Here is a 57,671-nt window from a genome sequence, read left to right as displayed (position 1 = left end):
ACTTGGGATCCCTAGTATTCTAATACCTAGTCCTTATGTTACAAATAACCATCAGGAAAAGAATGCTAGATCATTAAGTGATCATGGAGCAGCTGAATTGTTATTGGAAAAGGATCTGACAGGGAAGAAGCTTGTTGAGTTAATGGACCAAATCTTAATGGATGAAGTAAAGTTAAAGGACATGAAAAAATCCTCAAAGAAATTAGGGATTCCTGATGCGGCTAATAGGCTTTACAGGCTAATGGAAGAACTCGTTACGAAGAGGGGAAAGTAGCCTAAAAGAAATAACTGCATAAAATGGTCTATAAATTAAATTTAGAATTGAATTTAAAAAGAAAGGGAGGTAAATATGAACGAATTAATTGACAAGCTAAATGAATTAAACATTGGAAAAATAAAAGAACAAGAGCCTTTAGCTAATCATACAACTATGAAAATAGGCGGACCAGCCAATTTGTTTATTGAGCCTTCATCTGTCGAAAATATAATAAAAACAGTTGAGCTCCTTCATGAATATAAAGTAGGATGGACAGCAATTGGAAGAGGGTCTAACTTGCTAATATCAGATTTAGGTATAGAAGGCGCAGTCATTAAACTTGGATCAGGTTTGTCACATATGGAAATTAACGGATCAGAGCTAAAGGTTGGCGGTGGATATTCAATCGTCAGTCTTTCCACACAAATAAGCAGAAAGGGACTTTCAGGTCTTGAATTTGCAAGTGGTATTCCTGGTTCAGTCGGTGGGGCTGTTTATATGAATGCTGGTGCTCATGGTTCTGATATTTCTAACATATTAACAAAAGCCCACATTCTTTTTGAAGACGGGAAGGTAGAATGGCTATCTAATGAGGAAATGGAATTTTCCTATAGAACATCCGTTTTACAGAAAAAACGCCCTGGCATTGTCATTGAAGCCGTCTTTCAATTACAGCCCGGAGATAAAGACAAAATTTTTGAAGAAATGCAAAGAAATAAGGATTACCGGAAAGAAACACAGCCATGGAATTTTCCTTGTGCAGGCAGTATTTTTAGAAATCCCCTGCCTAATTATGCGGGTAAGCTGATTGAAGATGCAGGATTAAAAGGCTTTTCCATCGGGGGAGCTAAAGTATCAGATATGCATGGAAATTTCATTGTCAACACAGGAAATGCAAAAGCTGCTGATGTCCTGGCATTGATTCAGCACATAAAAGATGAAATTTATGAAAGATTTGCGATTAAAATAGAAACCGAAGTAGAAATAATCGGTCGAAAGTAACGGGAAAAAATCCTTACTACGGCTATTTATTATGGTATAATTGTACTCTAGGACTAAGGTCAGTATTCACTTTGGAAAGACGGCATGTCTATTCGTGCCGTTTGTTTTCCCATTTATAAATTTGGTTTTTATGAAAAAGGACAAGTCTTCCTTTATTTATTTTGATTTATATTGGGTTATTTGAAAGATTATGTGTGATACTTGAGGTGAATGATATGGAAAAAGGAAATGTTGTTTCTCTTGAGGACCGAATTCCAAAGCTAAAACAACAAAGGCGAAAAAAAGCTAATAGAAGACTGATTTTTTTGCTGCTGTTATTTTTCACGCTTATTTCTTTTATCATTTATTTCCAATCTCCCTTAAGCCATATACATAAAATCGAAGTTTTAGGCAGCTCCACATACAGCCAAGAAGAATTGATTTCTCTGTCAGGTCTTTCCGAGAAAATAAATATTTGGAAAGTAGATGAAAGTGCTATAAAGAGCAAACTTGAAGAGCTTCCAGAGATAAAATCCGCAAATGTTAAGATCAATTTGCCTAATACCGTTAGAATGACAATAAGTGAATATAAGCGTATCGCCTACATAATGAAAGATAAAAGCTATTTGCCGGTTCTTGAAAATGGGAAAGTTCTTAAAAAGAGTAAAACTGCTGAAATCCCCGCAACTGCGCCTATACTCATTGGCTTTTCTGAAGGTAATGAACTTAATGGAATGATTAATGAGCTTGAAGTGCTTCCAGAGGTGGTATTAAATTCTATTTCTGAAATTCACCATACCCCAAAGAAAACAGATACGTATAATCTGACTCTTTATATGAATGATGGATTTGAAGTAAGTGCTACAGTCAAAAGCTTTTCAGAAAAAATGTCACACTACCCTTCAATTATTAGCCAATTGGACCCTAATAAAAAAGGCATTATTGATTTGGAAGTCGGCTCTTATTTCAAAGCTTATGAACAAGAGGGAGCTGAGCAGCTTGAAGAAGAAATTGAAAGTGACGGGTAATCATGTTATTTTTTCTCTTGTTTTTCTTGTATTAGGCTATATCATTGCTTTTTCATATCATCAAACTCAAAGCGAAGGTGAGAACACAGCTATAACAGGAAAACAATGGGAAAGAGATTTAGAATTACGGAATCAATTAGTTCAATTAGAGGAAAAAAACCGCTCATTACAAAAAGAATTAAATGAAAAGCAAGAGAGAGTGCGTGAAATCGAGAAGGAGATGTCACAAGAAGCACAGGTTTACTTCAATCTCGCTGAAGATGCAGAAAAGTATAGAATGTATTTAGGCAAGGTTAAAGTAAAAGGGCAAGGTGTTGAAGTAACGCTGGCAGATGGGGATTATAATCCTGAAGAAGTGAATGTTAATAATTATATTGTTCATGAACATCATGTGTTTAAGGTAATAAATGAATTATATATATCTGGTGCTTCTGCTATTGCTATTAACGGACAAAGGCTAGCCCATAATTCATATATTCTCTGTAATGGGCCGGTTATAGAAGTTGACGGCTATCAGCATCCAGCACCCTTCGTCATTTCCGCTATTGGCGATGCTGATGTTTTAGCCTCAGCTTTGAATTTAACAGGCGGAGTAAAGGATTCATTAGTCAATGATAATATTCTATTTACTCTTGAAAAAAAAGCCGATATTATGTTGGAGCCTTTGTTAGGAAGCTAATATAACAGTATGTATAATTGTTTCAAAAATCGTCCACATTTTTAAATTAGGTTGGAAAGTTAGGTGGTAAAAAACGTGGACAAATTCAAAAAAAATATAAATTTCACACTTATAACGATTGTCATTGGATTTATGGTAGCTATTCAATTTCGAACGGTTAAAGAGCCCGTTGTACGTGATACTCGAGATACTTGGCAGCTTAGGGAAGATGTCATGAAGGAAAATGAGCTCCAGATCAAACTAATTCGTGAAGTACGATCAAATGAAGAAAAGATTGCCAAGTACGAAACTGAACTAAAGCAAAGCAAAGAACAAATTTTGAGGGAAACTCTTGGTGAACTAAAAGCAGAAGCAGGGTTAACGAAGGTACAAGGAAATGGGATCATCTTAAATATTGAGCCAGTATATGAAGAACTTTTAGTTGGCAAGCCTGTATCAACTGTTTCTCCCGATTTATTAAAAAGACTAATTAATGAATTAAATATGTATAATGCAATGCACATATCAATTGATGGTCAGCGCCTCATTAATACAACGGTAATTAGAGATATAAACGGAGAAACAAAGGTTGACGGGCATTCCCTCAATCGATTGCCAATCGAGATCAAGGTGATCGCTGAAGACGCAAAATCCGCTGACAAACTGTTTAAACGGATGCAAGTATCAAAATCTGCTGACGAATTTTTTATTGATAATCTAAGGGTGAAAGTTCAAAAGCCGGAGGGAATTATTACAATACCCGCGTATGAAAATTCAATAAGGATAAGAGATATGGAACCAGTGAACACAGACAAAGGAGGCAATTCATAATATGTGGCTTCCTTTATTAGGATTAATAATAGGTGTTATTCTAGGTTTATTTACCGAAGTGAAAATTCCAGAGGAGTATTCCAATTATTTATCTATTGCTGTACTTGCCGCATTAGATACGTTATTTGGAGGAATACGTGCTCAGCTTCAGAACATATACGATGAAAAGGTTTTTGTTTCCGGTTTCTTTTTTAATATTTTGCTTGCTGCAAGTTTGGCTTTTCTAGGTGTTCATCTTGGTGTAGACTTATATTTAGCGGCAGTATTTGCATTTGGAGTTAGATTATTCCAAAATATAGCTGTGATAAGAAGAATATTATTGACAAAATGGTCTGTAAGCCGTGAAAAAACTGAAAAAAATTAATTTTTATAAAGGGAAATTGCTAGTTTTGCCGAATTATTTAATATTAGCAAATTAATTTAGAATAAAGCGGGAATAGCAAAAGGAGGTGCCATAGAATGAACAACAATGAAATATATGTAAGTCTTGACATCGGTACATCCAGCGTAAAAGTTATCATAGGGGAAATGGTCAACGACTCTTTAAATATTATTGGTGTCGGCAGTGTGCAATCTGAAGGTTTAAGAAAGGGAGCCATTGTTGATATAGATGAAACGGTTCATTCAATTAGAAAGGCAATTGAACAGGCTGAAAGAATGATAGGAATGGAAATTACAAGTGTAATAGTTGGCATCACTGGCAACCATGTTATGCTCCAGCCATGTCATGGAGTAGTTGCAGTTTCAAGTGAAAACAGGGAAATTTCAGATGATGATGTAGCTAGAGTCATTGATGCAGCCCAAGTGGTTTCTATTCCGCCGGAAAGAGATATAATCGATGTCATTCCGAAACAATTTATTGTTGATGGTTTAGATGAAATTAATGATCCGCGTGGAATGATAGGGGTACGTCTTGAAATGGAAGGCACCATTATTACTGGATCCAAGACCATTTTACATAATTCATTACGTTGTGTTGAACGTGCGGGTCTTGAAATACTTGACATTACACTTCAGCCTTTGGCAGCTGGTGCTTACGCATTGTCAAAGGATGAGAAGAATCTCGGTGTAGCCCTAATTGATATTGGCGGTGGTTCAACAACAATAGCCATATTTGAACAGGGTAATTTAAAAGCTACAAGTGTTCTTCCAGTAGGGGGAGACCATATCACAAAGGATTTATCAATCGGTCTCCGCACATCAACTGAGGATGCTGAAAAGATAAAAACCAAGTATGGATATGCTTTTTATGACCATGCATCAGAAGAAGAGGTTTTCAGTGTACCGATAATTGGGAGTGACCAGCACCAGCAATTTAATCAGCTGGAAATTTCTGATATCATTGAAGCACGTATGGAAGAAATCTTTGACTTGATCCAAAATGAAGTGAGAAGGCTAGGCTCTCAAGACTTGCCTGGAGGATTCGTTCTTACAGGTGGGGTCGCGAACACTCAAGGGATCCTTGAGTTAGCCCAAGTCATTTTTCAAAATCGGGTTCGAATCGCCATACCAGATTATATCGGTGTAAGGGAGCCACAATTTACGACTGCAGTAGGACTAATTAAATTTGCATATAAAAATGCGAAGATTCAAGGCAGAAAAATGGCAATGGGCGGAGCACCCGTCCATGCACCAGAAGTAAAAGAAAAGCGTGTTCCAAAACAACCGCAACCAAAAAAGCCGGAAAAACAACCGGAAGAAAAAATTACATCAAGAGTGAAGAAGTTCCTCGGATACTTTTTCGAATAGTGGCTAAAAAGGCAAAAATGCTATTTATCAATTTTAATATAATTTAATAAATCAATGAATTATTTACTTAGTATAAATGGCGTCTATACACTTTGCCTTTTAAAAAATTATTCGTAAAAATGGTGTTCTATGGGATATCGTCGAATTAGGAGGATTTGTCATGTTGGAATTTGATACTAATTTAGATTCATTGGCAACTATTAAAGTCATCGGCGTTGGCGGCGGTGGTAACAACGCGGTTAACCGAATGATTGAACATGGTGTACAAGGTGTAGAATTTATTGCAGTTAACACGGATGCTCAGGCACTAAATTTATCTAAAGCAGAAGTGAAAATGCAAATTGGCGGAAAGCTCACCCGTGGACTTGGTGCAGGTGCTAACCCTGAGGTCGGTAAGAAGGCTGCTGAAGAGAGTAAAGAGCAAATTGAAGAAGCTCTTAAAGGAGCAGATATGGTTTTTGTAACTGCCGGTATGGGTGGAGGGACAGGAACAGGTGCTGCGCCTGTAATCGCTCAAATTGCACGAGATCTTGGGGCATTAACTGTTGGAGTTGTCACACGTCCGTTTACCTTTGAAGGACGAAAGCGTTCTACACAAGCTGCGGGCGGTATTGCTTCTATGAAGGAAGCTGTTGACACATTGATTGTCATACCTAATGATCGTTTATTAGAAATCGTAGATAAAAGTACGCCAATGCTTGAAGCTTTCCGTGAGGCTGATAATGTGCTCCGTCAAGGTGTACAAGGTATCTCTGACTTAATTGCAGTGCCTGGACTAATTAACCTAGATTTCGCGGATGTTAAAACAATTATGTCCAGCAAAGGATCAGCATTAATGGGAATTGGTGTTGCTGCTGGAGAGAACCGTGCTGCTGAGGCTGCGAAGAAAGCCATCTCCTCTCCGTTATTAGAAACATCTATTGATGGCGCTCAAGGTGTACTAATGAATATTACTGGCGGAACGAATTTAAGTCTTTATGAGGTACAAGAAGCAGCAGATATTGTTGCAACTGCATCTGATCAGGATGTTAATATGATTTTTGGCTCGGTTATTAATGAAAACCTAAATGATGAGATTGTCGTTACAGTAATTGCTACTGGCTTTAATGAAGAAATTCCCCAGCCAAAACCGTCTTCTAGGCCAACTTTTGGACAACCAAAACCTGCAATAAATCAAGTTAAACGTGAACCAAAAAGAGAAGAAGTTTCTCATGAACCCGTAAGAAATAATTATACTCAACAAACTGATGATGCATTAGACATCCCTACATTTTTAAGAAATAGAAATCGTAGAAGATAATTGTATGTCAATGAATAAAGGCATGACCTCTGTTAAAGAGAGTCATGCCTTTTTATTGTTTATTAACTTAAACAGTTTGAGACTCTTTTAATTCCATGGCCGGTCCGAAGAATTCATAGCGGATATTTTCCTTTTTGATGCCTGCTTTCATTAATGCTTCATACATAGCTTGCATAAAGCCGACGGGACCGCACATATAAACAATAGCATCTTTGTTATTGATTACTTTATTTAACCAATCAGAAGTAATATAGCCTTCTTTACTATAGAGCCCATTTTCTTTGTCAAGAGCAGTTGGTTTTTCATAGCAGTAATAGCTTCTTACTAATTCACTTTTCTCGGTTATTTGCTTGACTTCATTGACAAACGCATGAACATTTCCATTAATAGCTGCATGGATAAAGGTAGTTTCTTGTTGTTTATCAGCTAGTTGATGGAGCATGCAAAGCATCGGTGTGATGCCTACCCCACCGCTAAGCAGAACGGTTGGCCGAATTGTTTGTTCCTCTAATACAAAATCACCAGCAGGCGCACTGATTTCAATGATGTCGCCAACCTTGGCATTATTGTGCAAATAAGTTGAAACGATTCCAGCAGGTTTATTTCCAATTGGATCCTCTCTCTTAACTGATATGCGATAGAACGATTTATCTTGTGATTGAGATAGGCTATATTGACGAATATGTGTGTATTGTTCGTTAGGTATATTATTTAATTTAATACTAATGTATTGTCCGGGAATAAATTCAGCGATAGGCTCTCCATCGACTGGTGTAAAGTAAAAGGAGGTAATAACATCACTTTCCTTTACGATTTTTTCAATTTTAAATTCTCTGAAAAGCTCCCAGCCCCCTTGCTGTTTGCCCGCCTTATCATACATATCCTTTTCTACATTAATAAATGCATCGGCAATAACTCCATAGGCTTTTTCCCATGCACTAATGATTTCATCTGTAGCAGCCTCACCTAATACTGCTTTTATGGCTAATAGCAAATGTTTTCCTACTATTGGATATTGCTCTGGCAATATTCCTAAAGATCTGTGCTTATGGGCTATTTGTTTTACTACAGGGACAATCGCTTCTAATTGATCGATATATTTCGCAGCGGCATAGACAGTATTTGCAAGCGCTTTTTGCTGTCTGCCTTGCTTTTGATTAGCGTGATTAAAAACATTTAATAATTCTGGATGATTGCCGAACATTAATTCATAGAATTTTTTTGTGATTTCTTCTCCATGCTGTTCAAGAACTGGAACTGTACTCTTAATAATATCAATTGTTTTTTGATCTAACATTCTGAAAAACCCCTTTACTCTATTATCATCGTCATTATAGTGGAATAAAGAATTCGAAAGTGTGATTTGAATCACACTTTTTTAGACCAAAAGTGTCTAGTTTGTGAAAAGCTAAATATTGACAAAATTCGAAAGGAATAGTGGAAATTTCTATCTTTTTGATTACAGAAAGTGACACACTTTATCTTATAGGGTACGTTATACTTTTTTTAAAAGATTACTAGGTGTCATATATTTGTTCCTACCAATCTATAAGGAGGAAGAAGATTGGAGGTTTATTTAGATATTATTTGGGCTTTAAATCTTTTATTTGATAGCCTGTTGCTTTACTTAACTGCTGTTATCTTAAAAAGGGATATAAGGCTTTGGAGGCTTTTTACAGGGGGATTAATTGGGTCTGCCATAATTTTGTTATCCCTTACTCCATTGAACACGTTCTCATCACATCCATTTGCTAAATTGTTATTCTCTATTTTCATGATTTTAACAGTGTTTGGTTATAAAAGGCTTCGCTACTTTATTAACGGTTTGATGACTTTTTATTTAATAACGTTTTTAATTGGCGGAACACTGATCGGTGTGCATTATTTTATCAAATTTGACTTTCAGCTTTCTTCCTCGGTTATGCTTGCAAGTGTTAAAGGGTTTGGGGATCCAATCAGCTGGGTATTTGTATTAATTGGTTTTCCATTAGCCTGGCATTTTTCTAAACGTAATATGGATCAAATTGAAATGACAAAAATCCAATATGATACTTTAATTAAGGTCATTGTTTCAATAAATGGTGAAATATTCAGGTTTAAAGGTCTAATTGATAGCGGAAACCAGCTTTATGATCCAATTACTAAAATGCCCGTCATGTTTATTTCATTAAAAAACAGGGTTGAGGAATTTCCAGAGGATATAGTAAAAATGGCCCGAAATCCAGAAAATATCATTCTAGGTGAGGAAATGATATCTTCAGATTGGGAGTACAGAATGAGAATTGTTCCATACAAAGTAGTTGGACAAGAACACCAGTTAATTATTGCAATTAAGCCTGATTACATTGAATTAGAAAAAGAAAATGAATTAATGAAGGTAGAAAAAGGTCTTATTTCTTTTTCAATGCAGCAGCTGTCCGCAGATGATGCATTTCAATGCATTGTACATCCTAAGATGCTTACGACTACAAAAAAGGTTAATACAGAGGCATATGTAAAGCATGCATAGTAACACATTTCTATTTAGGAGGAGGATATTTCATGAAACGGTTAAAACTTCGCTTATCATACTATTGGTATAAATTATTAATGAAGCTTGGACTTAAAACGGATGAAGTATATTATATTGGCGGAAGCGAAGCATTGCCCCCTCCTCTTAGCAAAGAAGAAGAGGAACTGTTATTAGAAAAACTTCCGAATGGTGATAAAGCAGCAAGATCCATTTTAATTGAAAGAAATTTAAGGCTAGTTGTTTATATAGCTAGGAAATTTGAAAATACAGGAATCAATATTGAGGATTTAATTAGTATTGGCACCATTGGCCTTATTAAGGCTGTTAACACCTTTAATCCCGAAAAGAAAATAAAGCTTGCTACATATGCGTCACGGTGTATAGAAAATGAGATATTAATGTATTTAAGAAGAAATAATAAAATTCGTTCAGAGGTTTCCTTTGATGAGCCATTAAATATTGATTGGGATGGAAATGAATTGCTTTTATCAGATGTATTAGGTACGGAGGAAGATATTATTACTAAGGACCTCGAAGCAAATGTAGATAAGAAACTCTTATCAAAAGCATTGCATCAGTTATCTGATAGAGAAAAGCAAATTATGGAACTGCGGTTTGGACTAGGAACTGGGGAAGAGAAGACCCAAAAGGATGTAGCTGATATGCTGGGCATTTCACAATCGTATATTTCAAGATTAGAAAAGCGAATAATAAAGCGGCTTAAAAAAGAATTTAATAAAATGGTATAGAGCTGTAAATTTATTATTTCGAAAAAAATTATTTTTATAAAAAAAATGCAGGATTAAAGCTTGAATCCATCGTGTTTTTCTAAATTATGTGTTTGAGTCAAACTTCTAGCCGTGCATATTTTTCCTCCTCAAGGAAATACTGTTTTTTGTACAGCAGCTCCTATGAGGAGGGAAAGAATTGACTCGAAATAAAGTAGAAATTTGCGGTGTTGATACATCAAAGCTTCCAGTTTTGAAAAACGAAGAAATGAGAGAACTCTTCAAGCAAATGCATAAGGGGGATATAACCGCACGGGAAAAACTCGTTAACGGTAATTTACGCCTAGTTCTCAGCGTTATCCAACGCTTTAATAACAGGGGTGAATTTGTTGATGACCTATTCCAGGTCGGCTGTATCGGTCTAATGAAGTCTATTGATAATTTTGATTTAAGTCAAAACGTTAAGTTTTCCACCTATGCTGTTCCCATGATAATAGGCGAAATTAGAAGATATTTGCGTGATAATAATCCGATACGCGTCTCTCGTTCATTAAGGGATATTGCTTACAAGGCATTGCAAGTAAGAGAACGATTGATGAGTAAAACATCGAGAGAGCCGACAGCAGTTGAAATTGCGAAGGAGCTTGATGTGCCGCATGAGGAAATTGTATTTGCTTTAGATGCAATTCAAGACCCTGTGTCCTTGTTTGAACCCATTTATAATGATGGGGGAGATCCAATTTATGTGGTGGATCAATTAAGTGATGAGAAGAGTAAGGATATTCAATGGATTGAGGAAATAGCGTTAAAAGAAGGAATGAGAAGGTTAAACGATCGGGAAAAGCTAATTCTGCGAAAACGCTTTTTTCAAGGGAAAACTCAAATGGAAGTTGCTGAAGAAATCGGCATCTCCCAAGCACAAGTTTCGAGACTTGAGAAAGCTGCCATCAAACAAATGAATAAAAATATTCAAAGCTAAGCTGCCGTTTTGGCAGCTTATTCTTTTTTCTATTAATAGATACGATAATTTATTATGGATAGTCATATATATTCTATATCGATGCGAAATGATGGGAGTGGGAGGAAATGATAAGAATATCAGAATTCCAAATGAAGGATGTCATAAATGTAGCAAATGGAAAGAAGCTTGGCAATGTTGGGGATATAGATATCAATGTTCAAACCGGGAAAATTAATGCTGTTATTATTGGGGGAACTGGGAAGGTTTTAGGTTTTTTTGGCCGGGATGAAGATATGATTATTCCTTGGAAAAATATCCTTAAGATTGGGGAAGATGTCATCCTTGTGCGTTACCAGAATGGTAATATGGAGAAAGATGTCGATGAAGATGTGTAAATAATGTCTTTTAACTGTGAAGAGTGGCTATATTATGGTAAACTATAGAAAAATATAATGGGGTTTAATAAATGGAACCATTTATTTTGAAAAAAAGCGAGTATTTTGTTATTAATGAATGGGCTGAGAAGTTTCCCGGTTTACGTGCGGGATTTACGAGTAAAAATGGCGGAGTTAGTGAAGGCGCTTATTCCTCTTTGAACCTTGGGCTCCATGTAAATGATTCAGTGCAATCTGTTAGACAAAACCGGGAACATATGGCTGAAAGATTAGGATTCCCACTTCATACATGGGTGAGTGCAGAACAAACACATGACATACACATAGAAAAGGTAAATAGAGAAAACGGCGGGAGAGGCTCTTTACTTTATGAGGATTCCTACAAAGCAACAGATGGCTTTTTTACAGCAAATTCTGGACTGCTGCTAACCTTATGCTACGCCGACTGTGTACCCCTTTATTTCTGTCATGAAAAGACTGGAGCAATTGGTGTTGCCCACGCGGGCTGGAAGGGAACAGTCAATGGGATTGCCAGCGAAATGGTTTCAATGTTTAAGAAAGAAAATATGGACATTGAAGGAATTCATGCAGTAATTGGACCATCCATTTGCGGTAAATGTTATATTGTTGATAATCGTGTTATATCAATAATAGACAAAAACCTAGCCGATTACCATCCTAAACCTTATACTCAAATAGAGGATAATCAATATTTTCTTGACTTAAAGCAATTAAATAAAGATATTCTAATTAAATCAGGCGTCATGGAAAAAAACATAATCGTAACAAATTTATGCACCAGCTGTGAAAACAAAGATTTCTTCTCGCACCGAAGAGACAAAGGGAAAACAGGAAGAATGATGAGTTTTATTGGCTGGAAGGAGGATTTCTAGTTTTAAATGAAGGTCATTGAAAATCTAAAAAAAATTCAAATGAAAATAAAAAATGCTTGTGAAAGATCTAATCGAAATATTGAAGATATTAAGATTATCGCTGTAACCAAATACGTATCGACTGAACGCGCCCTTGAAGCGCTTGATGCGGGTGTTATCCATTTAGGAGAAAATCGAGATGATGGACTCCTAGAGAAATGGGAAGTGATCAAGGACAAGCCGGTATGGCATTTTATTGGTGCTTTACAAACTAGAAAAGTGAAAAATATCATTGGCATAGTTGACTATATTCACTCTCTTGACAGATTGTCGCTTGCTCAAGAAATAAATAAGCGTGCAAACAAGCAAATAAAATGTTTTATACAAGTCAATGTATCAGGTGAAGAATCAAAGCAGGGAATTCATCCTGAAGAGGTTAAGAAGTTTATTGAGGAGTTAAGTCAGTATCCAAATATTCTTGTATGTGGTTTAATGACAATGGCTCCGCTAACTTCTGATGAACAACTGCTAAGATCATGTTTTCAAAAACTTAAAAAACTGCAGATTGACATTCAACAGATGGAATTAGATTACGCACCTTGTCATGAGCTATCGATGGGTATGTCAAATGACTTCGAGATTGCTATTGAAGAAGGAGCGACAATGGTCCGGATTGGAACCGCTCTTGTAGGAAACGAGGAATAGGAGGTTTGTAAAATGAGCATAAAATCAAAGTTTAAAACATTTTTCTTCTTAGATGATGAATATGATGATAGACAAGAAGAATATATGGAAGAAGAGCCCGAACAAAAACAGCCTCAATCTCAAAAACAGCCCGTGCAGAAGAATAATGTCGTCAGTCTTCAAAGTGTGCAAAAATCATCAAAGGTTGTATTAATTGAACCACGTGTGTATGCAGAAGCACAGGACATTGCTGACCAATTGAAAAACAGAAGAGCAGTTGTTGTTAACCTACAAAGAATCGATCGGGACCAGGCAAAAAGAATTGTAGACTTCTTAAGTGGAACCGTCTATGCGATTGGCGGGGATATACAGAAAATTGGGACTGATATTTTCTTATGCACCCCTGATAATATTGAGGTTTCAGGTAATATTTCTCAAATCATGCAAGAAACTGAATTCGAAAGTTCGAGGTGGTAATATTTAATGGGTATTATACTTAGTGTGTTAACATCGATTATTTACTATTATTCATGGGCATTAATCATCTATATTTTATTGTCCTGGTTTCCAAATGCTAGGGAGTCAGGAATTGGGCAATTTTTAGGAAGAATTTGTGAACCTTACTTAGAACCGTTCAGAAAAATAATTCCACCACTTGGTATGATTGATATATCTCCAATTGTGGCTATTTTAGTTCTACGCTTTGCATCAAGCGGATTGCACCAGTTGTTCGTTTGGATTGCATAATTTGAAAGCTACAGGGCTCTTTCCAAGGCCCTTTTTTGTTTTCTTATTCCAGAGGGGCAGTAAAATGAAAACAAAGGATGCTACTTAAAGGAGTATTGTAAGTAAATGTCTATTTACCAGCACTTTCGTCCAGAAGAAAAAGGTTTTATTGATCAAGTTCTTAACTGGAAGAACTCCGTGGAAATTACATATGCACCGAAATTAACTGATTTTCTTGATCCAAGAGAACAGGAAATCATCAGACAATTAATTGGAATTAATAATGATGTAAAGATACAGTTGTTTGGCGGCTTTGATATGGCTGAGAGGAAGCGTGCCTTGTTATATCCAGAGTACTTACAGCCAGAGGATGAAGACTTTCAAATATCTTTATATGAAGTTGAATATCCGAAAAAGTTTGTTAACTTGGAACATCCTCAAGTGCTTGGCAGCCTAATGTCTCTTGGGCTAAAAAGGATGAAATATGGTGATATCCTTCTTGAAGATGATCGGATACAGTTTTTAGTAACTAGAGACATTGAACACTATATTTCTACGCAATTGAACACAATTGGCAAGGCCTCTGTCAGTTTAGTGAAACTGCCATTAGCCAGTGCCCTTCAGTCGAACGAAATTTGGTCTGAACAATCTGTAACTTCAACATCTTTACGGTTAGATACAGTTGTTTCTGCTATTCATAATATTTCAAGGCAGAAATCTCAAACTTTAATTCAACAGGGTCTTACTAAGGTGAATTGGACTTTAATTGAAAATCCATCTTTTGAAGTGAGAGAAAGTGATATAATTTCAATTAGAGGGTATGGCCGTGCAAAAATTATCTCTTTAGAAGGAAAAACGAAAAGAGATAAATGGAAAATCACCGCGGGAAAACAAAAATAATTATTAATATTGCAGGATTTTGCTACAAGTTGTCGAATTAATATTAGATAGATATTTATTAGACCAAGTACATAATTATTACTACTGAATTTGGGAGGTGGCCAAGATGCCATTAACACCGTTAGATATTCATAATAAAGAATTCAGCAAAGGATTCCGAGGTTATGATGAAGATGAAGTAAATGAATTTCTTGACCAAGTGATTAAAGACTATGAAATTCTAATTAGAGAAAAGAAGGAATTAGAGGAAAGACTAAATGACCAAAACGAACGGATTGGCCATTTTACCACAATTGAAGAAACGTTAAATAAATCAATTATTGTAGCCCAAGAGGCTGCAGAAGAAGTAAGAAGAAACGCACAAAAGGAAGCAAAGCTTATCATTAAAGAGGCTGAGAAAAATGCGGACAGAATTGTCAATGAATCATTATCAAAGGCAAGAAAAATTGCCCTTGAAATTGAGGAATTAAAAAAGCAATCGAAGGTATTCCGAACTCGCTTTAAAATGCTAATCGAAGCTCAGCTTGATTTGTTAAATAACGATGACTGGGATCATTTACTGGAATATAAGCTTGACGCTACCGAATTAAAATCCGCTCAAGAAGAGGATTCATTAGCTTGACGAAAGCAGAATATATCGCATATAATCTTAAAAAGAATGTAAATTATGAACATTAACTATGAGAGGGACAGTACAAATTTCATAGCTTAGATCATTGCTTAGCAGGCATTGTCAGCGAACCAGGGAAGGTGAAAGCCTGGAGTAAGCGGAGATTTGGAAGATCACCCTTGAGTTCCTTTGTTGAACATCCTTTAAGGATCAGTAGATANNGATAAGGGCGAGTCATTCACGTTAAGAATTTTTAAAGCGGATAGAAGTTTATTTATTATTCTATCTACAAGGGTGGTACCGCGGGAAATAATACCTTCTCGTCCCTTTTTGGGATGAGGGGGTTTTTTTATTTTTAGAAGCTCTAGCCACATCAATAATTGGTTTAATGTTGTTAAAAATGGTAATCATGAAGCTAGTGAAAGCTACGGGAGGAAAAGGAAATGGAATACAAAGATACTTTATTAATGCCAAAAACAGAATTTCCTATGCGTGGAAATTTACCAAACCGTGAGCCCGAAATTCAGGCTAAATGGAAAGAAATGAATATTTATGAGAAAGTTCAAGAACGTACAAAAGGCCGTCCAATGTTTGTTTTGCATGATGGGCCTCCATATGCAAATGGTGATATTCACATTGGCCATGCTTTAAATAAAATCCTCAAAGATATGATTGTCCGCCATAAGTCAATGAGCGGTTACCATGCTCCATATGTTCCTGGCTGGGATACACATGGTCTTCCGATTGAGCAGGCACTGACGAATAAAGGGGTCAAGCGTAAGGAAATGACTGTTGCAGAATTCAGGAAGCTCTGCGAACAATATGCATATGAACAAATTGACAGCCAGCGTACTCAGTTCAAACGCTTAGGAGTAAGAGGGGATTGGGAAAATCCTTACATTACCTTAAAGCCTGAATATGAAGCACAGCAAATTAAAGTGTTTGGGGAAATGGCGAAAAAAGGCTATATTTACAAAGGCTTAAAGCCAGTATATTGGTCTCCATCTTCTGAATCAGCATTAGCAGAAGCAGAAATTGAATATAAAGATAAGCGCTCTCCATCCATCTATGTAGGCTTTAAAGTAGCTGATGGCAAGGGTGTATTAGATGAGGACACGCAAATCGTCATTTGGACAACAACACCTTGGACAATTCCTGCTAACCTAGGGATCGCTGTTCATCCTGAGCTTAACTATGTTGTTGTGGAAGAAAAAGGTCAAAAGTATGTTGTTGCAGCTGACCTTTTAGAAGCAGTTACGAAGGAAGTAGAATGGCAGGACCCTCAAGTAGTTAAAACAGTTCAAGGTTCAGAACTTGAAAATATTGTTGCTGTCCATCCATTATATGGACGGGATTCTCTTGTCATATTAGGAGAACACGTAACGATTGATGCCGGTACTGGATGTGTTCATACCGCACCTGGTCACGGGGAAGACGACTTCTATGTTGGTCAGAAATATGGACTTGATGTATTATGTCCAGTTGATGACCGCGGATATATGACGAAGGAAGCTGAGGGTTTTGAAGGGTTATTCTATGATGAAGCCAATAAATCAATTACCGAAAAACTTGATGAGGCTGGGGCGTTATTAAAGCTTTCATTCATTACCCACTCTTATCCACATGATTGGAGAACAAAAAAGCCAGTTATTTATCGTGCAACAGCACAATGGTTTGCTTCCATTAAAGATTTCCGTAAAGAGCTTTTGGATGCTATAAATGAAACAAAGTTTGTACCTGCATGGGGCGAGACTCGTTTATTTAATATGGTTCGTGATCGTGGAGATTGGTGTATTTCACGTCAGCGTGCTTGGGGTGTGCCTATTCCTGTATTTTATGCAGAAAATGGAGATCCGATTATTACGGATGAAACCATTAATCATGTTTCCAACCTATTCCGTGAGCATGGATCAAACATTTGGTTTGAAAAAGAAGCAAAAGATTTACTTCCAGAGGGCTTTACACATCCTGAAAGTCCAAATGGGGAATTTACGAAAGAAACAGACATTATGGATGTATGGTTCGATTCAGGCTCGTCACACCAGGCTGTATTATTGGAGCGAGATGACCTGCAAAGACCAGCTGATCTTTATTTAGAAGGATCTGACCAGTACCGAGGATGGTTTAACTCATCTCTATCCACAGCTGTTGCTGTTACTGGAAAGGCTCCTTACAAAGGGATTCTCAGCCATGGATTTGTTTTAGATGGTGAAGGAAGAAAGATGAGCAAGTCATTGGGCAATGTTGTCATTCCAGCCAAAGTAATGAATCAATTAGGCGCAGATATTTTAAGGCTTTGGGTGTCTTCAGTAGATTATCAGGCCGATGTTCGTGTTTCTGATGCGATTTTAAAGCAAGTTACTGAGGTATACCGCAAGATTAGAAATACTTTCCGTTTCTTACTAGGAAATCTTGCTGACTTTGATCCAAACACAAATGCTGTTTCCTTTGAAAACTTGCGAGAAGTAGACCAGTTTATGCTTGTAAAATTAAATAAATTAGTTAAGACTGTTCGAGAAGCCTATGAACATTACGAGTATGCCGGCATTTATCATGCTGTTAATAATTTCTGTACACTTGATTTGAGTGCGTTCTATCTCGATTTTGCAAAGGATATTCTCTATATTGAAGGGAAGGATCATCCTGATCGTCGTGCTATTCAAACCGTTCTGTATGAGTGCTTGATTTCCTTAACAAAATTAGTTGCACCTGTTCTTTCCCATACGGCAGATGAGGTTTGGAGCTTTATCCCTTCAGTTAAAGAAGAAAGTGTTCAGCTAACTGATATGCCAGAGTATAAAGAACTGCCTAACGCTAAGGGACTAGAAGAGAAATGGACATCATTTATGAAACTTCGTGATGATGTTTTGAAGGCTCTTGAAGAAGCGCGCAATGAAAAGGTAATTGGTAAATCACTTACAGCGAAAGTAACAATGTTTGTAGATGAAAAGGCGAAGAGCTTACTTGATTCCATTGATGAGAATGTTAAACAACTATTCATTGTTTCTGGTTTTGAGGTAGCAGGAAATTATGAGGATGCTCCTGAAGATGCTCTTAAGTTTGAAAATACAGCGATCGTTGTTTCTAAAGCTGAAGGAGAAACATGTGAACGCTGCTGGATTGTTACACCAGAAGTGGGTCTGGTTGAAGAATTTAATACATTATGCCCTAGATGTGCAGATGTTGTTAAAACGCAATACAGCCACTTAGCATAATATTTTTATGAGGAGGGTCAGACTCCGCAAGGTATATCTTGTGGAATCTGGCCCTTTGTTAATTGTTGTACTCACTGTAAAAACTTACACCGACTTTTAAATATGCAAGCGGATATAATAGGTAGAAATAAATAGAACGGAGGAGCATAAATGGATGCCAAAGCAGAACCACTTTATTCGGAACTCCGTAAAACACGAATGGAACTTATGGAAAGGTTAGAGGACAATAATTCTTCATCCCTTATTAAACCAATCATTAAAGCAGAACTATTAGATGTGGAAGATACATTAAATAAAATTGAATTAGGTCTTTTTGGCAGATGTGAAATTTCAGGTGAACTGATTCCTGAAGAGCTGCTAACTATGGTACCAACAATAAAATCCTTGGATGACTATGAAAAAATCGACTGTTACTTTAGAAAGGGGATATTTCATTAACAACAGGATTACTGTGTTTTTTATAAAGAATGTGCTAAAATGCAAAGGTAATACTATGAAAATGTGGGGGTTGCCTTTGTGTTTTATTACATAATTGCTTTACTAATTATTGCACTGGATCAGTTCACAAAATGGCTTATAGTCAAAAACTTCCAATTGGGAGAAAGTGTGGAAGTAATCAAAAATTTCCTCTATATAACCTCTCATCGAAACAAAGGTGCGGCTTGGGGAATTTTGCAAGGCCAAATGTGGTTTTTTTATGTAATAACGGTCATTGTTATCATCGGAATTATTTATTACATTCAAAAAGCTGCAAAAGGCAAACTGCTGCTAGGTGTATCTTTAGGCTTTATGCTAGGGGGAGCGATCGGTAATTTTATTGATCGTGTTTACCGGAAAGAAGTTGTTGATTTTATTAACACTTATATTTTTGGCTATGATTTCCCTGTCTTTAATGTTGCTGACTCCGCATTAGTAATCGGTGTTGCTTTGCTTATGATACAAATGCTGCTAGAAGAGAGAGCGTTGAAAAAGGAGAAATCTCATGGAGAAAATGGAACACATCATTCCTGAGGAACAGGCGGGTGAAAGAATCGATAAGGTTCTTACATCATTAAATAAGGAATGGTCTAGGACACAGGTTCAGCTGTGGATTAAGGATGAGCATGTTCTCGTCAACGGACAAAAAATAAAGACAAATTATAAATGCAGTCTGAATGATCAAATAGTGATTCAAATTCCTGAACCAGAGGAATTAGACGTTGTACCGGAAGAAATGGATTTAGATATTTATTATGAAGATCAGGATGTTTTAGTTGTCAATAAACCTAAAGGAATGGTTGTACATCCTGCACCTGGGCATTTAACAGGTACACTTGTTAATGGGCTTATGGCGCATTGTAAAGATTTGTCTGGGATCAATGGGGTCATGAGACCAGGGATTGTTCATCGAATTGATAAAGATACATCAGGTTTATTAATGGTGGCAAAAAATGATCTTGCCCATGAAAGTCTTGTGAATCAGCTAGTTGAAAAAACTGTAACTAGAAAATATAAGGCGATCGTTCATGGTGTAATCCCTCATGATTACGGAACAATTGATGCCCCTATTGCACGTGATCAGAAAGACCGGCAAAGTATGGCTGTTGTTGATAATGGAAAAAAAGCCGTTACACATTTTCATGTTCTCGATCGGTTTAACGATTATACGTTCATTGAATGCCAGCTGGAAACAGGCAGAACACATCAAATTAGGGTACATATGAAGTATATAGGCTACCCGCTTGTTGGAGATCCAAAATATGGCCCGAGAAAAACTCTTGATATAGGCGGACAGGCATTACATGCAGGTATTTTAGGCTTTGTCCATCCTAGATCAGGTGAATATATGGAATTTGAAGCCCCATTACCGGATTATTTCGAGCAATTAATGGAACAGCTCCAAAAATAATGATTGACATATGAGTGTATGTAAAATAAAATTACTATAGTTAAATAAGTCCTTTAATCACAGTCCCGTGAGGCTGAGAAGGAAGCGGATAAGATATCAAGTCATCTATTGTATGACTTGATCCTTAATGAACGCCTATATCCTCTCGCCATAGCGGCGAGAGTTTTTTTGTAAAGGGGTGGTTAACATTTCAGAGAAAGCAATCGTTCTTGATGAACAAGCAATAAGGAGAGCATTAACGAGGATTGCCCATGAGATCATAGAAAGAAACAAAGGTATTGAAGGCTGTGTTCTTGTCGGAATTCGAACTCGGGGAATATATCTTGCAACTCGGCTTGCTGAAAGAATCGAGCAAATTGAAGGAACAAAGATTGCTGTTGGGGAACTAGATATAACGCTATATAGAGATGATTTAACAAAAATTACAGCGAGTCAGGAACCACTAGTCAAAGGGTCGGATATACCTAAAGATATTAATGACCAGAAGGTTATACTGATTGATGATGTTCTTTATACAGGCAGGACAGTAAGAGCTGCTCTTGATGCATTGATGGATATCGGCAGACCTTCTACGATTCAACTAGCAGTCCTTGTTGATCGTGGACATAGGGAATTGCCAATCAGGGCAGATTTTGTTGGAAAAAACATTCCGACTTCAAGTTCAGAGAAAATTGTTGTGGCATTAAAGGAAGTCGATCAAGTCGATCAAGTAAGTATATATGAAAACTAAATAACCCTTTTTAAAAGCAGTCCTGTGAGACTGACAAAGGGGGAATTACACATACAGAATGTCCTTTTCTGTATACCTGTACCCTCTTTGCGCAAATTTGGCAAATGAGGGTTTTTTTATGGCTACTGGGAAAATCAAAAGAAATAGATATGAACATCAACTAGTAGGAGAGGTATATGATGAACAAACCAGTATTAGACATTAAAGATGTTCCATCACCAATGCAATGGTTAACATTAAGTTTACAGCATTTATTCGCCATGTTCGGCGCAACAGTATTAGTTCCGTATCTTGTTGATTTAGATCCTGCCATAGCCTTAATTTCAAGCGGCTTCGGCACACTGGCCTTTCTTATGATCACTAAATGGAAGGTTCCGGCCTATCTGGGCTCATCATTCGCCTATATCATTCCGCTGCAAATGGCAGGAAAAGCAGGCGGAATTGGGGCGATGATGATCGGAAGCTTTATGGTAGGTCTCTTGTATGGGGTTGTCGCTCTTATTATCAAAAAAGGCGGCTATCGTTGGCTAATGAATCTTCTGCCGCCAATAGTTGTCGGTCCAGTCATCATGGTTATCGGATTGGCTTTATCGGGAACAGCAGTAGGAATGGCGATGAATAACCCGGTAACAAGCGAATATAGTATGCTTCACTTCTCTGTAGCGCTTGTCACATTAGCTGTAACGATTATTTTCTCGGTTTACTTTAAAGGGATGCTAAGCATGATCCCAATCTTAGCTGGAATCATTATAGGGTATGTATATGCTCTTGCAGTAGGAATTGTTGATTTTACAGGTGTTCGGGAGGCAGACTGGATTGAAGTTCCTGATTTTGTTTTCCCATTCGCCGACTACAATATAAGCTTTACATTAGATCTCATGCTCTTAATGCTGCCTGTTGCAATCGTTACAATTTCTGAGCACATCGGACACCAGCTCGTCCTAGGAAAGGTAGTTAACAAAGATTATATTAAAGACCCTGGTCTACATCGTTCGCTTCTTGGAGATGGGACAGCAACGATGATCTCAGCGATCATGGGCGGACCGCCAAAGACTACGTATGGTGAAAACATCGGTGTACTCGCGATCACTAGAATATATAGTGTGTATGTATTAGGCGGTGCAGCCGTTTTAGCGATTATCTTCGGGTTTATCGGGAAAGTTTCAGCTCTCATCAGCTCTATTCCTACACCTGTTATGGGCGGAGTATCAATCCTTTTGTTTGGAATAATCGCCTCATCTGGATTGAGAATGTTAGTGGACAGCAAAGTAGACTTTGGTGACAAAAGAAATCTAGTGATTGCTTCGGTCATCCTAGTCATCGGCATTGGCGGAGCACATGTCGATATCGGACCATTGCAGATCCAGGGAATGGCTCTTGCAGCGATTTGCGGAGTGGTTTTAAACTTGATTTTACCTGGCCGAGAGCCGGTAAAGGATAATATGTTTGAAACAGAATTAGAATAAGGTTAATCAGTATAACGCCTTTTAAGTAAGTCCAGAGAGATTTGAAAGGGTGTTGAAGTGATTGGGTAAAAGGAAATCATTGCTTCCTTTTGCCAACTTGTCTCTTCAACTCTTCAGCACCCTGACAAAATGTCAGGGTGTTTTTTTTAGAAGATAAGGGAGGGTTTATGAATGAAACATTTACTAACGACAACTGAATTAACTATTAATGAAATTAACGAAATTCTTGAAGATGCTCAATACTTTTTAGATGGTGGTACATGGTCAGCTGGGAAAAATATGTTTGTAGCGAATTTATTCTATGAAAATAGCACGAGGACGAAATGCAGCTTTGAAGTTGCTGAAAGAAGATTAGGAATTAATACGATCCCATTTGAAGTGAGTACATCAAGTGTGCAAAAGGGTGAAACTCTTTATGATACGGTTAAAACGCTTGAAGCAATAGGAGCAAATGCAGTTATTATTCGCCATAGCGAAGATCGATATTTTGACAGTTTAGATGGAAAAACAGATGCTGCAATCATTAATGCTGGTGACGGATGTGGGCATCATCCTACACAATCGCTTCTAGATTTATTAACCATCAAACAGGAATTTGGCTGCTTTCATGGATTAAAGGTTGCGATTATCGGTGATATCAGACATAGCCGAGTAGCAAGGTCGAATGCTGATACTTTAGTAAGATTAGGTGCTGAAGTTGTTTTTTCAGGACCTGAAGAGTGGTTTGATGATGAAATTCTTGAAAATGGGGTCAATTTTGAAAATATTGATACAGCTGTAGCTACTTCCGATGTTGTCATGCTGTTAAGAATTCAGCATGAACGCCATGAAGTTAAAGGGGATCGAACAGCTGAAGAATACCATCAAGCCTACGGATTGACTGTGGAAAGGGAAAGAAAAATGAAGCCAGGAAGCATCATTATGCATCCAGCTCCTATCAATCGTGATGTTGAAATAGCTGATTGCTTAGTAGAATGTGAACGGTCAAGAATATTTAAGCAAATGACGAATGGTGTTTTTGTAAGAATGGCGGTATTAAAAAGAGCACTTGAACAATCTGAAAGGGGCGGTAAAGATGTCAACACTTATAAAGAATGGGCAGTTGCTAACTAATGAAGGGGAGTTCATTAGAAGAGATATCTTAATAGAATCTGGAAAGATTGTTGAAATAAAAGAAGGAATTTCAAAGGAAGCAAAAGAAACGATTGATGCTTCGGGTTTGCTTATTGCTCCTGGATTTATTGATCTGCATGTCCACCTTCGCGAGCCAGGAGGCGAGAAGAAGGAAACTATTGAGACTGGAACTAAGTCCGCTGCAAAGGGCGGATTTACAACGGTTGCGGCCATGCCAAACACAAGACCTGTTCCTGATTCTAAGGAACAATTGGAAAAGTTAAATAAACGTATTGAAGAAACGGCTTCTGTTCGAGTTCTTCCATATGCATCTATTACCATTCGTGAGATTGGTGAAGAGCTGACAGATTTCCAAGCACTTAAGGAAGCTGGGGCTTTTGCCTTTACGGATGATGGGGTTGGCGTTCAATCGGCTGCGATGATGCTTGCCGCTATGAAGCGTGCTGCTGAAATTAATATGCCAATTGTAGCCCATTGTGAAGAAAATACGCTTATAAATAAAGGCTCCGTTCATGAAGGAACTTTTTCAAAAGCAAATGGTTTGAATGGTATTCCTTCTGTATGTGAATCTGTCCATATAGCTAGGGATGTATTGCTCGCTGAGGCTGCTGATTGCCATTACCATGTTTGTCATATTAGTACAAAGGAATCCGTAAGGGTCGTACGCGATGCAAAAAAGGCAGGTATTAAAGTTACGGCTGAAGTAACGCCTCATCATCTTTTATTATGTGAGGAAGACATCCCTGGCCTTGATACGAATTATAAAATGAACCCTCCACTAAGAGGTTTAGCTGATAAAGAAGCACTAATTGAAGGAATTCTCGATGGAACAATTGACTTTATTGCTACTGATCATGCGCCACATTCAGCAGAGGATAAAGCAGAAGGCATGAAGCTGGCACCATTCGGGATTGTTGGATTGGAAACAGCGTTCCCACTCCTTTATACACATTTCGTGGAAAAAGGGATTTTCTCTTTAAAGCAATTAATTGATTATTTAACAATAAAACCTGCTCAAGCTTTTGGTTTATCTTTAGGGAAAATTGAAGTAGGAGCAGAAGCAGATATCGTCTTACTAGACTTAGAACATACAGAAAAAATTGATCCTGAACAATTTTTATCAAAGGGCAGAAATACACCTTTTGGAGGCTGGGAGTGCAAAGGCTGGCCTGTATTAACAATGGTTAATGGGCAAGTTGCATGGAGTAACAGAAAAGTAACAGTATGAATGAACAGCAAGAGGAATCCTGCTACAAGGGGTGTATATAAATGATAAAAAAAGAATTATGTCAAGTTGTATCACAACAAGAAATTGCTGAACGTATTTTTGAGCTCACCTTAAAAGGTGAGCTTGTTAACGAAATGAATGAGCCTGGCCAATTTGTCCATTTGAAGATTTCTGAACAATTTGACCCGCTTTTGAGAAGACCGATTAGTATTTCTGCCATAAACAAAGACGAGAAAGAGTTCACAATGATTTACCGTGCGGAGGGTAAAGGAACTATCATTCTATCAGAGAAGAAACCAGGTGATACTGTTGATGTTCTAGGCCCTCTAGGTCATGGCTTTCCATTAGAAGAGGCCAGTGCTGGAGAAACGGCACTTTTAGTTGGGGGAGGAATAGGTGTTCCGCCTCTATTTGAATTGTCTAAGCAGCTTGTAAAAAAAGGGGTCAAGGTTATTCATGTACTTGGCTTCCAATCATCAAATGTTGTTTTTTACGATGAGCAATTTACACAGCTCGGGGAAACATATGCTGCAACAGTTGATGGCAGCTATGGCAGGAAAGGATTTGTCACAAATGTGATCGAAGACGACAAAATTAACTTTGATATTCTCTATTCCTGCGGGCCTACTCCAATGCTAAAAGCATTAGAACAAGCATATAAACATAAGAAAGTTTACCTGTCCTTAGAGGAAAGAATGGGCTGTGGAATTGGAGCCTGCTTCGCTTGTGTATGTCATACTGGAGAAGATCCTACTGGATACACATATAAAAAGGTATGCAGTGATGGTCCGGTTTTCAAGGCAGGGGAGGTTGTATTATGAAAACTTTAGAAATAAGCCTGCCAGGATTACAATTGAAAAATCCGGTTATGCCGGCATCAGGCTGTTTTGGGTTTGGCAGAGAGTTTAGTCAGCTTTTTGATTTAAGCTTGCTCGGAGCAATTATGATAAAGGCTACAACATTTGAGCCTCGATTTGGAAATCCGACACCACGAGTAGCGGAAACCTCCGCTGGTATGCTGAATGCAATAGGATTGCAAAATCCGGGCTTAGAAAAAGTAATAAATGAAGAGCTGCGCTGGTTAGAGCAATTTGATGTTCCGATCATTGCTAATGTTGCTGGCTCCCAGGAAGAAGATTATATTGCTGTCGCTAAAGAGATTTCTAAAGCACCAAATGTCCATGCATTAGAATTGAATATATCCTGTCCAAATGTTAAGACAGGCGGCATTGCTTTTGGCACAATTCCTGAAGTGGCAAAGAACTTAACGAAAAAGGTTAAGGAAGTTTCTGAAGTACCTGTATACGTTAAATTATCACCAAATGTGACAAATATAGTTGATATGGCAAAAGCGATCGAAGACGGCGGTGCCGATGGTTTAACAATGATTAACACTTTAGTTGGCATGAGAATTAACTTGAAGACCGGAAAACCGATCTTAGCGAATCAAACAGGCGGATTATCGGGCCCAGCTATTAAACCAGTGGCAATCCGGATGATCCACGAGGTTAGCCAGCGAGTATCTATTCCAATCATCGGAATGGGCGGTATTCAATCAGCGGAAGATGTAATTGAATATTATTATGCTGGAGCAAGTGCTGTAGCTGTAGGAACAGCCAATTTCGTTGATCCATTTGTTTGCCCGACAATTATTGAAGAATTACCAGAACTATTACAAAGCCTAGGCTTCGAACATATTTCTGAGTGCACGGGAAGGAGCTGGAAATAAGCATGGATAAATCTATTATTATCGCTCTTGATTTTGCTGGTAAAAATGAAGTCTTCCGATTCCTCGAGAATTTTGGAGATGAGAAGTTATTTTTAAAGGTTGGAATGGAACTGTATTATCAAGAGGGGCCAGGCATCGTTCATGATTTGAAGGCACAAGGCCACGATGTTTTTCTAGATTTAAAGCTTCATGATATTCCAAATACAGTGAGAAGTGCGATGAAAGGACTTGCTAGGCTTGGGTGTGACCTCGTTAATGTACATGCTGCAGGCGGGAAAGAAATGATGGAAGCAGCTCTTGAAGGTTTAGATGCTGGAACCGGAACTGGACAGGCTAGACCTGCTTGTATTGCAGTTACTCAATTAACAAGCACATCAGAGGAGCAAATGAAGAAAGAACAGTTAATCAATGTTTCTTTAGAAGAGTCTGTTCTTCATTATGCATCACTTGCTAAGCAAGCGGGTATGGATGGTGTCGTATGTTCTACTTTCGAGGCTAGCCCGATTACTCAAGTATTAGGGAATTCATTTTTAACTGTGACACCTGGCATTCGTTTAAAGTCAGACGATGTACAGGATCAAAAGCGGGTAGCCACTCCTGAATTTGCAAAATCAGAAGGTGTTTCGGCGATAGTTGTTGGCCGTTCAATTACTAAATCAGAAAATCCGCTGGAGAAATATTTCATGTTCAAACAATCGTGGGAGGGTGTTCACCAATGAATCGCAAAATAGCAGAAAGCCTACTTGAAATTAAAGCTGTCGCATTAAAGCCAAACGATCCTTTTACATGGTCATCAGGTCTCCGTGCGCCAATTTACTGTGATAATCGCCTTACATTATCCTACCCTACCGTCCGTAAAGAAATTGCTAATGGGCTAAAGGAAACGGTTTTAGCGAAGTTTCCAGATGCAGAACTTATTGCAGGTACTGCTACAGCGGGTATTCCGCATGCTGCTTGGGTAAGTGATTTAATGGATCTTCCTATGTGTTATGTACGTTCAAAGCCGAAAGGCCATGGTCAGGGGAATCAGATTGAAGGTAAGGCTGAAGCGGGCCAAAAGGTCGTAGTCGTGGAAGATTTAATTTCTACAGGAGGCAGCGTCATTACCGCTGTTGAGGCACTTAGAAAGGCTGGCTGCATCGTGTTAGGGGTCGTAGCTATTTTCTCTTATCAGCTTCAAAAGGGTAGAGAGCTATTGGAAAATGCTGATATTACTGCTTATACGTTAACTGACTTTGAAACTTTGTCAGAAATTGCAAGAGAAAAAGGTTATATTCAGGAAGAAGATATGAAGAAGCTTTCGGAATGGAGAAATGACCCTGTAGAATGGGGAAAACAAGCATAAATTAATTCAAAAAGGCAAGCACAATTGGCTTGCCTTTTATTAATTTTTTAAAGCGAGAATTGTTTCCTCATCAGGGGTTACATATATCGTTTGCTGATTATCATAGATGACGAACCCAGGCTTTGCACCGCTCGGCTTTTTGACATGCCTGATTTGTGTAAAATCTACAGGAACAGAGCTAGAATTTCGCGCTTTGCTGAAATAGGCTGCAAGGGATGCTGCCTCTAGAATTGTTTTCTCCATTGGTTCCTTGCTTCGTATGACTACATGGGAACCTGGAATATCTTTTGTGTGAAGCCAAATCTCATCTCTTCCTGCCAGCTTATTCGTTAAGTAGTCATTTTGTTTATTATTTTTTCCGACTAATATTTCTGTTCCGTCTGAAGACATATAGCGATCTAGTACAGGCTTTGCATTTTGGACTTTTTTATTTTTTCGCTTCTTTTTATCTTTTATATATTGACCTTCGATAAGTTCTTCGCGGATTTCCTCGATATCCTTCGGTGAAGCCGATTCAACTTGCTGCAGCAATGCTTCAAAATACGCTTGCTCTTTTCTTGCTATCTCAATCTGTTCTTTTACGATACTAATAGCATTTTTCGCTTTCTGGTATTTTGTAAAATACTTTTGAGCATTTTCCGATGGAGTTTTTTGCGGCTCTAACGGAATGGTCACGGTTGCCCCATGTTCATCATAGTAGTTGATGACTTTGATTTCCTTCATTCCTTTTTGAATGGCAAAAATATTAGCTGTAACTAATTCGCCATACAGCTGATGAATATCCGCATTTTCTGCTTCCTTTAAAGTAGCTAAAAGCTTATCAATTTTCTTCTCATTTTTTTCTTTTTCGTTCATGATAAAACGTTCAAGATCATGTGCTTGCTGTTTAACACGGTCACGTTCAGCCTTGCCAAAATAAAAGCGATCAAGCATTTCGCTTAGTGTTTGAAACTCCCTGGCCTTTCCTTGTAAATAAGTCAATGGAAAAAGATAATAGCTCTCTTTCTCACCACCCATTGTTATAGCGGGCTGTATTTGCTGTTTCTTCACTTTTTGCAAAATCGCTAAAAACGTCTTCGGCAAAGTTGCCCGATTAGCTAGTCCTGCCTGAAAGATGACTTCCTTTGCGAAAAGTGGAGATATTCCAGCAAAGCTTGAGACAAGCTGCTTATCAAGCTTCCCGCTATTAAAATCCAATTGCCTCAACACTTCAGTTTCGTCTGCTTCAAATGGATTTAATTTATTCTGACTTGGCGGCAATATGTATTCGTGTCCAGGCAATATGGCCCTATGTGAATTAACGGCAAATGAAACATGCTTAATACTATCTAGAATCATATTTCTCGTTTTATCGACTAATGTAATATTGCTATGCCGGCCCATAATTTCCACAATTAATTGTTTATAGGACGTATCCCCGATTTCGTTCCGCCCTTTTACTTCAAAAATCATAATCCGATCTAAATCCACCTGCTTAATATCTTCAAGAAAATACCCTTCTAAATGTTTTCTTAGGAGCATACAAAACATTGGAGGCTCAGCAGGGTTGTCATGAGTTTCATTTGTCAGCTGCACCCTTGCATAGCTTGGGTGAGCAGATAGGAGGAGTTTATGATTTTTTCCGTTGGCTCTTACTACTAAAATAATTTCATTTTTATAAGGCTGATGAATTTTATTAATTCTTCCGCCTTTTAATTCACGGGTCAATTCTTCAGTCATGGCCCTAGTAAATAAACCGTCAAATGACATAAGGGAACATCCTCTTCTTATTTAATATCTTCTTACACTTGCCGTAATAAGGTGGCAGCAATATTAGTGCTTAACGGACAACAGGACCGTTATTTGAGGAAAAGGGTGTTAATTTCTGATGTTTACAGACATACGTTCCGTTAATATGTAAAAAAGCATCGATTTCCTTGTGTTTTTTCAAAAATAGCGTCCTCTGTGTCCGTTTAGCCTTAAATTTAGATTATTTAATAGAAATAACGGATTCAATGTCCGTTTGTTTCTTCACCACATTTGTTTTTATCCTGCTCTCCTAAATATAATAGCATTTTTTTGGACGAGTCTGAATAAGCTTTCTTTAGACAAGACTGTTTTCGGGGTGATGTTTGCTAATTAAAAGGGGTGGTAGGTCCGAATGCTGTCACTTTAAAGGCATCTTTTCATAATAAAGGTCATAACTCTAGTTTGTACAAATATTTGCTTTTTTCTACAAGAAATGGAGGAAGTGTGATGTTCGGATGAGATTTCATGAAATGAATGAAACAGAAGTTGAGCAGGCCCTTAATTCTGATAAGAAAGCCGGTTTAACTAAAGACGATGTAAAAAACCGAAGAAAACAATTTGGCTATAATGAACTGGAAGAAGGAGAAAAACAGTCTGCCCTACTTTTGTTTTTTAGTCAATTTAAGGATTTCATGGTCCTTGTTTTACTAGCAGCGACACTTGTTTCGGGACTCCTTGGTGAATACATAGATGCTGTCGCCATTATTGCTATCGTAATAATAAATGGTTTGCTTGGATTTTTTCAAGAAAGAAAAGCGGAAAAATCATTAGCCGCATTAAAAGAGCTTTCGGCGCCTCAGGTGAGTGTTTTAAGAGATGGGGAATGGATGAAGATTCCCACAAAGGAAATTGTCGTTGGAGATATTATTAAGTTTTCAAGTGGAGATCGAATCGGGGCAGATGTAAGATTAATAGAATCCAATAGCCTTGAAGTGGAAGAATCTGCACTCACTGGCGAATCGTTGCCGGTTTCGAAAACAATAGGCTCTATTAAAGCAGCAAATCTTGGAATTGGCGACATGGAAAACATGGCGTTTATGGGCACATTAGTTACACGCGGAAGCGGAGTAGGGCTAGTCGTTGCAATCGGGATGAAAACAGCTATGGGGCAAATTGCTGATTTGCTGCAAAAGGCTGAAACAATGACTACTCCATTGCAGCGCAGGCTTGAGCAGCTTGGGAAAATTCTCATCACGGTGGCCCTATTACTAACTGTTCTTGTAGTAGTTGTCGGGGTTTTACAAGGGCATGATCTTTATACGATGTTCCTTGCTGGAGTTTCATTGGCTGTTGCGGCAATTCCAGAAGGGCTTCCAGCCATTGTAACGGTTGCCTTATCCCTCGGTGTCCAAAGAATGATTAAGCAGAAGGCTATCGTAAGGAAGCTTCCAGCAGTTGAAACGCTAGGTTGTGCTTCGGTAATCTGTTCAGATAAAACAGGAACAATGACGCAAAACAAAATGACCGTTACTCATCTTTGGAGCGGCGGCAACGTATGGGGTGTTGATGGCGTTGGCTATGAACCTCAAGGGAAGTTCTATCGAAATGACAAGCAAATAGAAATAAAGAATGAAAAGTCACTTCAGCAATTGCTTATGTTCGGTATGCTCTGCAATCATGCAGAAATTAAACAAAAAGGTAATGAATATGTTATCGATGGAGATCCAACAGAAGGTGCTTTGCTCGTTGCGGCTATGAAGGCAGGTTACAGCCGTAACACTTTATTAAGCCAATATCAAATAATGAAGGAATTCCCGTTTGATTCTTCCAGAAAAATGATGAGCATCATCGTAAAGGATCATAAGGGCAGGCAATTTATTGTCACAAAAGGTGCACCCGATGTGTTAGCTGGAATATCCAGAAGTGTACTTTGGGACGGAAAACGCCAGCTTATGTCTCGTGAAGTTTCTAATAAAATTCAAGAAGCAATTGAAAGCTTAGCCTCTCAAGCCTTAAGAACAATTGCGATTGGATTTAAAGAAATTCCTGAAAATACAATTATTTTACATGAAAAAGAGGCAGAAAGAGATCTTACTTTTATAGGGCTTCATGGCATGATTGACCCTCCAAGACCAGAAGTAAAGGATGCTGTTAAGGAGTGCAGGGACGCAGGCATTAAAACCGTCATGATTACCGGTGATCATGTAATTACCGCAAAAGCAATAGCAAGTCAGCTTGGTATTTTTACAAACAACTCAAAGGTTTTAGATGGTAATGCGCTTTCAGAAATGGATGTTCATGAATTAGAAGAAGTAGTAGATGATGTTTCTGTTTTTGCCAGAGTTTCGCCAGAGCATAAATTGAAAATTGTCAAGGCTCTGCAGAACAGAGGACATATTGTGGCCATGACAGGTGATGGCGTTAATGATGCACCGGCCATTAAAGCTGCGGATATTGGGGTAGCAATGGGGATAACAGGGACAGACGTGGCCAAGGAAGCATCCGCGTTAGTTCTGCTTGATGATAATTTTGCTACGATAAAAGCAGCTATAAAAGAAGGCAGAAATATTTACGAGAATATTAGAAAGTTTATCCGATATTTGCTAGCTTCCAATGTTGGTGAAATTCTTGTTATGCTTTTTGCTATGCTGCTAGGTTACCCCCTTCCTTTAGTGCCTATTCAAATTCTTTGGGTAAATCTTGTAACGGACGGCTTACCTGCAATGGCTTTAGGTTTAGATCAGCCTGAAGATGATGTGATGAAACGGAAGCCAAGAAATCCTAGAGAGGGAGTATTTGCTAGGGGACTTGGCTGGAAAGTAGTATCACGAGGCTTTTTGATTGGGGTTGTAACTTTAATTGCCTTCATCATCGTATACAATAAAAATCCAGATGAACTCGCATACGCACAAACGATTGCCTTTTCCACCCTAGTAATGGCTCAGTTAATTCACGTATTTGATTGCCGCAGTGAGAAATCTGTTTTTGCAAGAAATCCGTTTGGCAACAAATATTTAGTTTGGGCAGTTATTTCATCCTTGGCTTTATTGTTCGTTGTCATTTACTATCCGCCTTTACAGCCAATTTTCCATACAGTTCCAGTAGTAATGAAGGATTGGTTTATGATTACTGGGCTTGCTGCTTTACCAACATTTTTATTAGCTGGTTCTTTTTTGGCAAGAAAAAGAAAATAAGATATGGTATAATCCAAAAGGTAATAGAGCATTTACTATTGCCTTTTTTGCTTGTATTCAAATTTTTAAATACATTTTTCTTTCCTTATGGTAAAATACGAACTAAATGTTTAATTATTTTTGTAATCCATAGATCAGGGCGTGTTTAATTATGGTTATAAGTATGACTGGTTTTGGCAGAGGGAAGAAGGTTGAGGGTTCTTTTACTGCCATAGTTGAAGTTAAAACGGTAAATCATCGATTTGCTGAATACCAAATTAGAATGCCGAAACAGCTTCTTTATCTGGAAGATAAAATTAAGAAAAAAATTAGTGAATATGTCCAAAGAGGCAGAATTGAAGTTTATATTACGATTGAGGGACAGAGCCTTTCAAGTCGGCATGTTCAAATAGATTGGGCATTATTAGACGAATATGTTAAATACATAACGGATATTAAAAACAAATATTCAATTGAAACTGAAATTACGCTTCAAGATGTAACGAGGGAAGAGCTTATTTTAATTGTAGATAAAGAAACGAATAATGAAAATGTAGAATGTTTGTTGCTTGCGGCTGTTGAAGAGGCGTGTCAACAATTATGGCAAATGCGTAAATTAGAGGGTGTAGAGCTCGAAAAGGATCTAAACTTTAATCTTAGTAAATTAAATGAGCGGCTTTCTGAACTAAAGGAGCAAGCCCCGAAAGTAATACAGCAATATCAAGAGAAACTAGCCAAGCGGATGTCTGATTTTTTGAATGGGCAAGTGGATGAAACACGACTGTTAACGGAAGTAGCTGTTTTCGCCGATAAGTCAGATATTAACGAGGAAGTCACTCGTCTTTATAGTCATATCAATCAGTTTTTGCAAACTTTGCAAGCGAATGAACCGATTGGAAGAAAATTAGATTTCATCCTTCAGGAGATGAACCGTGAAGTTAATACAATCGGTTCGAAAGGAAATGATTCTTCTATTGCTTTTTTTGTAGTAGAGATGAAAAGCCTGCTGGAGAAAATGAAGGAACAGGTCCAAAATATTGAATGACTGTTTAGAAAAAGGCTCGCGGGGCCAAAATATATAACTGATACTTGGAGGAACCTGATGGCGATTAAATTAATTAATATTGGCTTTGGCAATATTGTTTCAGCCAATCGTATTATCTCTATAGTAAGTCCCGAATCTGCACCGATAAAAAGAATCATACAAGATGCTCGTGATCGCGGTTCTTTAATAGATGCAACCTATGGCAGGCGGACGAGGGCAGTTATTGTTATGGATAGTGACCACGTCATTCTCTCAGCAGTTCAGCCAGAAACTGTCGCCCACCGCTTAGATGACAGAGATGATACTATTGATGAAGGGTAGGATTGAATAATGAAGGAAAAAGGTTTATTGATTGTTTTGTCCGGCCCTTCCGGTGTAGGGAAGGGCACTGTTCGGAAAGAGATCTTTTCGCAGCCGGATACCGCTTTTGAATACTCCATTTCAATGACAACAAGGTCTCCTAGAGAAGGCGAGATTGATGGAATTGACTATTTCTTCAAATCCCGTGAAGAATTTGAAGCCTTAATTGAACAAGAAAAACTTCTGGAGTATGCTGAATTCGTTGGGAATTATTATGGTACGCCTGTAGATTATGTGCAAGAGACATTGGAAAAGGGAAAGGATGTTTTCCTAGAAATTGAAGTACAGGGTGCTCGCCAAGTGCGGAAAAAATTCCCAGATGGCTTATTCATTTTTCTTGTTCCGCCAAGCCTATCGGAATTAAAAAACAGAATTGTCACAAGAGGAACAGAAACTGAAGATATTATTAACAACCGGATGACGGTTGCAAAAGAAGAAATTGAAATGATGAACTTGTATGATTATGTCGTTGAAAATGACCAAATTGAGCTTGCATGTGAAAGAATTAAAGCAATTGTAGTTGCTGAACATTGCCGAAGAGAACGTGTTGAGCCACGATATATTAAAATGCTGGAGGTTGAATAATATATGCTATATCCTTCTATTGATTCATTAATGACAAAAATTGATTCTAAATATTCACTTGTATCTGTAGCTGCAAAGCGTGCCCGCATGATGCAAGTAAATGCAAAGCCGCAGCTTGATAAATATGTATCACACAAAAATGTTGGCAAAGCATTAGAGGAAATCAATGCGGATCAGCTTCACTACCGTCTTGCAAAAAAGCAAAAGGATGAAGCTTACGAATAGTACCTGATAAAAATAACAACCGTAACTGGTTGTTATTTTTATTTCTTAACTAAATTGTATAGGTAAAAAGTAAGGTAAAACTTGATTAAAAGATGAAAAAAAAAGGCACTTCTTGCATAATAAAGGTAGAACTTGTTGGTGGATGGAGGTCCAATTATGCTCATCGGAAAAAAAATTCTTTTATGCGTTACAGGTGGCATTGCCGTTTATAAGGCTGCTGCCCTGACTAGTAAACTAACTCAGGCTGGTGCGGATGTAAAGGTTGTTCTAAGTAAATCAGCTGAAAAATTTGTAACCCCCTTAACATTTCAAGCTTTATCTCGAAATGATGTTTATACAGATACATTTGATGAAAAGAATTCTGAAGTAATTGCCCATATCGATCTAGCTGATTGGGCTGATTTAATATTAATTGCACCTGCTACAGCAAATATAATTGGAAAGCTGGCAAACGGGATTGCAGATGATATGATTACGACTACACTGCTTGCTGCTACTGCTCCTGTTTGGGTTGCCCCTGCTATGAATGTCCATATGTACAATCACCCAGCAGTTCAGAAAAACATTAACACGCTTCACAGCTTCGGTTATAGGTTTATCGAGCCGGGAGAAGGATACCTTGCGTGCGGATATGTAGGGAAAGGGAGATTGGAGGAGCCAGAGAAAATAACAGAACTGATTGGGGACCATTTTCGAACAAACCATATAAATCTATCAGGATCAAAGCTTGTCATTACAGCTGGTCCTACTAGGGAAAAAATTGACCCGGTCAGATATATTACCAATCATTCATCAGGAAAAATGGGATATGCGATTGCTGAGGAGGCTGCTAAGACTGGCGCAAATGTTGTGCTCATCTCAGGTCCTGTTTCACTCCAGGCACCAGCGGGTGTAAATGTAATAAAGGTAGAGAGCGCTGAAGAAATGTATGAAGCAGTAATATCCCAATACGAAAATGCAGATATCGTAATAAAAACTGCTGCAGTTGCAGACTATCGTCCGAAAATAACGTATGATCATAAGGTGAAAAAACAGCCAGGAGAACAAAGCATAGAGCTTGAGAGAACTAAGGATATTCTTTTTGAACTTGGCAAAGCAAAAAAACATCAAATTTTGATTGGGTTTGCTGCAGAAACAGATCATGTAGCAGAGTACGCCCGTGAAAAGCTCAAGAAAAAAAATGCAGATATGATTGTCGGAAATAATGTAAAAACCGAAGGAGCAGGCTTTGGAACAGACACGAATATTGTGACGTTATTTAAACGGGATGGCACGTTAGAAGAGCTCCCTCTTATGTCAAAGCATGAGGTTGCAGCAAAAATACTCCATGAAGCTTCTTTATTATTAAGGAATGAACATAAATGAACATTGCCAGTGTAATCGTTGATGTACCGGCAAGACAAACGGACAGGGCTTTTGATTATTTAATCCCGGATCATTTAATAGATGTTATACAAATTGGTATGAGGGTGATTGTTCCTTTTGGGCCGAGAAAAATTCAAGGCTTTGTGACAGACATAAAAGCTGAATCTGTTTTCAAGCAATTAAAAAAGCTAATAGAACCAATGGATTTAACTCCTGTATTGAATCAGGAACTCCTAACTCTTGGCGATTGGTTAACGGAAACAACACTCTGTTATAAAATTTCAGCCTACCAAGTCATGCTGCCTGCAGCTTTAAAAGCTAAATATGAAAAAAAACTTAAACTAATAGAAGCTAACAACCCGGTTGAATTGCCTACTCAAGTTATGGAGGTTTTTTCGAGTCGGGACATAATTTCTTGGCAGGAAGCAATTGAGAAGGGCTATTTATCTATGCTGCAGAAAGAGGTAACGAAAGGGACAGTTGAAATTTTATACGAAGTAAAGGAACGAGTAAGAAAGAAAAAGCTTAAGGCGATTTATACAAATTTAAGTAAGGAAGAGCTATATGCTGAAATAGAAAGCTTGCCGACTCAAGCCACTAAACAAAAGCATGTGCTGGACTTTTTTTTACACACTGAGGAGAAAATGATTGAACTTCGTGAGCTTCTCGTGAAGCTTCGGATTACCTCGTCTGTTGTGAATGGATTAATCCACAAAGGGATATTACGGCAAAAGGAATTAGAAGTATACAGAGATCCTTATGGGGAACGAACTTTTGCAAGAACGGAACCACTGCCATTATCATCGGACCAAGAAAATGCGATTAAGCCAATCTTATCAACTATTGAAATAGAAAGCCACCAAACTTTTTTATTATATGGTGTAACCGGGAGCGGCAAAACGGAAGTTTATCTTCAATCCATTCAAACGGTACTTGAGAAGGGAAAAGAAGCCATTGTCCTTGTTCCCGAAATTTCACTAACCCCGCAAATGGTCAAAAGATTTAAGGGGAGATTCGGGGACCAAGTAGCAGTTCTTCATAGCGGTCTTTCAACCGGAGAAAAATATGATGAATGGAGAAAAATTCAAAGACAGGAAGTAAAGGTTGTAGTCGGTGCCAGATCAGCCATTTTCGCTCCTTTCCAAAATCTCGGAATTATCATAATTGATGAGGAGCATGAGACAAGCTATAAACAAGAGGAAAACCCAAGGTATCATGCTCGCGATGTGGCGATCCATAGAGCAGCTACCCATAAATGTCCTGTTGTCTTAGGAAGTGCGACCCCTTCACTCGAGTCATTTGCTAGGGCGCAAAAAGGAGTTTACAAGCTTTTATCGATGCCGAAGAGAATGAATAATCAAGCTTTGCCTGAAGTAGCTATCATCGATATGAGGGAAGAATTGAGAGCTGGAAACCGCTCGATGTTTTCTCAAATGCTTCTTGAAAAAATAAAAGATCGATTAGAAAAAAAAGAACAAATTGTTTTATTTTTAAATAAAAGAGGCCACTCCTCTTTTGTCATGTGCAGAGATTGCGGGTTTGTTGTTAACTGCCCTAATTGCGATATATCACTAACCTATCATCGATTCAATCAGCAAATGAAATGTCATTATTGCGGCTACGAAGCAACAGTTCCAAATAACTGCCCTGAATGCCAGAGTGAGCATATTCGTTATTTTGGAACTGGAACGCAGAAAGTCGAGGAGGAACTGGCGAAGATTCTTCCTGAAGCGACCGTCATTCGTATGGATGTTGATACAACAAGTAAAAAGGGTGCCCATGAAAAACTGCTGGATCAATTCCAGGCCGGGCATGCTGATATCCTTCTTGGAACACAAATGATTGCGAAAGGATTGGATTTTCCAAACATAACCTTAGTTGGGGTATTATCCGCTGATACTATGCTCCACCTCCCGGATTTCAGATCGTCAGAGAAAACCTTTCAGCTGCTGACTCAAGTTAGTGGACGTGCAGGAAGACATGAGCTTGAAGGAGAGGTTGTCATTCAGACGTATACCCCAGAGCATTATAGCGTCGAATTAGCAGGTGAACAGGATTATGCTCGTTTTTATGATAAAGAAATGATGATAAGGAAAATCCATAAATATCCGCCGTTCTACTATATATCCTTAGTTACAGTTAGTCATGAGGAATTACTGAAGGCAGTGTCGGTTACAGAAAAAATCACAGCCTTTATTCGCTCCAAGCTATCCAATGAAGCAATATGTCTTGGCCCTGTTGCTTCTCCAATTCCTAGGATTAATAATAGATATAGGTACCAATGTTTGATAAAATACAAGCGGGAACCAGCTCTAGGCGAGTCTCTCAAAAAAATGCTTGATCACTATCAACAGGAGATTCATTCGGGCGGACTGCAAATTTCCGTAGATCTAAATCCATATATATTAATGTAGTAAAATTGGCGAAAAGATTTAGATAAATTTAGTTATGAATCATGTAAAAATAGTTGAAAATAGGTAAATAAGAAGACATTGGAGGAACTAGATTGTCAGTCAGAAAAATCGTCACTTATCCTTCTGAAATATTAGAGGTACAGTGTAAACCAGTTAAGTTTTTTGATAAAAAACTCGTAAAAATATTAAATGACATGTATGATACGATGATTGAATTTGACGGAGTTGGACTAGCTGCCCCACAAATTGGTCTTGATCAGCAAATTGCGATTGTTGATATTGATGATGATAGCGGCACAATCGAAATGATCAATCCGGAAATACTAGAAATAAAAGGAGAACAGATTGGGCCAGAAGGCTGCTTGAGTTTTCCAGGGTTATATGGAGAAGTAAATAGACCTGCCTATGTGAAAATCAAAGCACAAGATCGGAAAGGGAAATTTTATACACTTGAAGCAGAAGATTTCTTGGCGAGAGCGATTTTACACGAAATTGATCATCTTCAAGGAATTTTATTTACTTCCAAAGTAATTAGATACCTTGAAGAATCTGAGCTGGAAGGAGCGGAGTAATATGACAAAAATTGTTTTTATGGGAACACCAGATTTCTCTGTTCCTGTCCTGCAGCAAATTATAAAAGACGGGTTTGAGGTTATAGGAGTTGTTACACAGCCTGACCGTCCTGTAGGGAGAAAAAGGGTATTAACACCCCCACCAGTAAAGGTAGAGGCAGAAAAACATGGAATCCCTGTTTATCAGCCGGAAAAAATCAGAGAAAAAGCTGAGCTAGACAAAATCTTAGCATTGAATCCTGATTTAATTGTAACTGCCGCTTTTGGGCAAATTTTACCTAAGGAGTTATTAGACGCTCCTAAATTCGGATGTATTAATGTTCATGCATCTTTGCTTCCAGAATTAAGAGGAGGTGCACCTATCCACTATTCTATTATTCAAGGGAAGAAAAAGACAGGCATTACAATAATGTATATGGCCGAAAAGCTTGATGCCGGGGATATATTAACCCAGGTAGAGGTGCCAATTACGGATACTGATACAGTTGGTACGCTGCACGATAAGCTTAGTGTGGCAGGTTCTGATCTTTTATCCGACACTTTGCCTAAGCTGATCAAAGGGGAATTACAGCCTATCCCTCAAAATGACGCTAATGCTACCTTCGCTTCAAATATAAAAAGAGAGCAGGAAAAAATTGATTGGACAAAAACAGGTGAGGAAATTTATAACCATATACGCGGGTTAAATCCTTGGCCTGTTGCTTACACCACATTAAACGATGCTGTCATAAAAGTTTGGTGGGCTGAAAAGGTTCATGGGGATTCAAATCAGCCACCAGGGACCATTATAAGATATAAGGATCATGATCTAGTTATTGCAACTGGTAATGAGACCGCCATTAAAATTATCGAACTTCAGCCAGCAGGAAAGAAAAAAATGACTGCGGAGCAATTTTTACGAGGTGCTGGGTCACAAGTCACGACTGGTGATCGTTTAGGAGTTGAACAATGAAAAAGAAAAACGTCCGCGAAACCGCAATGGACTTGTTAGAGACTATTGAAAAAAATCAGTCTTACAGCAATTTGCTTCTAAATAATTTTATTAACAAGAACCAAATTAGCTCAAAGGATATTGGCTTGCTAACCGAATTGACCTACGGTACTTTGCAGAGAAGAATGAGTCTTGATTTCTTTTTAAAGCCCTTTCTTAAAGGTAATAAAAAGGTTGAGAGCTGGGTAGTTCAATTACTGCGACTTACTTTATATCAAATGATTTATTTAGATAAGATTCCGGACCGGGCAGCGATCTTTGAAGCAGTTGAAATTGCAAAAAATCGTGGCCATAAAGGAATTTCTGGAATGGTTAATGGAATTCTTCGCAATATTCAAAGGTCGGGCTTGCCTTCCTTAGAAACAATCGAGGATCCGATTGAAAGACTTTCTATCGAAACAAGTCACCCATATTGGCTTGTGAATAGATGGGTAGATCAGCTAGGTTATGAAAAGACAAAAGAAATGTGTGAACTTAATTTAACAGCTCCATTACAAACGGCAAGGGTCAATCTAACTAGAACGACAGTAGAAGATTGCATCAAGCTACTAGAACAAGAAGGGTATCAGATTGAACAAAGCCCTGTAATTCCTGAAGCTATCAAATGTTACCGCGGTAACATTGCTCATTCACAAATCTTTAAGGATGGGCTGATCACGATTCAAGATGAAAGTTCGATGCTTGCTGCATATGCATTAGGTATTTCTGAAAATGAACGGATATTGGATGCGTGTGCGGCTCCCGGAGGAAAATCTACTCATATAGCAGAGAGGCTTTCTAACACTGGTCAAGTTATTTCTCTTGATTTACATGATCATAAAGTAAGATTAATTCAGGAAAATGCAACAAGACTTAAATTAACCAATATAACGGCAACTTCCCTTGACAGCAGAAAGGTTCAAGGTCATTTTGAACAAGCATCTTTTGATCAAATATTATTAGATGCCCCTTGCTCAGGTCTAGGGGTGATGAGAAGAAAGCCCGATATGAAGTATACGAAAAAAGAAGAAGATATTTTCCAATTGGCAGCCGTGCAAAAAAACTTATTAGCTGCCGTTTCTCCTTTATTGAAAAAAGGTGGTAATCTAGTTTATAGTACTTGTACGGTTGATCTTGAAGAGAATGAGAAAGTTGTTGAAGCTTTTTTAAATGAAAACGAAGAATTTGAAGGTGATCTATCGATGAAGGAACGGATGCCTGAGGCCATACGACCATTTGTAAATGGGTATCAGCTTCAAATTTTACCGCAACATATTGGATCTGATGGCTTTTATATAGCCTGTCTAAGAAAGAAGGTATAATGAATGGAACAAGCAACTGAGAAAAAAGTAACAACTGAACAAAAACCGTCCATTTATTCTTTACAGCTGCATGAGTTAAAAGCCTGGCTAGCAGAAATGAATGAAAAGACGTTTCGTGCCGATCAAATTTTTGATTGGCTCTATACGAAAAGAATTTTAAGCTTTGAGGATATGTCCAATTTATCTAAAGGATTACGGGATAAGCTATCTAATTCCTTTACATTAACGACATTGAAAACCATTATTCAACAGCAATCCTCAGACGGGACGATTAAATTTTTATTTGAACTTCATGATGGGTATTCGATTGAGACCGTTCTTATGAGGCATGAATACGGCAATTCTGTTTGTGTAACAACCCAGGTAGGCTGCAGAATTGGCTGTACATTCTGTGCATCCACTCTAGGGGGATTAAAGCGGAACCTAGAAGCAGGAGAAATCGTTGCTCAAGTCGTAAAAGTACAGCAGGCATTAGATGAAACAGAGGAAAGAGTTAGTTCAATCGTTATAATGGGGATTGGCGAGCCCTTTGATAATTATGATCAAATGCTCTCCTTCTTAAAAATTGTTAATCATGATAAAGGGCTAAATATCGGGGCCCGCCATATTACTGTATCAACAAGTGGAATCATTCCGAAGATTTATCAATTTGCCGACGAAAATCTGCAAATCAATTTCGCACTATCTCTCCATGCACCAAACTCAGAACTTAGAAGCCGACTAATGCCTATTAATCGTGCATATAAGTTGCCAGATTTAATGGAAGCCATCCGTTATTATGTAAATAAAACCGGAAGACGTGTCAGCTTTGAGTACGGTTTATTCGGTGGAGTAAATGACCAGGTGGAGCATGCAGAGGAATTAGCAAGATTAGTAAAAGGAATTAAATGCCATATTAACTTAATTCCAGTTAATTATGTTCCTGAACGGGATTATGTCAGAACACCGAAGGAACAAATTTTTAAATTTGAAAAGACATTAAAAAATCATGGTGTAAATGTAACGATTCGCAGAGAGCAAGGTCATGATATTGATGCAGCATGTGGACAACTTCGTGCGAAGGAGCGAAAAGAGGAGACGAGGTGACAAGATGAAAGCTGTTTTTAAGACAGACCGAGGCAGAATTCGTCAGCATAATGAGGATAATGGTGGAATATTTTTAAACCGCAGCGGCCAGCGCCTTGCCATTGTAGCAGATGGCATGGGCGGTCATCGTGCGGGAGATGTTGCAAGTGAAATGGCTTTAACGAATTTGCAGAAGCTATGGGGAGAAACAGAATCGATCAGGACAGCAGATGAAGCGGAAGAATGGTTAAGGATCAGTATTGAAAAGGGCAATACTGTCCTCTTCGAACATTCAAGAAATACTAAAGAATGTGAAGGGATGGGGACAACGCTTGTTGCCGCCATTTGTACAAAACATTTTGCTACCATTGCTAATATTGGGGATAGCCGTTGCTATATTCTAAATGAAAATGGTTTTCAGCAGCTAACAGACGACCATTCACTCGTAAATGAATTAGTCCGTTCTGGACAAATTTCAAAAGAGGATGCAGAGCATCACCCGATGAAAAATGTTGTATTAAGAGCGCTTGGAACAGAAGAAACTGTAGATATGGATTTTAAGACAATCATTTTTGAGGAGGATGACCTTTTGCTTTTATGCTCAGACGGTCTCTCCAATAAGGTGACGGAGAAAGAAATGATTCATATACTTACGGATAGTCAAGGATTGGAAGAAAAGGCTGCTGCTCTTATTGATTTAGCTAATAATCATGGCGGCGAGGATAATATTACATTGGCCATTGTTGAATTTTTTGATAATGAGTCTGGTGAACGTCTATGATGATTGGAAAAAGAATTAGCGGAAGGTATAAGATTCTTGAGGTCATCGGCGGAGGCGGTATGGCTAATGTATATTTAGCTCATGATATGATTCTTGACCGTGATGTGGCAGTTAAGATGCTTCGCCTTGATTTTGCTAATGATGAGGAGTTCATTCGTCGTTTTCACCGAGAAGCTCAATCGGCAACAAGTCTTGCTCACCCTAATATCGTTAGTATCTTCGATGTCGGTGAAGAGGATTCTCTTTATTATATTGTCATGGAATATGTCGATGGACAAACATTGAAACAATACATACTGCAAAACAGTCCTGTCCGTGTTGAAAAAGTAATTGAGATTATGAAGCAGCTGACCTCTGCCATTGCTCATGCTCATCAAAATCATATTATACATCGAGATATTAAACCTCATAATATATTAATAGACCAGTACGGAAATGTAAAAATTACAGATTTCGGCATCGCTATGGCTTTAAGTGCGACAAGCATAACCCAGACGAATTCAGTTCTTGGGTCTGTTCATTATTTATCGCCCGAACAAGCAAGAGGCGGGATGGCAAACCAGAAGTCTGATATTTATTCTCTTGGAATTGTGATGTTTGAGTTGCTGACGGGAAGGCTGCCATTTTCGGGTGAGTCAGCTGTTTCCATTGCTTTAAAGCATTTGCAATCTGAAACACCTTCATTAAGGAGATGGAATCCATCCATACCGCAAAGCCTTGAAAACATTGTATTAAAAGCAACGGCAAAAGATCCATTTCATCGCTATGAAAGTGCGGAAGAAATGGAGGACGATTTAAGCTCAAGCCTTGATCCGGATCGAATAGATGAGGCAATTTTTATGATCCCGGTCGATAATGATGCAACAAAGGCTATTCCTATTATTACAGATGAGCATTCTTTTCCGGCTAGAGATGAGACAGTTGTTCACGGGAAAGCCGTTCACCAAGTCGAGGAAGCAAAACCGAAAAAGGAAAAGAAAAAGAGAAAGAAATGGCCAGCCATACTAGTCTCTACTTTTATTGGCTTAATTATTTTAGGAATTTTAATTGTTTTTGTTCTTCCCGGTTTATTTGCACCAAAGGAAGTTATCGTTCCTGACTTAACTGGCAAAGAAATTGATAAAGCAATTGAAGAGCTGGAAGCAGCAGGATTTCACGTAAATGAACCAATTCGGATCAACGATGAGGAATGGGATGAAGGACTTGTCATTAGGACTGAACCTAAAGCAGAAAGAACAGTAAAAGAAGGATCAAACATTGATATTTATGAAAGCTTAGGCAAGGAAAAATTTGAACTGGCAGATTATACAGATCACTCCTATGATGAAGTTGTTAGATTATTAGGTACAGAAAACTTTAAATTTATTGGTAAAAAGGAAGTATATGACGAGAAAATTCCTTCTGGGACGATAATTGAACAGAGCATTCAAAAAGGTGAGCCAGTCGTTCCAGAGGAAACAGAATTAGAATTTACCGTAAGTAAGGGACCAACTCCAATAACATTAAAAGATTTAAAAGGGTACAATAAAAAAGGGCTACAAGAGTATGAGGCAGCTACAGGGTTAATAATTGAAACAACAGAGGCGTACTCAAATGAGGTGCAGGAAGGAAATGTTATCTCACAAGATCCTCTTTCAGGCACCGAGTTATCAAAAGGGAAGAAAGTGAAGGTCGTTATTTCTAAAGGCAAAGAGGAAATTCCGCCAAAAATAGTTCTTAGAGATATCATTGTTCCATATGAGCCGTCTGAGGATGGCCAGCCACAAGAAGTTCAAATTTATATTGATGACATGTTGAGGGATTTGAATGAACCGGCTTTTACGGAGTACATTACAGAAACTAGGACATTTACAATCGAATTTACGATTGCTGCTGGACAACAAGCAGTTTACCAAGTAAGAAGAGACAATGAGTTAATTGATCAGAAATACGTGCCATTTTCAGAATAATGTTAATGGTGCTCCCCAAGCTAATGTTAAATAAACTTAAGAGTAAGGAGTGTTGCTATGCCTGAGGGCAAAATTATTAAGGCATTAAGCGGTTTTTATTATGTAATAAGTGATAATGAAACTGTCCAATGCCGCGGACGGGGAGTATTTCGGAAGAATAAGGTGACTCCTCTTGTCGGTGATGAGGTCGTTTTTCAAGCTGAAAATGATAAAGAAGGCTATATATTAGAAGTAAAAGAGCGGAAAAATGAGCTTGTCAGGCCACCTATCGCTAATGTAGATCAAGCAATTCTTGTTTTTTCAGCAGTTGAACCAAGCTTTAGTACATCACTGCTAGACCGGTTTCTTGTTTTAGTAGAGTTTAATCATATTAAACCGATTATTTGTATTACAAAAATGGATTTAACAGATGATGAACAATACGAAGAAATCCAATCCTATGCCAATGATTATCGAAAAGCGGGCTATCAAGTTTTATTAACTTCCTCTGAAACAGAGGAAGGGATTAAAGAATTATCTCCATTTTTGGATGGAGAAATCTCCGTTTTTGCCGGGCAGTCAGGGGTTGGAAAATCCTCCTTGCTAAATGTTTTAAGACCAGATCTTGAATTAAAGACAAATGATATTTCAACCCATTTAGGCAGGGGGAAACATACTACTAGACATGTTGAATTAATAAAGGTGGGTAACGGGCTAGTTGCCGACACTCCAGGATTTAGTTCTTTGGAGTTTACCGATATTGAGTTGGATGATGTAAACTTCTGTTTTCCTGAAATTCAGCAGTATAGTGAGGATTGTAAATTCAGAGGATGTCTTCACTTAGCAGAACCAAAATGCGCGGTGAAAATAGCGGTAGACAATCATGAAATTCCACTTTATCGATATGAACACTACAAAACATTTTTACAGGAAATTAAAGAGAGAAAGCCGAGGTACTAATTATGGTGAAAGTTGCACCATCGATATTATCAGCTGATTTTGCCAAACTTGGGGAAGAAATAAAAGATGTAGAAAAAGGGGGAGCAGATTATATCCATGTGGATGTAATGGATGGACACTTTGTTCCAAATATTACGATTGGTCCGCTTATCGTTGAAGCGATAAGACCGGTTACAAAGCTGCCTTTAGACGTCCATTTGATGATTGAAAATCCTGATCAATATATTGAGGCATTTGCGAAAGCGGGAGCGGATTATATTACCGTCCATGTGGAAGCATGCCGACATCTCCATCGGACTATACATTTTATTAAGTCCTTGGGAGTAAAGGCTGGTGTTGTATTAAATCCAGCAACACCGGTAAATACGATTGAGCACATCATCGAGGATGTTGATATGGTCTTGCTTATGACAGTTAACCCTGGCTTTGGCGGTCAAAAATTCATTTCATCTGTTCTTCCAAAAATTACAGAAGTCAAAAGGATGGCAGACGAAAAAGGATTAAACATTGAAATTGAAGTAGATGGCGGAGTAAATGAAGAAACGGCAAAGCTATGTATTGAGGCAGGTGCTAATGTTTTAGTTGCAGGTTCCGCTGTATACAGTCAAAAGGATCGAGCCAAAGCAATTGCAGCAATAAAAGGCAATATGATTCACTAAATTTTCAAGGCTGACTCGAGGGAACAACTCCATTATGGGGTTTTCCCCATAATATGAGTCAGCCTTTTTTCCAATAGCGAGAAAGTGTAAGTTTACACGACTTTGAGAACAGTCTAGCTCCAGCGCCTACCCTCGACGTACAGGACGTACTAGTGTCGACAATGCGACAGGATAAGGAAGTCTTCGACAGCAATATATCGCACGACCAAAAGTAGAGCTTTTGGGAGGACGCCGCGTTTTTGTTGACCTCAAGGTCACAAGCCAATCCTGAAAGGNNTGTGCTTGTCGGGGGTGACCGAGGCGCTTGCGCTTTTTATAATGGAGATGGTAAAAGTGATTATTAATATACTTGCGGGTGGTCCGGTAACCCTGCTGCCAAATTTGAGTATTTACAAGCAAGAAGGGGATATTTGGGTAGGAGTTGATAGAGGCGTCTTACCCCTTCTCTCATTCGAGATACATCCATCGATCGCTTTTGGGGATTTTGATTCGGTTTCAGATGAGGAAATGGCCATGATTGAGGAGCATATTGCAGACTTGAAACGTTACCTGCCTGAGAAAGATGAAACGGATATGGAATTAGCATTAAACTGGGCAATCAAACAGAAGCCCGAATTAATTCGCATATTTGGGGCAACGGGCGGAAGATTAGACCACTTTTTAGCTAATATACAGCTTCTTGTTAAACCATTACTTCAAGATGAAGATACTCAAATCGAAATTATTGACCAAAGTAATATCATCTATATTAAAGGACCGGGAAATCATGAAATCAGGAGAAACCTTCAGTTTAAATATGTTTCTTTTATCCCTCTAACTATGGAAATTACCGGTCTGACCTTAAAAGGATTTAAGTATCCATTAAAGGATCAGCATATTCCTATGGGGTCCACGCTATGTATTAGTAATGAACTTATTAACGATATTGGGAATTTTTTATTTTCAAAAGGCATAATAATGGTTGTAAGAAGTAAAGATTAAGTTCCCAAATTATTAGTACTTATCATATTTATTTGAATAAGATGATAATGGCGAAGGATAAGATGGATGTGTGAGATCGTGAGGAGGGACACGTGATATGAGATTTTATACAATTAAACTGCCTAGATTTTTAGGCGGTATCGTACGCGCAATGTTAGGAACCTTTAAGAAAAATTGAAGCGAGTCGAGCAAGAAAACGAAGCACCTGTCAAGGGTGCTTTATTTATTGCATTTAAAAAAGACATCCAAATGGATGTCTTTTCATATTATACGCGTTCTACTTTACCAGATTTAAGCGCTCTTGTAGATACCCAAACACGCTTTGGTTTACCGTCTACAAGGATACGTACTTTTTGAAGGTTTGCACCCCAAGTACGCTTGTTAGCGTTCATTGCATGGGAACGTGCATTACCTGTTGTTGTTTTTCTACCAGTGACTACACATTTACGTGGCATATTATTTCCCTCCTTACACATAAGCTGAAGCTATTTTTCATGCTTTCATTGCTATGTTAGATGACCATTTTGATTTAATGTCTCGAAATTAATAAATTTGTAGACATTAAAAGATACTTTAATAATTTATCATACAACCCTTTATATTGCAATAGGTGTCTTTCAAGAAAAAATCCTTGACATACACTATAGAGCGGTAAGTTATAATAAGGAGGCTAGAGTCTAGCTTTCAAAATGACAAAGTATATAGTAAAATGATTTTAGCCAAGGAGTATTTTCCAAAGGGGGAAGTAAGATGTCCATCGAACTTAATACGAAATTCGGTCAAATTGATATTTCGAATGAAGTAATTGCAACAATTGCAGGTGGGGCTGCAGTTGATTGTTATGGAATTGTAGGAATGGCCTCCAAAAATCAGCTAAAGGACGGACTAACTGATATTTTGCGTAAAGAAAATTTTACACGTGGAGTTATTGTTAGACAGGATGAAGACGAAGTACATATTGATATGTATATTATAGTTAGTTATGGAACGAAAATTTCCGAGATTGCTCACAACGTGCAATCAAAGGTTAAATACATCCTAGATAAAACAGTTGGACTTAGCACGGACTCGGTTAATATTTACGTTCAAGGAGTTCGCGTGACGAACTCGTAGTGAGGAGGAAAGACTTGTGTCAATTAAAGCACTAGATGGAAAACGTTTCGCAGATATGGTCATAACGGGAGCCAAACACTTATCCGCAAATGCCCAATATGTTGATTCACTTAACGTTTTCCCAGTTCCTGATGGTGATACTGGAACAAATATGAATTTGTCCTTAACATCAGGAGCGAAAGAAGTAAAGAATAATATTCAAGACCATATTGGTAAGGTTGGTTCAGCACTTTCTAAAGGATTGCTTATGGGTGCACGCGGGAACTCAGGGGTTATTCTATCCCAGCTTTTCCGAGGATTTTCTAAAGCCATTGAGCATAAGGCTGAAATTAATAGCAAAGAATTTGCTGATGCACTTCTAAGTGGAGTAGAAACGGCATATAAAGCAGTTATGAAGCCTGTTGAAGGAACCATTTTGACAGTAGCAAAAGACTCAGCAAAAAAAGCAGTGCAAGCAGCCAAAAACGAAAATGACCTTATTGCCTTAATGGAAGAAGTCATCAAAGAGGCAAAGGCATCTCTCAGCCGCACTCCAGACTTGCTGCCCGTCTTGAAAGAAGTAGGGGTAGTTGATAGCGGAGGTCAAGGGCTTGTCTTTGTTTATGAAGGATTCCTGGCTCAATTAAAGGGTGAAGAACTTCCTGACAGTCCGTCAGCATTTCCAAAAATGGAAGATTTGGTTAGCGCAGAGCATCACAAAAACATACATAGCTTTATGAATACAGAAGATATTGAATTTGGTTATTGCACCGAATTTATGGTCAAATTTGAATCAGAGAAGCTTACGAAAAGTCCATTCTCGGAAGAAGTGTTTAGAACGGACTTAAGTAAATTTGGAGATTCTTTATTAGTTATAGCAGATGATGAGCTTGTTAAGGTTCATATTCACTCAGAACAGCCTGGGGAATGTTTATCCTATGGGCAGCGTTATGGAAGCCTTATCAATATGAAAATCGAAAATATGCGCCAGCAACATACCAACTTAGTTGAAGGGGCTCAAACTCAAGCAAGCTCTGCACCTGTATCGAAAGAATTAAAGGAATACGGAATTGTTACTGTCTCAATGGGACAGGGCATTGCTGACCTATTCCGCAGTATTGGCGCCCATGCAGTTATAGAAGGCGGCCAGACGATGAACCCGAGTACAGAAGACATTGTGAAGGCGATTGAAGAGGTCCATGCCAAAAAGGTCATTATCCTTCCTAATAATAAAAATATTATTATGGCGGCTGAGCAGGCTGCGGAAGTCGCAGAACAAGAGGTTATTGTCATTCCGACAAAGACAGTTCCACAAGGGATGTCAGCATTGCTTGCTTTCAATCTAAGCGCTGATTTAGTCCGAAATAAGGACGGAATGACAGAAGCACTTCAACATGTAAAAACGGGACAGATTACATTTGCTGTAAGAGACACAAGCATTGAAGGTCTTGAAATTGAAAAGGATGACTTCATGGGCATCGCCGAAGGGAAAATCCTAGTCAAAAATAAAGATAAAGTCCAGGCAGCAAAAGATCTACTTACTAGCATGCTTGATGAGGATTCGGAGATCTTAACAATCCTTAAAGGTGAGGATGCTTCTGATGAAGATGTGGAAGCCATCGTCAGTTTTGTAGAAGAAGAGTTTGAAGAGGTTGAAATTGAAATACATGATGGAAAACAGCCGCTATATGCATTTATTTTTGCAATTGAATAATGAGAAATGATAACGAAAGCGCCTTCTTTGTTATTGAAGGAGTTATCTGTTGATCTTACACACAGAAAAGAAGGGGCCTCCCCTTCTTTTTTGGCTAAATAAAGTTAGGAATGACTCATTTATTGATGAAATAGATTCGGAAGCTGGAGGTGAGATCTTTGTCTAATCATCATAAAGTATTGAAGCCAAATATGACTCTTCCAGTTACGGCCGTTAAAGGGATTGGAGAAGAAACCGCAGCAGCATTAGGAGAAATGAATATAAAAACCGTAAAGGATTTACTAGAGTACTTTCCATACCGCTATGAAGATTACCGTCAGAAGGATTTGGCAGAGGTTAAGCATGAAGATAGAGTGACTGTGATCGGCAAGGTACATAGCGAGCCCTCTCTTGTCTATTATGGAAGAAAGCGTTCAAGATTAACGTTAAGAATATTAATAGGAAACTATCTAATACAGACAGTGTTATTTAATCAGCCATATGTGAAAAACAAAATCTCCATTAATGATACAGTCACGGTTACGGGAAAATGGGACCAGCATCGTCAAACGATTACAGCAAGTGAATTGCATGTTGGTTCTGTCATAAAAAGTAAAGATTTTGAGCCTGTTTACGCTGTAAAGGGGAAAGTAACGGTTAAAGGGTTAAGACGCTTTATCAGTCTTGCTTTTTCTCAATTTGGAACAGATATCGAAGAAACATTACCTGAAATATATTTAGTTAAATACAAGCTAATGAATAGAAGAACTGCGCTAAACATGATGCATTTTCCTGCTGATCAAAATGATTTAAAGCAGGCAAGAAGAAGATTTGTTTATGAAGAGTTTTTTTATTTTCAATTAAAAATGCAGGCATTAAGAAAAATTGATAGAGAAAAGTCAAATGGCATCAGTCAACTTTATCAACTTGAAAATCTTAAGTCATTTATTCAATCATTGCCATTTTCCATTACAAATGCACAAAAAAGAGTTGTCAATGAAATTCTTTCTGATATGAAGTCGTCATTTAGAATGAACCGGTTGTTGCAGGGAGATGTGGGGTCTGGAAAGACAGCGGTTGCGGCGATTGCTCTTTATGCGTCTAGAACGGCAGGCTTTCAAGGTGCGTTAATGGTCCCAACAGAAATATTGGCGGAACAGCATGCTGAATCACTGAAACAAATGCTTGATCCCTTTCAGATAAAGTGTGAGCTGCTGACAAGCTCGGTAAAGGGAAAGAGACGCCGTGAAATACTGCAGCTTCTTAAGGAAGGGGCCATTGATGTTCTGATAGGGACGCATGCTTTAATACAAGATGAGGTTGAATTTCAAAAACTAGGCCTTGTTATAACAGATGAACAGCATCGATTTGGTGTTGAACAGCGAAGAGTATTGAGGGAGAAGGGGGAGAACCCAGATGTTTTATTTATGACAGCGACCCCTATTCCTCGAACATTAGCCATTACTGTTTTTGGAGAAATGGATGTATCCATTATTGATGAAATGCCGGCAGGGAGAAAAGTGATAGAAACGTATTGGGCAAAGCCTTCTATGCTTGAGAGAGTATTGGGCTTTGTTGAAAAGGAGCTTCATGCTGGCCATCAGGCATATGTAATTTGTCCGCTAATCGAGGAATCTGATAAGCTGGACGTTCAGAATGCAATCGATGTACATGCGCAATTAACACACTTTTTTAATGGGCGCTATCAAGTTGGATTAATGCATGGCAGATTACACTCAGATGAAAAAGAAGCAGTAATGAAGGAATTTAGCAATAATGAAGTTCAAGTCCTCGTTTCGACTACGGTAGTTGAAGTGGGCGTGAATGTCCCTAATGCAACGATGATGGTCATTTATGATGCGGAACGATTTGGTTTGTCCCAGCTGCATCAGTTAAGAGGAAGGGTCGGGCGTGGCAGCGATCAATCTTTTTGTATTCTTCTGGCCGATCCGAAGTCAGAAACAGGGAAAGAACGAATGAAAATAATGACTGAAACGAATGACGGCTTTCTTCTAAGCGAAAAGGACTTGGAACTAAGAGGGCCTGGTGATTTCTTTGGAAAAAAACAAAGCGGACTCCCTGAATTTAAGGTTGCCGATATGGTGCATGATTACCGAGCTTTAGAGACAGCTAGAGATGATACGGCACAATTAATTCAATCAAATGAATTCTGGACAATGCCAGAGTTTCAATATTTAAGAGCATACTTAAGAGAATCAGGGGTTTTAGAAGGTGAAAAACTTGATTAATAATTGCTTCAAGAAATAAAGTGGTTTCAATAAGCTCTGGTGTGACAGAGCTTATTTCTGCTTGCAATATACTATTCGTGATTATATACTACTATTAGTACCTAGTCTTAATATCTGGGACGGAGTGTAAAAGATGCGAAGAAATAAAAAAGAGCGGCAGGCTTTATTAACGGAAACGATAAAGGAAAATCCTTTTATAACTGACGAAGAACTTGCTGAAAAGTTTTCTGTCAGTGTTCAGACAATCCGGCTGGACAGGCTGGAATTATCCATTCCTGAGCTGCGTGAACGAATAAAGCATGTAGCAGAAAAAAGGTTTGATGATGAAGTCCGATCCTTGCCCATTGAAGAAATTATTGGAGAAATTATTGATATTGAATTAGATAAAACGGCTATTTCAATTTTAGATATTAAAGAAGAACATGTTTTTAGGCGGAACAAAATTGCCCGCGGGCATCATTTATTTGCTCAGGCCAATTCATTGGCAGTAGCAATGATAAATGACGAGCTTGCATTAACGGCTAAAGCAAACATTCAATTTACCCGTTCCGTGAAGCTTAAGGAAAGAGTCATTGCAAAGGCCAAAGTTGTGAGCATCGATTCTGAAAATGGCAGGACAATCGTGGAAGTTGCGAGCTATGTGAATAATGAGTTAGTTTTTAAAGGGGAATTCGATATGTATCGTTCTCACAAAAAAACAAAAAAGGATGAACAACAGCATGAAAATAGCGATTGATGCAATGGGGGGCGATCATGCTCCTAAAGAAATCGTGCTTGGAGCCATGAAAGCTGCTGCTGAATATAAGGATATTGAAATCACCCTTGTTGGGGACGAAACGAAAATTAAAGAATATTTAACGAATCCGGATCGAATTGAAATTTTACATACAAATGAAGTCATCTTAGCAACAGATGAGCCTGTTAGGGCCGTACGCAGAAAAAAGAATGCCTCGATGGTTCTAGCAGCACAGCTCGTTTCTGATGGTAAAGCTGATGCTTGTATCTCAGCTGGAAACACTGGTGCCTTAATGGCGGCAGGACTTTTTGTAGTTGGTCGAATAGAGGGGATAGAAAGACCAGCATTATCCCCAACCTTGCCAACGATTGGCGGAGAGGGATTTTTACTTCTTGATGTAGGAGCTAATGTGGATGCAAAGCCTGAACATCTTTTGCAGTATGCCATAATGGGATCTATCTATTCAGAAAAAGTTCGTGGGATTTCCAATCCAAGGGTTGGCCTCCTTAACATTGGTACAGAAGAAAAAAAGGGAAATGAGCTTACAAAGGATACATATGAATTGCTGCAGAATGCTAATTTGAATTTTATCGGTAATGTGGAGTCGCGGGATTTACTTGAAGGTGCTGCAGACGTTGTAGTAACAGATGGATTTACTGGCAATATGGTACTGAAGACTATTGAAGGAACAGCCCTTTCCGTTTTTAAAATGTTGAAGTCCGCATTGACAAGCAGTTTTAAAAGCAAGCTGGCTGCTGCCGTTCTAAAGCCGGATTTAGTCAAATTGAAATCTAAAATGGACTACTCTGAATACGGCGGTGCGGGTCTATTTGGTTTAAAGGCTCCAGTCATTAAAGCACATGGATCATCAGATGCAAATGCACTATACAATGCTGTGAGACAGACGCGGGAAATGGTTGCACATCATGTATCAGAAACAATCAAGGAAGTTGTCGAAAAGCATAACTCAAAATAATTTTAATAAAGAATAGGAGTGTCTCAATGGGGAAAATTGCATTTCTTTTTCCAGGCCAAGGATCCCAAACTGTAGGAATGGGAAAAACTCTAGCGGATGCTGATCAAACAGTAAAATCATATTTCGATAAAGCAGATGAAAAGTTAAACTTTTCGCTCTCAAAGCTTATTTTTGAAGGGCCGCAGGAAGAGCTGACTTTAACAACAAATGCGCAGCCTGCATTACTTACAACAAGTATAGCTGTCCTGAATTATTTTAAACAATCTGGGATCAAACCGGATTTTGTTGCTGGCCACAGTCTAGGTGAGTATACAGCACTTGTTGCTGCGGGAGCGATTTCTTTTGAGGACGGGGTGTACGCAGTTCGAAAAAGAGGGGAATATATGGAAGAGGCAGTTCCTAATGGTGAAGGCACGATGGCTGCAGTTTTAGGCTTAGACCGAGAAACTCTTCGCACAGTAACAGAGAAGATTACCGATGAAGGTGATTCAGTGCAGCTGGCAAATTTGAACTGTCCTGGACAAATTGTTATTTCCGGATCAAGAAAAGGTGTTGAAATCGCATCAGTGAAGGCAAAGGAAGCCGGTGCAAAACGTGTGATGCCGCTAGTAGTAAGTGGCCCATTCCACTCGGATTTAATGAAGCCAGCTGCAGAAAAGTTTAAAAAAATTCTAGATGAAATAGAAGTAAAGAATGCAGAAATCTCAGTAATAGCAAATGTGACAGCTGATGAAATAACATCTGAAGAGGAAATTAAGGAAAAATTAATAGCTCAGCTTTATTCACCTGTTCTGTGGGAGGATTCAGTTCAAAAGATGATTTCATTAGGTGTAGATACTTTCATTGAAATTGGCCCAGGCAAAGTTTTATCTGGTCTAGTAAAGAAAATCGATAAAAGTGTTCGGATTTTTGCCGTTTCCGATCAAGAGACATGTACAGCAGTTATAGAGTCCTTAAAGGAGGAAATACAATGAAGCTTGAAGGAAAAATAGCTCTAGTAACAGGTGCTTCCCGAGGAATTGGCCGAGAAATAGCTTTGGAATTGGCTAGACAAGGTGCAGATATTGCGGTTAATTACTCAGGCAGTGAAGAAAGAGCTAATCAGGTAGTTGCTGAAATTAAGGAAATGGGCAGAAGTGCCATAGCGGTTCAATGTGATGTTTCCAATAGTGAGTCGGTTGCGAATATGGTAAAGGAAACAATTGACGCTTTTGGAAAACTTGATATTCTTGTTAATAATGCTGGGATTACAAAGGATAATCTTTTGATGAGAATGAAGGAAGACGAGTGGGATGATGTAATTAATATTAATCTTAAAGGTGTCTTCCTATGTACAAAAGCTGTAACAAGACAAATGATGAAGCAAAGAAGCGGGCGAATTATTAATATTTCCTCAATTGTCGGAGTCAGCGGCAATCCTGGTCAAGCAAACTATGTTGCTGCTAAATCCGGTGTAATCGGACTTACAAAAACATCCGCTAAGGAACTCTCTTCTCGTGGTATAACCGTTAATGCTGTTGCCCCTGGATTTATTACAACTGACATGACGGATAAGCTTCAAGAGGAAGTAAAGGAAGCGATGTTAAAGCAAATTCCGTTAGCTCGGTTTGGAGAGCCTTCAGATATTGCTAATGTTGTTGTTTTCCTCGCTTCAGAAGATAGCCGATACATGACAGGTCAGACACTTCATGTTGATGGCGGCATGGTTATGTAGCAACGCGCATACACGGATACATTTTTTTAAGTAAACTATTTAAAATAATAATAAAGTACATTTATTATTTACTTAAAATACACTATAATATCTTGAGGGGAGGTGAACAAGCATGGCAGAAGTATTAGAAAGAGTAACAAAGATTATCGTTGACCGTTTAGGTGTTGAAGAGTCTGAAGTAAAATTAGAAGCTTCATTCAAAGATGATCTTGGCGCTGATTCCCTTGATGTAGTTGAATTAGTAATGGAATTAGAAGATGAGTTCGATATGGAAATCTCTGATGATGACGCTGAAAAAATTGCTACAGTCGGTGACGCTGTAAGTTACATAAGTGCAAAGCAATAAATCATCAGTTTACAAGTAAGCAATACTTTTTCAGTGGGGGTATCTACCCTCACTGTATATCATTTTGTCGTATTTTTTGTCCATTATTACTTGACATTAGATTAGGTAATGGCGGACAGAAAATACGTCTGTCTTTTAAAGCTCCGTTCAATAACGGGGCTTTCTTATGCTTTTTTGCATATTTCATTGTTTTTCAGTAAACTCGTTATTAGTATTGTTTAAATTTATCGCAGATTAACGGGCAGTAAGACTCCCACCTCAAAACTTTAGATGAATCAAAGAAGTTTAAGTGGGAGGTCAACTGCCCGTAAAGGCCCGAATATAGGAACACAGACTAAGAANNGTGGGCCGCAACTAACATTTAGTGGGGGATGTAGGAATCCGCCACTAAATGAAGTTTCACTAAATATTTTCGTTATTTTACTTATAAAGGTGAATCAATTAATTATGCATAATATTGGAAAAGACAAAGATAAAAGGATATTCCGATCTATAGATAAACGTTTTAAAGAATTTCAGAAAAAAATCGGTATTGACTTTGAAAATGAAAAGCTATTAAAACAGGCATTTACACATTCATCGTATGTAAATGAGCACCGCAGAAAGCCAAATGAAGATAATGAGCGGCTTGAGTTTTTAGGTGATGCGGTTCTTGAGTTGACTGTCTCTCAATTTCTGTTTCTAAAATATCCATTGATGAGTGAAGGTGAATTAACTAAATTAAGGGCAGCTATTGTTTGCGAGCCTTCTCTAGTAGCGTTTGCGCATGAACTTTCATTTGGGGAGCTTGTCCTATTGGGCAAGGG

General features: G+C 38.3%; 59 protein-coding genes and 1 other annotated feature (1 of these 60 running past the window's edge). Of the genes, 56 read left to right on the top strand and 3 right to left on the bottom strand.

The window, feature by feature from the left end; genetic code table 11:
• The 8 genes from murG to ftsZ all read left to right on the top strand — a co-directional run.
• Window positions 1-274: the final stretch of an undecaprenyldiphospho-muramoylpentapeptide beta-N-acetylglucosaminyltransferase gene (gene murG / locus V7127_RS06855; protein ID WP_335346579.1), read on the top strand. Its footprint begins 830 nt before the window's first position; the window shows 274 of its 1,104 coding nt (coding positions 831-1,104); its start codon lies beyond the left edge, outside the window; it ends in the stop codon at window positions 272-274.
• A gap of 75 nt (window positions 275-349) precedes the next feature.
• Entirely contained in the window at window positions 350-1,258 is a 909-nt protein-coding gene (gene murB / locus V7127_RS06850) for a UDP-N-acetylmuramate dehydrogenase (protein WP_335346580.1), read from the top strand.
• A 215-nt stretch (window positions 1,259-1,473) separates the two neighbouring features.
• Window positions 1,474-2,265, top strand: a complete 792-nt coding sequence (locus V7127_RS06845; protein ID WP_335346581.1) for a cell division protein FtsQ/DivIB — start codon at window positions 1,474-1,476, stop codon at window positions 2,263-2,265.
• Entirely contained in the window at window positions 2,213-2,944 is a 732-nt protein-coding gene (locus V7127_RS06840) for a DUF881 domain-containing protein (protein ID WP_335484440.1), read from the top strand. The genes V7127_RS06845 and V7127_RS06840 overlap by 53 nt, the downstream gene beginning before the upstream one ends.
• Before the next feature lie 75 nt (window positions 2,945-3,019).
• Window positions 3,020-3,754, top strand: a complete 735-nt coding sequence (locus V7127_RS06835) for a DUF881 domain-containing protein (RefSeq protein ID WP_335484438.1) — start codon at window positions 3,020-3,022, stop codon at window positions 3,752-3,754.
• Window position 3,755: 1 nt separating this feature from the next.
• Complete coding sequence (locus tag V7127_RS06830) at window positions 3,756-4,118, top strand: small basic family protein (RefSeq protein WP_335348300.1); 363 nt, start codon at window positions 3,756-3,758, stop codon at window positions 4,116-4,118.
• Window positions 4,119-4,213: 95 nt separating this feature from the next.
• Entirely contained in the window at window positions 4,214-5,503 is a 1,290-nt protein-coding gene (ftsA, locus tag V7127_RS06825) for a cell division protein FtsA (protein ID WP_335354295.1), read from the top strand.
• A gap of 160 nt (window positions 5,504-5,663) precedes the next feature.
• Window positions 5,664-6,803: a cell division protein FtsZ gene (gene ftsZ, locus V7127_RS06820; protein ID WP_335348298.1), complete on the top strand. Its 1,140-nt coding sequence runs from the start codon at window positions 5,664-5,666 to the stop codon at window positions 6,801-6,803.
• 67 nt (window positions 6,804-6,870) lie between these two features.
• On the opposite strand, the gene hmpA is transcribed toward ftsZ, so the two are convergent.
• Window positions 6,871-8,100: an NO-inducible flavohemoprotein gene (gene hmpA / locus V7127_RS06815; protein ID WP_335354294.1), complete on the bottom strand. Its 1,230-nt coding sequence runs from the start codon at window positions 8,098-8,100 to the stop codon at window positions 6,871-6,873.
• Window positions 8,101-8,367: 267 nt separating this feature from the next.
• On the opposite strand from hmpA, the gene spoIIGA reads away from it, so the two are divergent.
• The 22 genes from spoIIGA (at window position 8,368) to pyrE (ending at window position 27,926) form a co-directional block, all read left to right on the top strand.
• Window positions 8,368-9,312, top strand: a complete 945-nt coding sequence (spoIIGA, locus tag V7127_RS06810; RefSeq protein WP_335355280.1) for a sigma-E processing peptidase SpoIIGA — start codon at window positions 8,368-8,370, stop codon at window positions 9,310-9,312.
• A gap of 32 nt (window positions 9,313-9,344) precedes the next feature.
• On the top strand, window positions 9,345-10,064 hold the full coding sequence (gene sigE, locus V7127_RS06805; protein ID WP_335355281.1) for an RNA polymerase sporulation sigma factor SigE: 720 nt from the start codon (window positions 9,345-9,347) through the stop codon (window positions 10,062-10,064).
• A 178-nt stretch (window positions 10,065-10,242) separates the two neighbouring features.
• The gene (gene sigG / locus V7127_RS06800; protein WP_066289326.1) at window positions 10,243-11,022 is read left to right on the top strand and encodes an RNA polymerase sporulation sigma factor SigG; all 780 of its coding nucleotides are present in this window, start codon (window positions 10,243-10,245) and stop codon (window positions 11,020-11,022) included.
• A gap of 107 nt (window positions 11,023-11,129) precedes the next feature.
• Window positions 11,130-11,399 (top strand): YlmC/YmxH family sporulation protein, encoded by a 270-nt coding sequence (locus V7127_RS06795; RefSeq protein WP_335355282.1) that lies wholly within the window; start codon window positions 11,130-11,132, stop codon window positions 11,397-11,399.
• 71 nt (window positions 11,400-11,470) lie between these two features.
• Entirely contained in the window at window positions 11,471-12,292 is an 822-nt protein-coding gene (pgeF, locus tag V7127_RS06790; RefSeq protein WP_335346324.1) for a peptidoglycan editing factor PgeF, read from the top strand.
• A gap of 6 nt (window positions 12,293-12,298) precedes the next feature.
• The gene (locus tag V7127_RS06785) at window positions 12,299-12,976 is read left to right on the top strand and encodes a YggS family pyridoxal phosphate-dependent enzyme (RefSeq protein WP_335346323.1); all 678 of its coding nucleotides are present in this window, start codon (window positions 12,299-12,301) and stop codon (window positions 12,974-12,976) included.
• A 12-nt stretch (window positions 12,977-12,988) separates the two neighbouring features.
• Window positions 12,989-13,432 carry a cell division protein SepF gene (locus tag V7127_RS06780; protein WP_335346322.1) on the top strand — a complete coding sequence of 148 codons (444 nt, stop codon included), beginning with the start codon at window positions 12,989-12,991 and terminating at the stop codon, window positions 13,430-13,432.
• Between the two features lie 6 nt (window positions 13,433-13,438).
• Complete coding sequence (locus V7127_RS06775; RefSeq protein WP_066289306.1) at window positions 13,439-13,702, top strand: YggT family protein; 264 nt, start codon at window positions 13,439-13,441, stop codon at window positions 13,700-13,702.
• A gap of 105 nt (window positions 13,703-13,807) precedes the next feature.
• Window positions 13,808-14,581 carry an RNA-binding protein gene (locus V7127_RS06770; RefSeq protein ID WP_335346321.1) on the top strand — a complete coding sequence of 258 codons (774 nt, stop codon included), beginning with the start codon at window positions 13,808-13,810 and terminating at the stop codon, window positions 14,579-14,581.
• 106 nt (window positions 14,582-14,687) lie between these two features.
• Complete coding sequence (locus V7127_RS06765) at window positions 14,688-15,203, top strand: DivIVA domain-containing protein (RefSeq protein ID WP_066289301.1); 516 nt, start codon at window positions 14,688-14,690, stop codon at window positions 15,201-15,203.
• A 49-nt stretch (window positions 15,204-15,252) separates the two neighbouring features.
• Window positions 15,253-15,522: a binding site (T-box leader), on the top strand.
• 112 nt (window positions 15,523-15,634) lie between these two features.
• The gene (gene ileS / locus V7127_RS06760; RefSeq protein WP_335346320.1) at window positions 15,635-18,406 is read left to right on the top strand and encodes an isoleucine--tRNA ligase; all 2,772 of its coding nucleotides are present in this window, start codon (window positions 15,635-15,637) and stop codon (window positions 18,404-18,406) included.
• Between the two features lie 150 nt (window positions 18,407-18,556).
• Entirely contained in the window at window positions 18,557-18,844 is a 288-nt protein-coding gene (locus tag V7127_RS06755; RefSeq protein WP_335346319.1) for a hypothetical protein, read from the top strand.
• A gap of 78 nt (window positions 18,845-18,922) precedes the next feature.
• Window positions 18,923-19,417: a signal peptidase II gene (gene lspA, locus V7127_RS06750; RefSeq protein WP_335346318.1), complete on the top strand. Its 495-nt coding sequence runs from the start codon at window positions 18,923-18,925 to the stop codon at window positions 19,415-19,417.
• A complete protein-coding gene (locus V7127_RS06745) occupies window positions 19,389-20,294 on the top strand; it encodes an RluA family pseudouridine synthase (protein WP_335353339.1) in 906 nt (301 codons plus the stop codon). The genes lspA and V7127_RS06745 overlap by 29 nt, the downstream gene beginning before the upstream one ends.
• 187 nt (window positions 20,295-20,481) lie before the next feature.
• Window positions 20,482-21,024, top strand: a complete 543-nt coding sequence (gene pyrR / locus V7127_RS06740; protein WP_335346326.1) for a bifunctional pyr operon transcriptional regulator/uracil phosphoribosyltransferase PyrR — start codon at window positions 20,482-20,484, stop codon at window positions 21,022-21,024.
• Window positions 21,025-21,203: 179 nt separating this feature from the next.
• On the top strand, window positions 21,204-22,490 hold the full coding sequence (locus tag V7127_RS06735; RefSeq protein ID WP_335346325.1) for a solute carrier family 23 protein: 1,287 nt from the start codon (window positions 21,204-21,206) through the stop codon (window positions 22,488-22,490).
• Between the two features lie 171 nt (window positions 22,491-22,661).
• Window positions 22,662-23,603 carry an aspartate carbamoyltransferase catalytic subunit gene (locus V7127_RS06730; RefSeq protein WP_335353340.1) on the top strand — a complete coding sequence of 314 codons (942 nt, stop codon included), beginning with the start codon at window positions 22,662-22,664 and terminating at the stop codon, window positions 23,601-23,603.
• On the top strand, window positions 23,566-24,852 hold the full coding sequence (locus V7127_RS06725) for a dihydroorotase (RefSeq protein WP_335344152.1): 1,287 nt from the start codon (window positions 23,566-23,568) through the stop codon (window positions 24,850-24,852). The genes V7127_RS06730 and V7127_RS06725 overlap by 38 nt, the downstream gene beginning before the upstream one ends.
• A gap of 41 nt (window positions 24,853-24,893) precedes the next feature.
• Window positions 24,894-25,673: a dihydroorotate dehydrogenase electron transfer subunit gene (locus V7127_RS06720; RefSeq protein ID WP_438823975.1), complete on the top strand. Its 780-nt coding sequence runs from the start codon at window positions 24,894-24,896 to the stop codon at window positions 25,671-25,673.
• The gene (locus V7127_RS06715) at window positions 25,670-26,581 is read left to right on the top strand and encodes a dihydroorotate dehydrogenase (RefSeq protein ID WP_335344151.1); all 912 of its coding nucleotides are present in this window, start codon (window positions 25,670-25,672) and stop codon (window positions 26,579-26,581) included. The genes V7127_RS06720 and V7127_RS06715 overlap by 4 nt, the downstream gene beginning before the upstream one ends.
• A 2-nt stretch (window positions 26,582-26,583) precedes the next feature.
• Window positions 26,584-27,300: an orotidine-5'-phosphate decarboxylase gene (gene pyrF, locus V7127_RS06710; protein WP_335484436.1), complete on the top strand. Its 717-nt coding sequence runs from the start codon at window positions 26,584-26,586 to the stop codon at window positions 27,298-27,300.
• A complete protein-coding gene (gene pyrE / locus V7127_RS06705; RefSeq protein WP_335484434.1) occupies window positions 27,297-27,926 on the top strand; it encodes an orotate phosphoribosyltransferase in 630 nt (209 codons plus the stop codon). The genes pyrF and pyrE overlap by 4 nt, the downstream gene beginning before the upstream one ends.
• A 39-nt stretch (window positions 27,927-27,965) precedes the next feature.
• On the opposite strand, the gene V7127_RS06700 is transcribed toward pyrE, so the two are convergent.
• Window positions 27,966-29,675 carry an Rqc2 family fibronectin-binding protein gene (locus V7127_RS06700; protein ID WP_335484432.1) on the bottom strand — a complete coding sequence of 570 codons (1,710 nt, stop codon included), beginning with the start codon at window positions 29,673-29,675 and terminating at the stop codon, window positions 27,966-27,968.
• Window positions 29,676-30,169: 494 nt separating this feature from the next.
• Between V7127_RS06700 and V7127_RS06695 the strand changes: the two genes are divergently transcribed.
• The 17 genes from V7127_RS06695 (at window position 30,170) to spoVM (ending at window position 48,237) form a co-directional block, all read left to right on the top strand.
• Window positions 30,170-32,848 (top strand): calcium-translocating P-type ATPase, SERCA-type, encoded by a 2,679-nt coding sequence (locus V7127_RS06695; RefSeq protein ID WP_335344147.1) that lies wholly within the window; start codon window positions 30,170-30,172, stop codon window positions 32,846-32,848.
• 151 nt (window positions 32,849-32,999) lie between these two features.
• A complete protein-coding gene (locus tag V7127_RS06690; RefSeq protein WP_335353342.1) occupies window positions 33,000-33,872 on the top strand; it encodes a YicC/YloC family endoribonuclease in 873 nt (290 codons plus the stop codon).
• A gap of 57 nt (window positions 33,873-33,929) precedes the next feature.
• Window positions 33,930-34,193 (top strand): extracellular matrix/biofilm regulator RemA, encoded by a 264-nt coding sequence (gene remA / locus V7127_RS06685; RefSeq protein WP_315668487.1) that lies wholly within the window; start codon window positions 33,930-33,932, stop codon window positions 34,191-34,193.
• Window positions 34,194-34,202: 9 nt separating this feature from the next.
• Window positions 34,203-34,817 carry a guanylate kinase gene (gene gmk, locus V7127_RS06680; RefSeq protein ID WP_335348177.1) on the top strand — a complete coding sequence of 205 codons (615 nt, stop codon included), beginning with the start codon at window positions 34,203-34,205 and terminating at the stop codon, window positions 34,815-34,817.
• A 3-nt stretch (window positions 34,818-34,820) separates the two neighbouring features.
• Window positions 34,821-35,042: a DNA-directed RNA polymerase subunit omega gene (gene rpoZ, locus V7127_RS06675; protein WP_066289256.1), complete on the top strand. Its 222-nt coding sequence runs from the start codon at window positions 34,821-34,823 to the stop codon at window positions 35,040-35,042.
• A gap of 156 nt (window positions 35,043-35,198) precedes the next feature.
• Window positions 35,199-36,407, top strand: coding sequence for a bifunctional phosphopantothenoylcysteine decarboxylase/phosphopantothenate--cysteine ligase CoaBC (gene coaBC / locus V7127_RS06670; protein WP_335348178.1), 1,209 nt, complete (start codon window positions 35,199-35,201; stop codon window positions 36,405-36,407).
• Window positions 36,404-38,821: a primosomal protein N' gene (priA, locus tag V7127_RS06665; protein ID WP_335484429.1), complete on the top strand. Its 2,418-nt coding sequence runs from the start codon at window positions 36,404-36,406 to the stop codon at window positions 38,819-38,821. The genes coaBC and priA overlap by 4 nt, the downstream gene beginning before the upstream one ends.
• A 92-nt stretch (window positions 38,822-38,913) precedes the next feature.
• Window positions 38,914-39,393, top strand: a complete 480-nt coding sequence (gene def, locus V7127_RS06660) for a peptide deformylase (RefSeq protein WP_335348366.1) — start codon at window positions 38,914-38,916, stop codon at window positions 39,391-39,393.
• A 1-nt stretch (window position 39,394) separates the two neighbouring features.
• Window positions 39,395-40,345, top strand: coding sequence for a methionyl-tRNA formyltransferase (fmt, locus tag V7127_RS06655; protein ID WP_335484427.1), 951 nt, complete (start codon window positions 39,395-39,397; stop codon window positions 40,343-40,345).
• Window positions 40,342-41,685, top strand: coding sequence for a 16S rRNA (cytosine(967)-C(5))-methyltransferase RsmB (rsmB, locus tag V7127_RS06650; protein WP_335484425.1), 1,344 nt, complete (start codon window positions 40,342-40,344; stop codon window positions 41,683-41,685). Before fmt ends, rsmB begins: the two co-directional genes overlap by 4 nt.
• A gap of 3 nt (window positions 41,686-41,688) precedes the next feature.
• Window positions 41,689-42,771 carry a 23S rRNA (adenine(2503)-C(2))-methyltransferase RlmN gene (gene rlmN / locus V7127_RS06645; protein WP_335347904.1) on the top strand — a complete coding sequence of 361 codons (1,083 nt, stop codon included), beginning with the start codon at window positions 41,689-41,691 and terminating at the stop codon, window positions 42,769-42,771.
• A gap of 4 nt (window positions 42,772-42,775) precedes the next feature.
• Window positions 42,776-43,531 (top strand): Stp1/IreP family PP2C-type Ser/Thr phosphatase, encoded by a 756-nt coding sequence (locus V7127_RS06640; RefSeq protein ID WP_335347905.1) that lies wholly within the window; start codon window positions 42,776-42,778, stop codon window positions 43,529-43,531.
• Entirely contained in the window at window positions 43,528-45,480 is a 1,953-nt protein-coding gene (gene pknB / locus V7127_RS06635; RefSeq protein ID WP_335484422.1) for a Stk1 family PASTA domain-containing Ser/Thr kinase, read from the top strand. The genes V7127_RS06640 and pknB overlap by 4 nt, the downstream gene beginning before the upstream one ends.
• Before the next feature lie 57 nt (window positions 45,481-45,537).
• Window positions 45,538-46,419, top strand: a complete 882-nt coding sequence (gene rsgA, locus V7127_RS06630) for a ribosome small subunit-dependent GTPase A (protein ID WP_335484420.1) — start codon at window positions 45,538-45,540, stop codon at window positions 46,417-46,419.
• 2 nt (window positions 46,420-46,421) lie between these two features.
• Window positions 46,422-47,078, top strand: a complete 657-nt coding sequence (gene rpe, locus V7127_RS06625; protein ID WP_335347908.1) for a ribulose-phosphate 3-epimerase — start codon at window positions 46,422-46,424, stop codon at window positions 47,076-47,078.
• Window positions 47,079-47,411: 333 nt separating this feature from the next.
• Window positions 47,412-48,059, top strand: a complete 648-nt coding sequence (locus V7127_RS06620) for a thiamine diphosphokinase (protein WP_335484467.1) — start codon at window positions 47,412-47,414, stop codon at window positions 48,057-48,059.
• 97 nt (window positions 48,060-48,156) lie between these two features.
• Window positions 48,157-48,237, top strand: coding sequence for a stage V sporulation protein SpoVM (spoVM, locus tag V7127_RS06615; RefSeq protein ID WP_066289202.1), 81 nt, complete (start codon window positions 48,157-48,159; stop codon window positions 48,235-48,237).
• 88 nt (window positions 48,238-48,325) lie between these two features.
• Here spoVM and rpmB read toward each other — a convergent pair whose 3' ends face one another.
• Entirely contained in the window at window positions 48,326-48,514 is a 189-nt protein-coding gene (gene rpmB / locus V7127_RS06610; RefSeq protein ID WP_335347910.1) for a 50S ribosomal protein L28, read from the bottom strand.
• Between the two features lie 295 nt (window positions 48,515-48,809).
• Between rpmB and V7127_RS06605 the strand changes: the two genes are divergently transcribed.
• The 9 genes from V7127_RS06605 to V7127_RS06565 all read left to right on the top strand — a co-directional run.
• Window positions 48,810-49,172 carry an Asp23/Gls24 family envelope stress response protein gene (locus V7127_RS06605; protein ID WP_335353347.1) on the top strand — a complete coding sequence of 121 codons (363 nt, stop codon included), beginning with the start codon at window positions 48,810-48,812 and terminating at the stop codon, window positions 49,170-49,172.
• 16 nt (window positions 49,173-49,188) lie between these two features.
• Window positions 49,189-50,865, top strand: coding sequence for a DAK2 domain-containing protein (locus V7127_RS06600; protein WP_335484418.1), 1,677 nt, complete (start codon window positions 49,189-49,191; stop codon window positions 50,863-50,865).
• A 179-nt stretch (window positions 50,866-51,044) separates the two neighbouring features.
• Window positions 51,045-53,093, top strand: coding sequence for an ATP-dependent DNA helicase RecG (gene recG, locus V7127_RS06595; protein WP_335484465.1), 2,049 nt, complete (start codon window positions 51,045-51,047; stop codon window positions 53,091-53,093).
• A gap of 133 nt (window positions 53,094-53,226) precedes the next feature.
• Window positions 53,227-53,829 carry a transcription factor FapR gene (fapR, locus tag V7127_RS06590; RefSeq protein WP_335344380.1) on the top strand — a complete coding sequence of 201 codons (603 nt, stop codon included), beginning with the start codon at window positions 53,227-53,229 and terminating at the stop codon, window positions 53,827-53,829.
• Window positions 53,813-54,805, top strand: a complete 993-nt coding sequence (plsX, locus tag V7127_RS06585) for a phosphate acyltransferase PlsX (RefSeq protein ID WP_335484416.1) — start codon at window positions 53,813-53,815, stop codon at window positions 54,803-54,805. Before fapR ends, plsX begins: the two co-directional genes overlap by 17 nt.
• 26 nt (window positions 54,806-54,831) lie before the next feature.
• Window positions 54,832-55,779, top strand: a complete 948-nt coding sequence (fabD, locus tag V7127_RS06580; protein WP_335484414.1) for an ACP S-malonyltransferase — start codon at window positions 54,832-54,834, stop codon at window positions 55,777-55,779.
• Window positions 55,776-56,519 (top strand): 3-oxoacyl-[acyl-carrier-protein] reductase, encoded by a 744-nt coding sequence (fabG, locus tag V7127_RS06575; RefSeq protein WP_335484412.1) that lies wholly within the window; start codon window positions 55,776-55,778, stop codon window positions 56,517-56,519. Before fabD ends, fabG begins: the two co-directional genes overlap by 4 nt.
• Before the next feature lie 112 nt (window positions 56,520-56,631).
• Complete coding sequence (locus tag V7127_RS06570) at window positions 56,632-56,865, top strand: acyl carrier protein (protein WP_335344376.1); 234 nt, start codon at window positions 56,632-56,634, stop codon at window positions 56,863-56,865.
• A gap of 447 nt (window positions 56,866-57,312) precedes the next feature.
• Window positions 57,313-57,671 (top strand): ribonuclease III family protein (locus V7127_RS06565; protein WP_335484463.1); only part of this gene is annotated, 359 nt, incomplete at its 3' end.

This window comes from Bacillus sp. JJ1773, assembly GCF_036962035.1.
Lineage (GTDB): Bacteria > Bacillota > Bacilli > Bacillales > Cytobacillaceae > Cytobacillus.
This window is presented reverse-complemented; position numbering and strand designations above follow the sequence as displayed.

Excerpts from the sequence above, each read along its gene's own strand:
- murB (WP_335346580.1), top strand. The coding sequence starts at position 350 with ATGAACGAATTAATTGACAAGCTAAATGAATTAAACATTGGAAAAATA.
- V7127_RS06845 (WP_335346581.1), top strand. The coding sequence starts at position 1,474 with ATGGAAAAAGGAAATGTTGTTTCTCTTGAGGACCGAATTCCAAAGCTA.
- V7127_RS06840 (WP_335484440.1), top strand. The coding sequence starts at position 2,213 with ATGAACAAGAGGGAGCTGAGCAGCTTGAAGAAGAAATTGAAAGTGACG.
- V7127_RS06830 (WP_335348300.1), top strand. The coding sequence starts at position 3,756 with ATGTGGCTTCCTTTATTAGGATTAATAATAGGTGTTATTCTAGGTTTA.
- ftsA (WP_335354295.1), top strand. The coding sequence starts at position 4,214 with ATGAACAACAATGAAATATATGTAAGTCTTGACATCGGTACATCCAGC.
- ftsZ (WP_335348298.1), top strand. The coding sequence starts at position 5,664 with ATGTTGGAATTTGATACTAATTTAGATTCATTGGCAACTATTAAAGTC.
- hmpA (WP_335354294.1), bottom strand. The coding sequence starts at position 8,100 with ATGTTAGATCAAAAAACAATTGATATTATTAAGAGTACAGTTCCAGTT.
- sigE (WP_335355281.1), top strand. The coding sequence starts at position 9,345 with ATGAAACGGTTAAAACTTCGCTTATCATACTATTGGTATAAATTATTA.
- V7127_RS06795 (WP_335355282.1), top strand. The coding sequence starts at position 11,130 with ATGATAAGAATATCAGAATTCCAAATGAAGGATGTCATAAATGTAGCA.
- pgeF (WP_335346324.1), top strand. The coding sequence starts at position 11,471 with ATGGAACCATTTATTTTGAAAAAAAGCGAGTATTTTGTTATTAATGAA.
- V7127_RS06785 (WP_335346323.1), top strand. The coding sequence starts at position 12,299 with ATGAAGGTCATTGAAAATCTAAAAAAAATTCAAATGAAAATAAAAAAT.
- V7127_RS06780 (WP_335346322.1), top strand. The coding sequence starts at position 12,989 with ATGAGCATAAAATCAAAGTTTAAAACATTTTTCTTCTTAGATGATGAA.
- V7127_RS06775 (WP_066289306.1), top strand. The coding sequence starts at position 13,439 with ATGGGTATTATACTTAGTGTGTTAACATCGATTATTTACTATTATTCA.
- V7127_RS06770 (WP_335346321.1), top strand. The coding sequence starts at position 13,808 with ATGTCTATTTACCAGCACTTTCGTCCAGAAGAAAAAGGTTTTATTGAT.
- V7127_RS06765 (WP_066289301.1), top strand. The coding sequence starts at position 14,688 with ATGCCATTAACACCGTTAGATATTCATAATAAAGAATTCAGCAAAGGA.
- ileS (WP_335346320.1), top strand. The coding sequence starts at position 15,635 with ATGGAATACAAAGATACTTTATTAATGCCAAAAACAGAATTTCCTATG.
- V7127_RS06755 (WP_335346319.1), top strand. The coding sequence starts at position 18,557 with ATGGATGCCAAAGCAGAACCACTTTATTCGGAACTCCGTAAAACACGA.
- V7127_RS06745 (WP_335353339.1), top strand. The coding sequence starts at position 19,389 with ATGGAGAAAATGGAACACATCATTCCTGAGGAACAGGCGGGTGAAAGA.
- V7127_RS06735 (WP_335346325.1), top strand. The coding sequence starts at position 21,204 with ATGAACAAACCAGTATTAGACATTAAAGATGTTCCATCACCAATGCAA.
- V7127_RS06730 (WP_335353340.1), top strand. The coding sequence starts at position 22,662 with ATGAAACATTTACTAACGACAACTGAATTAACTATTAATGAAATTAAC.
- V7127_RS06725 (WP_335344152.1), top strand. The coding sequence starts at position 23,566 with ATGTCAACACTTATAAAGAATGGGCAGTTGCTAACTAATGAAGGGGAG.
- V7127_RS06720 (WP_438823975.1), top strand. The coding sequence starts at position 24,894 with ATGATAAAAAAAGAATTATGTCAAGTTGTATCACAACAAGAAATTGCT.
- V7127_RS06715 (WP_335344151.1), top strand. The coding sequence starts at position 25,670 with ATGAAAACTTTAGAAATAAGCCTGCCAGGATTACAATTGAAAAATCCG.
- pyrF (WP_335484436.1), top strand. The coding sequence starts at position 26,584 with ATGGATAAATCTATTATTATCGCTCTTGATTTTGCTGGTAAAAATGAA.
- pyrE (WP_335484434.1), top strand. The coding sequence starts at position 27,297 with ATGAATCGCAAAATAGCAGAAAGCCTACTTGAAATTAAAGCTGTCGCA.
- V7127_RS06700 (WP_335484432.1), bottom strand. The coding sequence starts at position 29,675 with ATGTCATTTGACGGTTTATTTACTAGGGCCATGACTGAAGAATTGACC.
- V7127_RS06695 (WP_335344147.1), top strand. The coding sequence starts at position 30,170 with ATGAGATTTCATGAAATGAATGAAACAGAAGTTGAGCAGGCCCTTAAT.
- V7127_RS06690 (WP_335353342.1), top strand. The coding sequence starts at position 33,000 with ATGGTTATAAGTATGACTGGTTTTGGCAGAGGGAAGAAGGTTGAGGGT.
- remA (WP_315668487.1), top strand. The coding sequence starts at position 33,930 with ATGGCGATTAAATTAATTAATATTGGCTTTGGCAATATTGTTTCAGCC.
- gmk (WP_335348177.1), top strand. The coding sequence starts at position 34,203 with ATGAAGGAAAAAGGTTTATTGATTGTTTTGTCCGGCCCTTCCGGTGTA.
- rpoZ (WP_066289256.1), top strand. The coding sequence starts at position 34,821 with ATGCTATATCCTTCTATTGATTCATTAATGACAAAAATTGATTCTAAA.
- coaBC (WP_335348178.1), top strand. The coding sequence starts at position 35,199 with ATGCTCATCGGAAAAAAAATTCTTTTATGCGTTACAGGTGGCATTGCC.
- priA (WP_335484429.1), top strand. The coding sequence starts at position 36,404 with ATGAACATTGCCAGTGTAATCGTTGATGTACCGGCAAGACAAACGGAC.
- fmt (WP_335484427.1), top strand. The coding sequence starts at position 39,395 with ATGACAAAAATTGTTTTTATGGGAACACCAGATTTCTCTGTTCCTGTC.
- rsmB (WP_335484425.1), top strand. The coding sequence starts at position 40,342 with ATGAAAAAGAAAAACGTCCGCGAAACCGCAATGGACTTGTTAGAGACT.
- rlmN (WP_335347904.1), top strand. The coding sequence starts at position 41,689 with ATGGAACAAGCAACTGAGAAAAAAGTAACAACTGAACAAAAACCGTCC.
- V7127_RS06640 (WP_335347905.1), top strand. The coding sequence starts at position 42,776 with ATGAAAGCTGTTTTTAAGACAGACCGAGGCAGAATTCGTCAGCATAAT.
- pknB (WP_335484422.1), top strand. The coding sequence starts at position 43,528 with ATGATGATTGGAAAAAGAATTAGCGGAAGGTATAAGATTCTTGAGGTC.
- rsgA (WP_335484420.1), top strand. The coding sequence starts at position 45,538 with ATGCCTGAGGGCAAAATTATTAAGGCATTAAGCGGTTTTTATTATGTA.
- rpe (WP_335347908.1), top strand. The coding sequence starts at position 46,422 with ATGGTGAAAGTTGCACCATCGATATTATCAGCTGATTTTGCCAAACTT.
- spoVM (WP_066289202.1), top strand. The coding sequence starts at position 48,157 with ATGAGATTTTATACAATTAAACTGCCTAGATTTTTAGGCGGTATCGTA.
- rpmB (WP_335347910.1), bottom strand. The coding sequence starts at position 48,514 with ATGCCACGTAAATGTGTAGTCACTGGTAGAAAAACAACAACAGGTAAT.
- V7127_RS06605 (WP_335353347.1), top strand. The coding sequence starts at position 48,810 with ATGTCCATCGAACTTAATACGAAATTCGGTCAAATTGATATTTCGAAT.
- fapR (WP_335344380.1), top strand. The coding sequence starts at position 53,227 with ATGCGAAGAAATAAAAAAGAGCGGCAGGCTTTATTAACGGAAACGATA.
- plsX (WP_335484416.1), top strand. The coding sequence starts at position 53,813 with ATGAAAATAGCGATTGATGCAATGGGGGGCGATCATGCTCCTAAAGAA.
- fabD (WP_335484414.1), top strand. The coding sequence starts at position 54,832 with ATGGGGAAAATTGCATTTCTTTTTCCAGGCCAAGGATCCCAAACTGTA.
- fabG (WP_335484412.1), top strand. The coding sequence starts at position 55,776 with ATGAAGCTTGAAGGAAAAATAGCTCTAGTAACAGGTGCTTCCCGAGGA.
- V7127_RS06570 (WP_335344376.1), top strand. The coding sequence starts at position 56,632 with ATGGCAGAAGTATTAGAAAGAGTAACAAAGATTATCGTTGACCGTTTA.